48 protein-coding genes are annotated in these 56,030 nt (G+C 62.7%); 31 read left to right on the top strand and 17 right to left on the bottom strand.

Annotated features, from left to right (window positions below):
- Positions 1 to 119: 119 nt before the first annotated feature.
- The 4 genes from HX807_RS12445 to HX807_RS12460 form a co-directional block, all read right to left on the bottom strand.
- Positions 120 to 1,628 (bottom strand): MDR family MFS transporter, encoded by a 1,509-nt coding sequence (locus HX807_RS12445; protein WP_177050132.1) that lies wholly within the window; start codon positions 1,626 to 1,628, stop codon positions 120 to 122.
- Positions 1,618 to 2,748: an HlyD family secretion protein gene (locus tag HX807_RS12450; RefSeq protein ID WP_177050133.1), complete on the bottom strand. Its 1,131-nt coding sequence runs from the start codon at positions 2,746 to 2,748 to the stop codon at positions 1,618 to 1,620. The genes HX807_RS12445 and HX807_RS12450 overlap by 11 nt, the downstream gene beginning before the upstream one ends.
- Positions 2,745 to 4,193: an efflux transporter outer membrane subunit gene (locus HX807_RS12455; RefSeq protein ID WP_177050134.1), complete on the bottom strand. Its 1,449-nt coding sequence runs from the start codon at positions 4,191 to 4,193 to the stop codon at positions 2,745 to 2,747. The genes HX807_RS12450 and HX807_RS12455 overlap by 4 nt, the downstream gene beginning before the upstream one ends.
- Positions 4,194 to 4,307: 114 nt before the next feature.
- Entirely contained in the window at positions 4,308 to 5,051 is a 744-nt protein-coding gene (locus tag HX807_RS12460; RefSeq protein WP_102605376.1) for a helix-turn-helix domain-containing protein, read from the bottom strand.
- 161 nt (positions 5,052 to 5,212) lie between these two features.
- Here HX807_RS12460 and HX807_RS12465 point away from each other — a divergent pair, with 161 nt between their 5' ends.
- The 3 genes from HX807_RS12465 (at position 5,213) to HX807_RS12475 (ending at position 8,431) form a co-directional block, all read left to right on the top strand.
- On the top strand, positions 5,213 to 6,013 hold the full coding sequence (locus HX807_RS12465; protein WP_003208175.1) for a glucose 1-dehydrogenase: 801 nt from the start codon (positions 5,213 to 5,215) through the stop codon (positions 6,011 to 6,013).
- Positions 6,006 to 7,832 (top strand): glycoside hydrolase family 15 protein, encoded by a 1,827-nt coding sequence (locus HX807_RS12470; RefSeq protein WP_008434531.1) that lies wholly within the window; start codon positions 6,006 to 6,008, stop codon positions 7,830 to 7,832. The genes HX807_RS12465 and HX807_RS12470 overlap by 8 nt, the downstream gene beginning before the upstream one ends.
- Positions 7,833 to 7,969: 137 nt before the next feature.
- On the top strand, positions 7,970 to 8,431 hold the full coding sequence (locus tag HX807_RS12475) for a cysteine hydrolase family protein (RefSeq protein ID WP_177050135.1): 462 nt from the start codon (positions 7,970 to 7,972) through the stop codon (positions 8,429 to 8,431).
- Between the two features lie 208 nt (positions 8,432 to 8,639).
- On the opposite strand, the gene HX807_RS31655 is transcribed toward HX807_RS12475, so the two are convergent.
- Positions 8,640 to 8,774, bottom strand: a complete 135-nt coding sequence (locus HX807_RS31655; RefSeq protein ID WP_256344300.1) for a hypothetical protein — start codon at positions 8,772 to 8,774, stop codon at positions 8,640 to 8,642.
- Between the two features lie 113 nt (positions 8,775 to 8,887).
- On the opposite strand from HX807_RS31655, the gene HX807_RS12480 reads away from it, so the two are divergent.
- Complete coding sequence (locus HX807_RS12480; RefSeq protein WP_032899294.1) at positions 8,888 to 9,796, top strand: alpha/beta fold hydrolase; 909 nt, start codon at positions 8,888 to 8,890, stop codon at positions 9,794 to 9,796.
- Here HX807_RS12480 and HX807_RS12485 read toward each other — a convergent pair.
- From HX807_RS12485 to HX807_RS12495, 3 genes are all read right to left on the bottom strand, one after another.
- Positions 9,774 to 11,969: an ATP-binding protein gene (locus HX807_RS12485; RefSeq protein ID WP_177050137.1), complete on the bottom strand. Its 2,196-nt coding sequence runs from the start codon at positions 11,967 to 11,969 to the stop codon at positions 9,774 to 9,776. The two genes, HX807_RS12480 and HX807_RS12485, sit on opposite strands and share 23 nt — an antisense overlap.
- Positions 11,966 to 12,553 carry a biliverdin-producing heme oxygenase gene (locus tag HX807_RS12490; RefSeq protein WP_032899296.1) on the bottom strand — a complete coding sequence of 196 codons (588 nt, stop codon included), beginning with the start codon at positions 12,551 to 12,553 and terminating at the stop codon, positions 11,966 to 11,968. The genes HX807_RS12485 and HX807_RS12490 overlap by 4 nt, the downstream gene beginning before the upstream one ends.
- A gap of 131 nt (positions 12,554 to 12,684) precedes the next feature.
- The gene (locus tag HX807_RS12495; RefSeq protein ID WP_177036734.1) at positions 12,685 to 13,653 is read right to left on the bottom strand and encodes a GlxA family transcriptional regulator; all 969 of its coding nucleotides are present in this window, start codon (positions 13,651 to 13,653) and stop codon (positions 12,685 to 12,687) included.
- A 90-nt stretch (positions 13,654 to 13,743) separates the two neighbouring features.
- Between HX807_RS12495 and inhA the strand changes: the two genes are divergently transcribed.
- The gene (gene inhA, locus HX807_RS12500) at positions 13,744 to 14,424 is read left to right on the top strand and encodes an isonitrile hydratase (RefSeq protein WP_102369581.1); all 681 of its coding nucleotides are present in this window, start codon (positions 13,744 to 13,746) and stop codon (positions 14,422 to 14,424) included.
- On the opposite strand, the gene HX807_RS12505 is transcribed toward inhA, so the two are convergent.
- Together HX807_RS12505 and HX807_RS12510 are read right to left on the bottom strand one after the other, a co-directional pair.
- Positions 14,421 to 14,762, bottom strand: a complete 342-nt coding sequence (locus HX807_RS12505) for an antibiotic biosynthesis monooxygenase (protein WP_003208192.1) — start codon at positions 14,760 to 14,762, stop codon at positions 14,421 to 14,423. The genes inhA and HX807_RS12505 overlap by 4 nt on opposite strands.
- A 27-nt stretch (positions 14,763 to 14,789) precedes the next feature.
- Positions 14,790 to 15,419: a LysE family translocator gene (locus tag HX807_RS12510; protein WP_177050138.1), complete on the bottom strand. Its 630-nt coding sequence runs from the start codon at positions 15,417 to 15,419 to the stop codon at positions 14,790 to 14,792.
- 94 nt (positions 15,420 to 15,513) lie between these two features.
- Between HX807_RS12510 and HX807_RS12515 the strand changes: the two genes are divergently transcribed.
- From HX807_RS12515 to HX807_RS12595, 17 genes are all read left to right on the top strand, one after another.
- A complete protein-coding gene (locus tag HX807_RS12515; protein WP_177050140.1) occupies positions 15,514 to 16,839 on the top strand; it encodes a PLP-dependent aminotransferase family protein in 1,326 nt (441 codons plus the stop codon).
- 302 nt (positions 16,840 to 17,141) lie between these two features.
- Positions 17,142 to 17,444 (top strand): DUF6124 family protein, encoded by a 303-nt coding sequence (locus HX807_RS12520; protein WP_003208197.1) that lies wholly within the window; start codon positions 17,142 to 17,144, stop codon positions 17,442 to 17,444.
- Between the two features lie 129 nt (positions 17,445 to 17,573).
- Complete coding sequence (locus tag HX807_RS12525) at positions 17,574 to 18,089, top strand: sigma-70 family RNA polymerase sigma factor (RefSeq protein WP_102369583.1); 516 nt, start codon at positions 17,574 to 17,576, stop codon at positions 18,087 to 18,089.
- Entirely contained in the window at positions 18,076 to 19,035 is a 960-nt protein-coding gene (locus HX807_RS12530) for a FecR domain-containing protein (protein ID WP_177050143.1), read from the top strand. The genes HX807_RS12525 and HX807_RS12530 overlap by 14 nt, the downstream gene beginning before the upstream one ends.
- A gap of 105 nt (positions 19,036 to 19,140) precedes the next feature.
- A complete protein-coding gene (locus HX807_RS12535; RefSeq protein WP_177050145.1) occupies positions 19,141 to 21,627 on the top strand; it encodes a TonB-dependent receptor in 2,487 nt (828 codons plus the stop codon).
- A gap of 444 nt (positions 21,628 to 22,071) precedes the next feature.
- Entirely contained in the window at positions 22,072 to 23,511 is a 1,440-nt protein-coding gene (locus HX807_RS12540; RefSeq protein ID WP_003208206.1) for an undecaprenyl-phosphate glucose phosphotransferase, read from the top strand.
- Positions 23,511 to 24,971, top strand: a complete 1,461-nt coding sequence (locus tag HX807_RS12545) for a mannose-1-phosphate guanylyltransferase/mannose-6-phosphate isomerase (protein WP_003208208.1) — start codon at positions 23,511 to 23,513, stop codon at positions 24,969 to 24,971. Before HX807_RS12540 ends, HX807_RS12545 begins: the two co-directional genes overlap by 1 nt.
- The gene (locus HX807_RS12550; protein ID WP_003208209.1) at positions 24,971 to 25,882 is read left to right on the top strand and encodes a glycosyltransferase family 2 protein; all 912 of its coding nucleotides are present in this window, start codon (positions 24,971 to 24,973) and stop codon (positions 25,880 to 25,882) included. Before HX807_RS12545 ends, HX807_RS12550 begins: the two co-directional genes overlap by 1 nt.
- A 29-nt stretch (positions 25,883 to 25,911) precedes the next feature.
- Positions 25,912 to 26,676: a polysaccharide biosynthesis/export family protein gene (locus tag HX807_RS12555; RefSeq protein ID WP_008434559.1), complete on the top strand. Its 765-nt coding sequence runs from the start codon at positions 25,912 to 25,914 to the stop codon at positions 26,674 to 26,676.
- 14 nt (positions 26,677 to 26,690) lie between these two features.
- Positions 26,691 to 28,682: an exopolysaccharide transport family protein gene (locus tag HX807_RS12560; RefSeq protein WP_003208213.1), complete on the top strand. Its 1,992-nt coding sequence runs from the start codon at positions 26,691 to 26,693 to the stop codon at positions 28,680 to 28,682.
- Entirely contained in the window at positions 28,682 to 29,872 is a 1,191-nt protein-coding gene (locus HX807_RS12565) for a glycosyltransferase (protein WP_003208215.1), read from the top strand. The genes HX807_RS12560 and HX807_RS12565 overlap by 1 nt, the downstream gene beginning before the upstream one ends.
- Positions 29,862 to 31,190 carry a cellulase family glycosylhydrolase gene (locus tag HX807_RS12570; protein ID WP_003208216.1) on the top strand — a complete coding sequence of 443 codons (1,329 nt, stop codon included), beginning with the start codon at positions 29,862 to 29,864 and terminating at the stop codon, positions 31,188 to 31,190. Before HX807_RS12565 ends, HX807_RS12570 begins: the two co-directional genes overlap by 11 nt.
- Positions 31,191 to 31,198: 8 nt before the next feature.
- Positions 31,199 to 32,416: a glycosyltransferase family 4 protein gene (locus HX807_RS12575; RefSeq protein ID WP_134327042.1), complete on the top strand. Its 1,218-nt coding sequence runs from the start codon at positions 31,199 to 31,201 to the stop codon at positions 32,414 to 32,416.
- Positions 32,407 to 33,510, top strand: coding sequence for a glycosyltransferase family 1 protein (locus tag HX807_RS12580; protein WP_008434566.1), 1,104 nt, complete (start codon positions 32,407 to 32,409; stop codon positions 33,508 to 33,510). The genes HX807_RS12575 and HX807_RS12580 overlap by 10 nt, the downstream gene beginning before the upstream one ends.
- A 2-nt stretch (positions 33,511 to 33,512) precedes the next feature.
- Positions 33,513 to 34,940 carry an O-antigen ligase gene (locus HX807_RS12585; RefSeq protein ID WP_043225192.1) on the top strand — a complete coding sequence of 476 codons (1,428 nt, stop codon included), beginning with the start codon at positions 33,513 to 33,515 and terminating at the stop codon, positions 34,938 to 34,940.
- A gap of 2 nt (positions 34,941 to 34,942) precedes the next feature.
- Entirely contained in the window at positions 34,943 to 36,358 is a 1,416-nt protein-coding gene (gene murJ, locus HX807_RS12590) for a murein biosynthesis integral membrane protein MurJ (RefSeq protein ID WP_003208222.1), read from the top strand.
- Positions 36,359 to 36,373: 15 nt separating this feature from the next.
- A complete protein-coding gene (locus HX807_RS12595; protein WP_166742176.1) occupies positions 36,374 to 37,438 on the top strand; it encodes an acyltransferase family protein in 1,065 nt (354 codons plus the stop codon).
- Positions 37,439 to 37,551: 113 nt separating this feature from the next.
- Here HX807_RS12595 and HX807_RS12600 read toward each other — a convergent pair whose 3' ends face one another.
- The gene (locus HX807_RS12600) at positions 37,552 to 38,133 is read right to left on the bottom strand and encodes a DUF4174 domain-containing protein (protein ID WP_177050147.1); all 582 of its coding nucleotides are present in this window, start codon (positions 38,131 to 38,133) and stop codon (positions 37,552 to 37,554) included.
- 164 nt (positions 38,134 to 38,297) lie between these two features.
- Positions 38,298 to 38,918, bottom strand: coding sequence for a glutathione S-transferase (locus tag HX807_RS12605; protein ID WP_177050149.1), 621 nt, complete (start codon positions 38,916 to 38,918; stop codon positions 38,298 to 38,300).
- A 70-nt stretch (positions 38,919 to 38,988) separates the two neighbouring features.
- Here HX807_RS12605 and HX807_RS12610 point away from each other — a divergent pair, with 70 nt between their 5' ends.
- A complete protein-coding gene (locus HX807_RS12610; RefSeq protein WP_003208231.1) occupies positions 38,989 to 39,204 on the top strand; it encodes an AbrB/MazE/SpoVT family DNA-binding domain-containing protein in 216 nt (71 codons plus the stop codon).
- Here the strand turns inward: HX807_RS12610 and HX807_RS12615 are convergent.
- Together HX807_RS12615 and HX807_RS12620 are read right to left on the bottom strand one after the other, a co-directional pair.
- The gene (locus HX807_RS12615; protein ID WP_008434573.1) at positions 39,201 to 39,779 is read right to left on the bottom strand and encodes a GNAT family N-acetyltransferase; all 579 of its coding nucleotides are present in this window, start codon (positions 39,777 to 39,779) and stop codon (positions 39,201 to 39,203) included. The genes HX807_RS12610 and HX807_RS12615 overlap by 4 nt on opposite strands.
- A 72-nt stretch (positions 39,780 to 39,851) precedes the next feature.
- Positions 39,852 to 42,209 (bottom strand): DNA polymerase II, encoded by a 2,358-nt coding sequence (locus tag HX807_RS12620; protein WP_102369591.1) that lies wholly within the window; start codon positions 42,207 to 42,209, stop codon positions 39,852 to 39,854.
- A gap of 230 nt (positions 42,210 to 42,439) precedes the next feature.
- Here HX807_RS12620 and HX807_RS12625 point away from each other — a divergent pair, with 230 nt between their 5' ends.
- From HX807_RS12625 to HX807_RS12655, 7 genes are all read left to right on the top strand, one after another.
- Positions 42,440 to 44,674, top strand: coding sequence for a TonB-dependent siderophore receptor (locus HX807_RS12625; protein ID WP_102369592.1), 2,235 nt, complete (start codon positions 42,440 to 42,442; stop codon positions 44,672 to 44,674).
- 194 nt (positions 44,675 to 44,868) lie between these two features.
- Positions 44,869 to 45,750, top strand: a complete 882-nt coding sequence (locus HX807_RS12630; protein WP_177029326.1) for a LysR family transcriptional regulator — start codon at positions 44,869 to 44,871, stop codon at positions 45,748 to 45,750.
- A 120-nt stretch (positions 45,751 to 45,870) separates the two neighbouring features.
- Positions 45,871 to 46,977 carry a tartrate dehydrogenase gene (locus HX807_RS12635; protein ID WP_008434576.1) on the top strand — a complete coding sequence of 369 codons (1,107 nt, stop codon included), beginning with the start codon at positions 45,871 to 45,873 and terminating at the stop codon, positions 46,975 to 46,977.
- A 2-nt stretch (positions 46,978 to 46,979) separates the two neighbouring features.
- Positions 46,980 to 48,428, top strand: coding sequence for an aldehyde dehydrogenase family protein (locus HX807_RS12640; RefSeq protein WP_177050151.1), 1,449 nt, complete (start codon positions 46,980 to 46,982; stop codon positions 48,426 to 48,428).
- Between the two features lie 32 nt (positions 48,429 to 48,460).
- Positions 48,461 to 49,219 carry an SDR family oxidoreductase gene (locus tag HX807_RS12645; protein WP_008434578.1) on the top strand — a complete coding sequence of 253 codons (759 nt, stop codon included), beginning with the start codon at positions 48,461 to 48,463 and terminating at the stop codon, positions 49,217 to 49,219.
- A gap of 27 nt (positions 49,220 to 49,246) precedes the next feature.
- The gene (locus tag HX807_RS12650; protein ID WP_087695324.1) at positions 49,247 to 50,218 is read left to right on the top strand and encodes a cyclase family protein; all 972 of its coding nucleotides are present in this window, start codon (positions 49,247 to 49,249) and stop codon (positions 50,216 to 50,218) included.
- Positions 50,219 to 50,298: 80 nt separating this feature from the next.
- A complete protein-coding gene (locus tag HX807_RS12655; protein WP_003208246.1) occupies positions 50,299 to 50,886 on the top strand; it encodes a hypothetical protein in 588 nt (195 codons plus the stop codon).
- A 21-nt stretch (positions 50,887 to 50,907) separates the two neighbouring features.
- Here HX807_RS12655 and HX807_RS12660 read toward each other — a convergent pair whose 3' ends face one another.
- From HX807_RS12660 to HX807_RS12670, 3 genes are all read right to left on the bottom strand, one after another.
- The gene (locus HX807_RS12660; RefSeq protein WP_177050153.1) at positions 50,908 to 51,375 is read right to left on the bottom strand and encodes an SRPBCC family protein; all 468 of its coding nucleotides are present in this window, start codon (positions 51,373 to 51,375) and stop codon (positions 50,908 to 50,910) included.
- A gap of 91 nt (positions 51,376 to 51,466) precedes the next feature.
- A complete protein-coding gene (mrdA, locus tag HX807_RS12665; protein ID WP_134327049.1) occupies positions 51,467 to 53,359 on the bottom strand; it encodes a penicillin-binding protein 2 in 1,893 nt (630 codons plus the stop codon).
- Between the two features lie 195 nt (positions 53,360 to 53,554).
- Positions 53,555 to 54,970, bottom strand: a complete 1,416-nt coding sequence (locus tag HX807_RS12670; RefSeq protein ID WP_177050155.1) for an aldehyde dehydrogenase family protein — start codon at positions 54,968 to 54,970, stop codon at positions 53,555 to 53,557.
- A gap of 101 nt (positions 54,971 to 55,071) precedes the next feature.
- Here HX807_RS12670 and HX807_RS12675 point away from each other — a divergent pair, with 101 nt between their 5' ends.
- On the top strand, positions 55,072 to 55,962 hold the full coding sequence (locus HX807_RS12675) for a LysR family transcriptional regulator (protein ID WP_008434591.1): 891 nt from the start codon (positions 55,072 to 55,074) through the stop codon (positions 55,960 to 55,962).
- Positions 55,963 to 56,030 lie beyond the last annotated feature (68 nt).

The raw sequence follows: 56,030 nt of genomic DNA on the forward strand, positions 1-56,030 counted from the left end.
CTGTAAGAGCGGAACCATAAGCGGCCATCACCCAAATAACGGATATGTACCCAGCCCCCAAAACCATAAAAAACACACCTGAACCATTGCGCTCACTTGAGTCCCCCACAGCACTGCCCCTAGATCCGCCGCAACATCAACGCCGCCACCGCACACGCTGCCAACGCCACACACGCCAGAAAGAACGCATCACTGTAGGCCATCAAAAACGCCTGATGGCGCACACTCCGATCCAGCAGGTCCAACACCACCTGATGCTCCGGCAACTGCTCCTGCAGCACCCCGCCAGGCAAGCGCTGTTGCAGCACCGGGTCAAACAGCGTCACCGCCTCCCCGATCCGCGCCGAATGCACCCGCTCACGCACCACCACCAACTGCGCCAGTAACGCTGTTCCAACGGCGCCCCCCAGATTGCGCAGCATCGAGAACACCGCCGACGCCGACCCCGCCTGCGCCTTGGCCAGGCCGTGCACCGCCAGCACCGACAACGCCACCATGATCAGCGGCTGGCCCATGCCGCGCACCACGATCGAGGGCACGATCACATTGCTGGCGCTATCCGCCGACAAGTGCGCACCCATCCAGCAGCCCAAAGCCATGATCGCGAACCCCGAAGCCACCAGCATTTTGGCGCTGACCCACTTCATCAGGCGCGGCAAAAACGGCGCCATGATCAGTTGCACCAGACCATACGCGATCAGGCTCACGCCAATTTCGCTGGCGTTGTAGTGCTGCAATTGCGACAGGTAGTTGGGCACCAGGAACACCAGGCCATAGGTACTGGCGCCGAAGATAAACATCGCCACGCTGGCCACCCCAAAGTTGTAGTGGCCCAACAGTCGCAGGTTGATAAAGGCGTGCGCGCCCCATAATTGCCGGGCAACGAAGCCGATCAGGCCCACCACCGCCAGCAGTGTCATCCACACGATAAAGGGCGAGCCGAACCAGTCCTTGCGCCCGCCCTCCTCCAGCACGATCTGCAACGCACCCAGGCCCAGCACCATGCAGCCGATACCCAGCCAGTCGCCCTGGCGCAGCAGGCCCAGCTGCATCGGCTGGCGGTCAATGGACCAGGCCACCGCCGCCAGCAACGCGATCCCCGGGAACAGTTGCAGGTAGAAGATCCAGCGCCAGGAATACGCATCGGTCAGCCAGCCGCCAATCGACGGCCCGGCGGCCTGGGCCACACTGTTGGCCAGGCTGAACAAGGCCATGCCCAGCGGGATCTTGCTGGGCGGCAGCTCGGTGATGATCAGTTGGAATGACAAGGGAATCAGCACCGCCCCGGCCGCGCCCTGCACCACCCGGATCAGGATCATCACTTGCAGGTTGGGCGACAGCGAACACGCCACCGAGGCCACCAGGAATATCCCCGAGCCCCACAGCATCACCCGGCGCAGGGAAAACACCTGCACCAGCCACGCGGTGAGGGGAATCATGATGATCTCCGCCACCAGGTAAGCGGTGGAAATCCACGAACCCTCCTCAAACGTCGCGCCCAGTGCACCTTCGATTTCCGGCAGTGCGGCGCTGGTGACGTGCACGTTCATCCCGGCCATGAAGCAGCCGAACAGCCCGCCGATCACCGCGACCCAGGCGCGAAACGGCACACGCCCTTCAGCCTCCATGGACGTGCTCCTGGCTGGCGGCAGGGCGGGTATCAACCGTGGCAATCACCGACATGCCCGGCAGCACCCGCGACTCACCGGGTTCCAGGCGAATCTTTACCGGAAACCGCTGGACGATCTTGGTGAAGTTGCCGGTGGCGTTGTCCGGCGGCAACAGCGCGAACACCGCACCGGAGCCGGGGGCGATGCTTTCCACTTTGCCGTGCCAATGTGCGCCGGCAAAACTGTCCACCGCGATTTCCACCGACTGCCCCGGCGCCATGTGCTGCAACTGGGTTTCCTTGTAGTTGGCAATCACATAGGCCTGCTCCACCGGCACCACCGCCAACAGCGGCAGGCCGGGCATCACGTATTGCTGGCGCCGGACCTTGCGCTGGCCCACCACGCCGTCAAAAGGCGCGCGGATCTCGGTGTCCTTCAACGCATTGCGGGCCAGCGCGAGGTTGGCCTGGGCCTCGCCGATGCGTGCCTGATGCTCGACGATTTGCGCCTGCGCCTGTTGCCGGCGTCCCTGCAAGACCTGCAACTGCGCCTGCTGCCGCGCGACCTGGGCGCTCGCCTGGGCCAGGGCCGCCTGGGCCTTGGCCTGGCTGGCGCTGACGGTTTCCAGGTGCTGGGCGCTGGCCACCTGTTGCGCGACCAATTCACGATAACGCTGGTAATCGAGCCGCGCGCGCCGGGCTTCGGCCTCGCCACTGCTCAGTTCCGCCCGGGCCTGGGCGATGCGTTGCTGTTGCTCGCCCATTTGCGCGTCGAGGGTTTGCACCGATGCCTGCTGTGCGCTCGCTGCTGCTTGCGCCTGTTGCAGTTGCGCCTGGGCGCTGTTCAGACGCTCGGTGAAATCCCGCTCATCGATACGCACCAGCACATCCCCGGCCTTGACCGGCTGGTTATCTTCCACCAGCACCTGGGCTACATACCCGGCAATGCGCGGGCTGATAGCGACCCAATCAGCGCGCACATAGGCATCGTCGGTTTCTTCAAGAAAACGCCCCCATTGCCACCAGTACCCGGCAAAGGCTGCCAGCCCCACCAGCGTCGCGAGGGAAGCCGTGGTCACCAGGGCGCGACGATGACGTTGCATAACGGTCAGGCGAATGGGTTCAACAGCCTGGTTCATGGTTTGGCTCCATTGACAGCGACAGATAAGGGGGCGGTTGGATCGTCACGCTGCCAGCCGCCACCGAGGGCCTGGAACAGGTCGATCTGGCGGTTGATCAAGCGCAGGTCGGACTCGGCCACGCGGGCTTCAAGGCCCACCAGGCTGCGTTCGCTGTCCAGCAGTTGCAGGGCATCCAGCGCGCCGGAATGGTAGCCGCGGGAGGCCAGGTCGAAGGCGCGGCGGTTGTTGTCCAGGGCGGCGGCCAGGGCCTGCCCACGCTGCTGTTCGCCCTGGTACAGGGCCATGGCCTGCTCCACCTGCTTCAGTGCGTTGAGCACCGTACCGTCAAACCGTGCCAGGGCCTGGCGCGCTTCGGCCTGGCTTTGCCTGACCCGCGCCTGGGCGACCTGCCGGTTGGGAAAGCGCCAGGACACCAGCGGCCCGACGGAATACACCGTGGCGTAGCGGTCCCCGAGTTTGCCCAGGCTGCTGGCGGACGAACCGAGCATCGCGCCGAAGGTGATCCGCGGGTAAAGCTCGGCGCGGGACAGGCCCACCGTCAAGGTGGCTGCGCGCAATTGCCCTTCGGCGCGGCGGATGTCCGGCCGCCGTTGCAGCAGTGCCCAACCCTCGCCCACCGGCAAAGGCGCCTGCAACTGCGGGGCCTGGGTACAGCTGCGTGGCGTGACCTGCTCCGGCGGCAACCCGCTGAGCACGGCCAACTCATACAGCGCGCTGCTGCGCCGGGCCGTGAACATCGGCAACGGTGCCCGGGTTTCTTCCAGCAACCCTTGCAGGCGCGCCAGGTCGAGTTGCGTGGCCGCGCCGGCCTTTTGCAGCTTCTGCGTGACCGCGACGCTCTGCTCCAGCAGCTGCACCGAGTGCGCCTGCACCTGTTCGCGCACACCATAGACGCAGGCCTGGGCATAGGCGCGGGCCGTCTGCGCGGCCACCGTCACCCGCAGCTCATCCTCCAGCGCCCGCGCCACCTGGGCATCCGCCCGTGCCGCAGCGATGCGATAACGCACCTCGCCCCACAAATCGAGGGTGTAGCTCAGGGAAAACTCAGGGGTGTGGCTCCATTCGGCACCGGCATGACGGTTAGTCGCCTGGGCCAGCGTCTGGTCATCGCGGCTGCGACCGTAGGCCAGGCCATAATCCAGGGAAGTCGACGGCAGGCGCTCGCCGTCTGCCTGTTCCAGCTGCGCCAGCAACGCATCGACATGGGCGGCGGCGGCTTCGAGGTCTTTGTTCTGGTGCAGGGCCCGCGCCACCAGGGCGTCCAGTTGCGGGTCGCGGTACAGCTGCCACCAACGGGCGGACAACGCCTCGGCCGACTCGGCGGAGAGCCGCGGTGCAGGCTGCGCCGTGACGGTCGACGGTTGACCGGGCACACCAGTGCACCCGGCCAGCACACTCAACAGGGCGATGGGCATCCATGGGTGAAAAGAAGGGCTGTGCATCACAAGGCTCGCTCAAGAAGGAGCCTTGCAGATTAGGCAGATGGCCTGTCCGATTCGCCCGCGTCAGGGCCATGTATCGTCGCTAAACGGACAATAGCGTTACCTGACGCAACACTAAACTCCGGGCCGAAAATGACTTGGCGGATAACCCAGCGACTTGCGAAACATCGCGCTGAACGCACTCGGGCTCTGGTAACCATGCTCCAGCGCCACCTCCAGGATCGACACGCCCTGGGCCAGCAACTTCAAGCTCAGGGCCAACCGCGCACGCTTGCGCCATTCACCGAAACTCATGCCCAACTCCCGCTGGAACACCCGGCTCAGGGTGCGGGCGCTCATGTTCAGGCTGTCGGCCCAGGATTCCAGGCTGCTGTCGTCAGAAGGGTTGCGGATGAAATGCGTGCACAGCCTGGCCAGCCGTGCTTCGCCGGGCACCGGCACGTGCATCGCCACAACCGGCGCGGCGAGCAGTTCCATGCGGATCAACTCGATCATGGCCTGCAGACGCGGGCTGTGGTGCCCGGCAATCTGCGTGGCGGCGACGATCAGCTCCCGCAGCAATGCCGACACTTCAATCACCTGGCAGGTGCGCCCCAGCCCCGGCTCGGCCTCGGGCATGAGGAACAGCGTGCGCATATGCACTTCGCCGGCCATACGGATCTCGTGCGGGGTTCCGGCCGGCACCCACAGCGCATGCCCGGACGGCACCAGCCAACTGCCCTGGGCGGTGCTGACCACCATCACCCCGGACACACCGTGGATCAATTGCGCCTGGGCGTGGCAATGGGGATGCACCACGTCATCGTTGCGGTAGTTGTCGGCGTAGGCTTCAAGCCACGGGCGGGGTGGGCAGTTCATCGGCTGAGGTCTCGCATCAATCAAGCGTCGATTCTAGCGAAAAGTCCTGTGGCAAAAACGATAGATATAGACAGCCATCGTCGCATTCCAGACAGCCGGTGAACTTGTGGGCCGCCCCGTCAGTCAGCTAGTTGGGCACTCTGAAAAAGGTTGGGTGGGCAATGCGCATTTCGTTGGAGCAACAAGTGGCGCTGGTGACTGGCGCCAGTTCCGGAATCGGCGCGGGGGCCGCCAAGGCCCTGGCCGAGGCCGGAGCCGCCGTGGTACTGAACTACAACGCCCAGGCGGCGCCGGCTGAAGCACTGGCGGCGCAGATCAACGCCAACGGCGGCCGGGCCATTGCGATTGGCGCCGACGTGTCGAAAGAGGCCGATGTGGAGCGCCTGTTTGCCCAGACCCTTGATGCCTTCGGGCACCTGGACATCCTGGTGGCCAACTCGGGCATGCAGAAAGACGCCGCTGCCGTCGACATGACCCTCGACGACTGGAACACCGTGATCGGCGTCAACCTCACCGGCCAGTTCCTCTGCGCCCGCGCCGCGTTGCGCATCTTCAACCGCCAGGGCATCCGCGAAGGTGTTTCCCGGGCCGCCGGGAAGATTATCCATATGAGTTCGGTGCACCAGGTGATTCCCTGGGCCGGGCACGTGAACTACGCCGCGTCCAAGGGCGGCGTGGAAATGCTGATGCGCACCCTGGCCCAGGAAGTCAGCCAGCAGCGCATCCGCATCAACGGCGTTGCGCCGGGAGCGATCCGCACGGCCATCAACCGCGCCGCCACCGAAGGCGCGGCCGAAGTGGAACTGCTCAAGTTGATTCCCTATGGCCGCGTGGGTGACGTCGAAGACGTGGCCAACGCGGTGGTGTGGCTGGCCAGTGATGCCTCCGACTACGTGGTGGGCAGCACCCTGTTCATTGATGGCGGCATGAGCCTTTATCCGGAGTTTCGTGGCAATGGTTGATCTGAAAAACGAACCACAAAGTGCCATTGATGCCCACGGCATCATCGGCGACATGCGCAGTGCAGCGCTGGTGAACGACAAAGGCAGCATCGATTTTTTCTGCTGGCCGGAGTTCGACAGCCCCTCCATCTTTTGCTCATTGCTGGACTCCCCCGCCGCCGGCATCTTCCAGCTCACGCCGGACCTGCCCGACGCCCGCCGCGAGCAGATCTACCTGCCCGACACCAACGTGCTGCAAACCCGCTGGTTGAGTAATGACGCGGTGGTGGAAATTACCGATTTCTTGACCGTCAGTGAAGAAGTTGACGACCTGCCGATCCTGATTCGGCGGGTGCGGGTGGTCAGCGGCAAAGCGAGCATCCATATGCGCTGCGCAGTGCGTCATGACTACGCCCGCGCCCAGACCCGGGCCACTCAAGATGACGGCGACGTGTTGTTTGAGGCCGCAGACCAACCCGGCCTGCGCCTGACCAGCAGCCACACCCTGCAGTTGGATGGCGACGCTGCCGTAGCATCCTTTGAACTCGGCCAGGAAGAAGGCGCCGAGTTTGTCCTCGGCGGGCTGGACGATGCCCGAGTCAAAAACGACTGCACCGACCTGTGCCTGGAGCGCACCCTGAAGTTCTGGCGCGGCTGGATTTCCCAATCCAACTACCGTGGGCGCTGGCGCGAGATGGTCAATCGTTCGGCCCTGGCCTTGAAGCTTTTGACCTCGCGCAAACACGGTGCAATCCTCGCCGCCGCCACCTTCGGCCTGCCGGAAACACCCGGCGGCGAGCGCAACTGGGACTACCGCTACACCTGGATCCGCGACGCCTCGTTCACCGTCTACGCGTTCATGCGCCTGGGGTTTATCGAGGAAGCCAACGGCTACATGCGCTGGTTGAAAGGCCGGGTGGGTGACTGCTGCGATCAGCCGATGAAAATCAACATCCTGTACGGCATCGACGGCCGCCAGGAACTGCCGGAAACCGAGCTGAGCCACCTCAGCGGCCACGGCGGCGCGCAACCGGTGCGCATCGGCAACGAGGCGTACGACCAGGTGCAACTGGATATCTACGGCGAGTTGATGGACGCGGTATACCTGGTCAACAAATACGGTGAGGCCATCTCCCATGAGGGCTGGAAACACACGGTGGAAGTAGCCGACCAGGTCTGCGAAACCTGGAACCACAAAGACGTCGGCATCTGGGAAATGCGCGGTGAGCAGCATCACTTCCTGCACTCAAGGCTGATGTGCTGGGTGGCCCTGGACCGGGCGATTCGACTGGCGTCCAAGCGCTCGCTACCGGCGCCGTTTGCCCGTTGGGACCAGACTCGCCAGGCGATTTATGCCGATATCTGGAGCAACTTCTGGAACGAAGAACGCGGCCACTTCGTGCAGCATATCGGCAGCACCGCGCTGGATGGCTCGATGCTGTTGATGCCACTGGTGCGCTTCGTTGCGGCGACAGACCCGCGCTGGTTGTCGACACTGGAGGCGATCCAGAAAAGCCTGGTGCGTGACGGCATGGTCTACCGCTACCGCAACGACGACAGCCAGATTGATGGGCTACAAGGCACCGAGGGCGCGTTTGCAGCGTGCTCGTTCTGGTACGTGGAATGCCTGGCCCGGGCCGGGCAAGTGGAGAAGGCGCATCTGGAGTTTGAACAGTTGCTGCGCTATGCCAACCCGCTGGGTTTGTATGCCGAAGAGTTTGATAACCAGGCACGGCATTTGGGCAATACACCGCAGGCGTTGAGCCATTTGGCGCTGATCAGCGCAGCGACGTTTCTGGACCGGAAGTTGAGCGGGGTGAAGACGGTTTGGCAGCCTTGAGCCCGAGCACAATCTGAAGGCAATTGAGTAACCTTGTGGGAGCTGGCTTGCCTGCTCCCACATAGACCGCGCCAGACTTGGAGACGAGGTGTACCCGGTGCACAATGCGTGGTCCTTCGATCTATACCAGGATGCCAATGCGCCAAGTCCTACTGATCATCGATGTACAACCCTCCTTCGCCCCGCCCGACTGGCTGGTAATCGGCATCAACGCCTTGCTGGGTCGCATGCCGTCAGTGGCCACCGTAGAGCGCCACGACGAAAGCATCACCCCGTTCGCCCGCCAACTCGGCTGGCAGCCGGCGCCCGACGACGACAGCCTGATCGCCGCTGACCATATCTTCATCAAACACGGCTACGCGCCCACGCCCGAGACCATCAGCCACCTGAAAAGCCTCGCGCCAAACCGGGTGTTGGTGTGTGGCATCCAGACTGACACCTGTGTGCTGGCGGCCGGGTTTGCGTTGTTTGATGCCGGATTACAGCCCACGCTGATCAGCGATTTGACCGTGGGTTCGTCGCTGGATTGCTCGGGGAAACTGGGCGCGGATTTGTGGCGGCATCACTTTAAACACGTCATCACCCACGCAGAGATTTAAGTCAGCCCCTCACTGTGGCGAGGGAGCTTGCTCCCGCTGGGTCGCGAAGCGGCCCCAAAAAGCTCAACGCCATCTAACTCAAAGAACACAGTCAACAAAACCTGGGGCTGCTGCGCAGCCCAACGGGAGCAAGCTCCCTCGCCACAGGTTGTTTGGCAAACACCATCGTTGACACAAGGCTCGTATTGATCGGCGCTCTGCCGACGCATTACTCGGCGTCACTGCCAGCCTGGTCGCCGACGGAAACATCAGTCACGTTAGGCGCCACGTTGTATCGCGGGCCAATGGAAGTCGAGGGCGGCGAGTGGATGTGCCAGGTGCGCGACCCTTGGGGTAATTGCATCGGCTTGCGCCAGGCCGGTCTAGACAAGTCAAGCAATTGCAGCCTTTTGAACCACACTCGGTAACCCGCTTGGTCTACAGTTCCAACACTTTCCCTCCACCCTCGGAGCCTCCATGCCTACCCTTCACATCCGCACGCCCATGCTCGATATCGCTTACGAAACCCATGGCCCGGAAGGCGGTGAGGTGGTGATCCTGCTGCATGGCTTCCCCTACGACCCTCGTGGCTATGACGAGATCGCCCCGGTGGTCGCCGCACGTGGCTACCGGGTATTGGTGCCATACCTGCGCGGCTATGGCCCGACGCGCTTTATCAACGATCAGGTGATGCGCTCCGGCCAACAAGCAGCGCTGGCCAAGGATTTGCTGGATTTCATGGATGCCCTGTCCATCGAAAAAGCCACGCTGGTGGGCTATGACTGGGGCGGACGCGCGGCGTGTATCGTTGCGGCGCTTTGGCCTGAACGGGTGCGCGGCCTGGTGACGGGCGATGGCTACAACATTCAGGATATCGCTGCGTCGACCAAGCCTCGGGCGCCGGAAACAGAGCATCGGCTGTGGTATCAGTTTTACCTTCATACCCAACGGGGTGTCGACGGACTGACCGCCAACCGGCGTGAGTTCTGCCAGTTGCTGTGGGCGCTCTGGTCGCCGTCCTGGGCCGAAGGGCCGAGCCTGTATGGCAAGACAGCGCCCTCGTTTGATAACCCGGATTTTGTCGAGGTGGTGGTCCATTCCTACCGGCACCGCTTCATGTACGCGCCGGGTGATCCGGCGCTGGAAAGCATCGAGCAGGCGCTGGTACAGCCACCGCCGATTTCAGTACCGAGCATCTCGTTGTGCGGCGCTGATGACGGCGTAGGTCCGGCTCCGGTTGAAGATGACGACCTGGAAAATTTCAGCGGGTTTTATCGGCGCGAAGTGTTGGCCGGCGTGGGCCACAACATTCCCCAGGAAGCGCCCCAAGCGACCCTTGAGGCGATATTCGAGCTGCTGAGCCTCAGCCCCCAGCCGAAATCCTGAAGCTGAACACGCTGCCCTGCCCCACCACGCTTTCAGCCCACAGGGTGCCGCCGTGGGCCTCGATGATGCCGTGGGAAATGTACAACCCCAGCCCGCTGCCGGTGGGGTTGCCCACGCGGGAGGTCCAGTAGCGTTCGAAGATATACGGCAACTGCGCCGGGTCGATGCCGACACCGTTGTCGCACACCCGGAACAGCACCTCATCGCCCGCGGCCTCGGCAATCACCTCGATCACACCGCCCACCGGGGTGAATTTCAGGGCGTTGCCCAGCAGGTTGGAAAACACCTGGAACAGTCGCTCAGGGTCGGCCTGGGCACTCAGCCCGTCCACTGAGCGCCAAGTCAGGTCCAAACCCTTGGCCGCCGCCAGCGGTTGCCACATCGAACAGATCTGGTCCAGGGTTGCCGCCACATCGAGTCGTTGCAGCGAAACGCTGTAGCGCCCAGCCTCGATGCGCGAAATATCGATCAGGTCTTCCAGCAGCGTGTTCATGCGGGCGGTGGCGTTTTGCATGGTTTCAATCGCGGTGGAGAGGCGCCGGTTCGCCTTGTTGTCCTCGGCGGGCACCATGCTGCGCATCATGCCGCATTGCATCAGCAGGATGGTCAGCGGGCTGCGCAGGTCATGGGAGACCACCGCCACCAGCTCGTCACGCGCCCGCACCGCAGCATGTTCGCGTTGCACCTGGCGCGCCAGGTCATGCTCCAGGGCATTGCGCCGCAGGCTCTCCACCGCCTGTAGCTCCGACAGCGACCAATACAGCGCCTTGCCGTCGACCTGCTGCTTCCACAACTCAAACGACAGGCGCGGGCTCAAGGTCGTGCTGCCCGGTTCCTGATGTTTGACCGGCTGGCCGCTCCACTCCACCGAGGACTGGACCTCCGGGCGAAACCACATCACCGCGTTGTCCACCGGCTTGGGCAGGCAGAACGCCAACAGGCCGCTGGCATGGGCCTGGTAGGCCGCCGCCGGGGGAAAGTCCACCGACAATTGATGGCTGTGCACCACGCCTTTGCCCTGTCCGCGCACCCACTGGTGCAAGGCGTGGATTTCAGCACGTGCAGGGCAAACGCCGAACACATGCAGGCGCTCTTCCACCCGAATCGCCAGGCCACCGGCGGCGGTCAGGTTCAGCAGCGTTTGCGCATAGGGCAACAGGCTTTCCATCACATCGCACTGGTCCGCGGTCATGGCGGCGACCAACTCTTCGACCATGGCGGCCTTGTCGCGTTGTTGGCGGCGCTCCTGCTGCTCCTGGAGCAACGTGATCTGCATCGACAACAACTGGCCGATGCTGGTGCACGCCGTGCGCAGTTCATGGGGCACGCGCAACGGCTCACGGTGGCCACAGGTGATCAGGCCCCAGAGCTGGTCGTCCTTGAGCAGCGAAATGCTCATGGACGAACGCACGCCCATGTTCTTCAAATAATGGCAGTGCACCGGGGACACGCTGCGCAACACGGCGAAGCTGAGGTCCAGGGGCTGGCCGTTGTCGGGGCGCAGGGCCGGCAGGATCGGCACCGGCTGGTACTCGGCGTCGGGAATCGCGCGGATCCAGTTCAGCCGGTACAGCTCGCGGGCCTGGGGCGGGATGTCCGACGCGGGAAAACATAATCCCAGGTACGGCTGCATGCCGTCGCTGAGGGCCTCGCCAATCACTTTGCCGTGGCCCTCCTGCTCGAAGCGGTACAAGGTGACCCGGTCATAACCGGTGAGGCTACGAATCTCGGTCACGCTGATCTGGTACAAGCTGTCGAGCGTCTTGGCCGACTGCAAGCGGCGCAGCGTTCGGGACAGCTGCTTCACAGCGCTGTGCTCAAGCGTGAGGCTCCGCTCCAGTTCGAGAAACAGCAGGCCTTGATGACGATGCAGCAGGATGTCGTAGGCGTAGCCATCCAGCGTCAGTTGATGCACGTCCTCCTTAAAGGCGTCCAGGTCTGCCAGGGCACGACTCACCTGAACTGCCGCTTCGCTGCCCAGCACACTTGCCAGCGCCTGGCCCGACAGGCGTTGCGCGTCCAGGCCCAGCGCGACGCTCAGGTTGCTGCTGGCTTGCAGCACCTCAAGCGCCGGTTCGCTCAGCGTCAACAACAACCCGTGAGGCTGGATCGAGCCGGGGATATGGATGGGCTCGCTGGCGCAATCGTCGATCAGCGTATCGACCGTGGTCATCGCAGCACCCCGCAGCGGTCCAGCCACTGCTCGAAACAGAGGAAGGTCGACTCGGCGACCTTCACCGCCTCCACGCGCTCGTACGCGGTTCGCAGCGGGTCAAGGCACGCCATAAAGCGCTGCCACAGGGCGCTGGTCTCGGCCCCGTACACATTCATGAACGCGCCGCCATTGGTGGAGCCCACGCCAATCTTGATCTCGATCAGGTCGCGCAACACCTGGCCGCCGAGGGTGGCGCCTTCCAGCACATAGAGGGCGCCCAAGGCCTGGGCCACGTTGGTGATGGCGGGCAGTTCGGGGCATATCGGCAAGGCATCGATCTGCAGGTTTTCCAGGCCCAACGCCCGCAAATCAGCCTGCAAGTACGGGGTTTTGCTGCGCCGTCCCCATTCCAGGTCAGGGATGATTTCACCCCACGGCGCCAGGGCTCGCTCCAGCGGCTGATAGAAGCCGTAATAGGCACTCATCAACTCGCGGTACAGCGCAAGGTCCATACGGGAAAAAGGCAGCCGAGTGTCGAGACGTCGATGCAGCGCAGCGGTCGCCGCGCGTAGTTCGACAAGGACAGGAGGTAGTGAATTCATGAGCTGTGCGCACGCCGGGAAGGTTCAAAACCGCGACGTAGAGGCCTGGGATCAAGACACTGCGCAATGGACTGTGAGTAACATAGCACCTTGATACAAAAACGTACCTATTCGTTCAAACAGGCTCGACCTCAACCGGGTGAGGAAAACCGTTCACGGTAGGCCTGGGGTGTGATCGATACCGCCCGCAGGAAGCTGCGGCGCATGGTTTCTTCGCAGCCAAAGCCGCAGTGCACGGCGATGCGCTTGATCGACGCGCTGCTGTCCGCCAATTGCCGGCGGGCGGTTTCCACGCGAATCAACTCGACCGCCCGCGCGGGGGTCTGGCCGGTCTCGCTGCGGTAGTGGCGCACGAAACTGCGCTCGCTCATGCCCGCCTGGGCGGCCAGTGTGGCAACGTTCAAATCGAGGGTCAGGTGTTCGGCGATCCAGGCGTGCAGCTCCGCAAAACGGCTACCGCCCTTTTGCAGGGACAACGTCACGCTGAACTGCGATTGCCCACCGGGGCGCTTGAGAAACACCACCAGGTGCCGCGCCACTTCCAGGGCCACGGCGCGACCCAGGTCCTCCTCCACCAGCGCCAGGCACAAGTCGATACCGGCGGTCACGCCGGCGGAGGTCCACAGGTTGCCCTGCTGGATGAAAATCGGATTGGCCTCCACCGTCAACTGTGGGTACTTGCGCGCGAGTTCTTCGCAGCGCGTCCAGTGGGTCACCACGCGGCGGCCGTCGAGCAAACCGCTGGCGGCCAGCAGAAAGGCGCCGGTACACACCGAAGTCATGCGCCGGGCCTGGGTGGCTTTTTGCCGAACCCAGTCCACCAGCGCCGGGTCTTCGGCGGCGCCGTACACCCCCCAGCCGCCGGCAATCACCAGTGTGTCGCACGGAGCATCGGCAGGCGGCAGTGGCTCGGCCACCAGGGCCAGGCCCGCCGAGGTCATCACCGGCTCGGCCTGCGCGGCGATCACACTGACCGCATAGGGCAACGGCAAGCCCTGCTGGCGCGCCAGGTCATTGGCCGAGGCAAATACTTGCAAGGGCCCGGTGACGTCGAGCACCTGCACATTGGGAAAGGCGAGCACGTTGATGATTCTGGGCATGTTGGCGTAATTCGTGGGCTCAATGGCGTATGCGCCAAAGCCTAGGTGACTAGAGTGAAGCCGTCCATCCCTTTATCAGGAGCAGTCCCCATGACCTTGCAGATCGGCTTTTTGTTGTTCCCCGGCATCCAGCAACTGGACCTCACCGGGCCCTACGACGTGTTGGGATCGCTGCCGGATGTGAAACTGCACCTGGTGTGGAAGGACCTCGCGCCGGTCACCTCCAGCACCGGCTTGGTATTTACCCCCAGCACCACTTATGACGAGTGCCCGACGCTGGACGTGATTTGCGTGCCCGGCGGTTCTGGCGTCGGGGCATTGATGGAGGATGAGCAGACCCTGGCGTTTCTCAAGACACAGGCCCAGACCGCGCGCTATGTGACATCGGTGTGCACCGGCTCCCTGGTGCTGGGTGCCGCGGGCTTGCTGCGCGGGCGTCGCGCGACCACTCACTGGGCCTACCACGACCTGCTCGCACCGCTCGGTGCGATCCCGGTGCAGGAGCGCGTGGTGCGTGACGGCAACCTGTTGACCGGGGGCGGGATTACCGCCGGGATCGACTTTGCCCTGACCCTGGCCGCCGAGCTGTACAGCGAGGCGGCAGCGCAACTGGTGCAGTTGCAGATTGAGTACGCCCCGGCGCCGCCATTCAATGCAGGCCGGCCGGAAACCGCGCCGCCGCATGTGCTGGAGGAAGCCCGCAAGCGCACCGCCGAGTCGCGCAAGACCCGGGGTGAAATCGTGGCACGGGCGGCGGCCAGGTTGGGTTAAGCGTTCGCCCGCCCGTGGCGGTCGGCGGGCACCAGATGCCCGATGGTGCCGTCCCCATACGCCCGCTCCACTTTGGAAATCACCACGTGATAACCGCCGTACCAGCGGCGGTATAGGCGCTTGGCTTCCAGGTGGGTCGGGTGGCTGGCAAAGGCGCGGATTGACGCTTCATCACGCCAGTAATAACTGGCGTTGATCAACCCGCCATCCGCCGAACGCCACGACTCGGCCCCCACGTATCCCGGCAGCCTTGCTGCCAGTGCGTCGATCAGATTCGTGAGGCGCTGGAACTCGTCATCCCGTTCGCCGGGCTTGTAGATAAAGGCTGCGATGTACATGGGTAACGTCCTTTTATGAGTGATGTTTCACGTCGGGCGAGACATCAATGCCAAGCGCACGGCCAGCACCATCAGCACGGTTGCCAGGCCCCATTTCTGTAAGCCTGCGCTCCCCGGTTTGCCGGCAAAAAACCGGCTCACCGCCCCGCCAAAAATCCCCAGCACGGCATGAAACACACCGCTGATCAGCGTCAGGATGATCCCCAGTTGCACCAGTTGCAGCGCGATGGGGCCCGCCTCGGGGCTGACGAATTGCGGCAGGAACACCATGAAAAACAGCAGCGCCTTGGGGTTGAGCAAACTGTTGAGCATTGCCCGCACAAACACCCGGCCCAGCGGCACGCGGCTGACGTGGGCCGTGTCCAGGGCGGGCGATTTCTGCAGGGTCTTGAACACCAGCCACAGCAGGTACAACACCCCGGCGTAGCGAATCAGGTCGAAGGCCGGCGGCCAGCTGGCGACCAGAGCGGTCACGCCGGTTGCGGTCAGTGCCGTGAGCAGCAGGTCTGCCACGCTGATGCCCAACCCCGACGCCACTCCGCCGCGCCAGCCATAGGTCACACCATGACTGATCACGAAGGCCATGTTCGGGCCCGGGGATAACAACAGCAGCAGGACTGCGCCAGAGAACACAGCCAGGGTTGCGAGGTCGATCATGCTCAAGCCATCCGCCGGGAAAGCCTGTAGATTAATCAGCCCACCTGATACAAACAAAAAATTGATCTAGATACACTTTGCACAGGAACGCACCATGGCTCAGGTCCGCTATAAACTGATCGTCGATGAACTGGCCACGCGGATTCGCGCCGGACAGTTGCCGCCGGGCACCCAGTTGCCGACCCTGCGTAGCCTGATGAACAGCCATCGCATCGCCCTCGCCACTGCCTTGCGGGTGTACAGCGAACTGGAGGCCAGCGGCCTGGTGGTGGGTGAACCGGGACGCGGGACGTTTGTGCGCGACACCACGTTGCTGCGGGGCATGGGCTTGGTGCAACAACCGCTGCAACCGGACACCGTGGACCTGAGCCTCAACTACCCCTCGTTGCCGGGCCAGGCCGAGATGCTGCGCGACGGTTTGCGTGCCCTTGCCGCCTCGGGCGACCTCGATGCGCTGCTGCATTCCGCGCCGCAGGGTGGACGCGCCCATGAACGACAGACCGCCGCGCGGCACCTGCGCAATCGGCAGATTCGCGTGAGTGGCGAGCAAGTGCTGATCGTCAACGGTGCGCAACAAGGCCTCGCCGTCAGCCTGATGGCGCTGCTGCAACCGGGGGATGTATTGGCGGTGGATGCGCTGACGTATCCCGGGTTGAAAACCCTGGCCCAGTCCCAGCGCATCGACCTGGAGCCGCTGCCGCAACCGGCTGGGCATACGGATCTGGATGCGCTGGAGGCTTTGTGCAAACGGCGCCCGGTGCGGGCTTTTTATTGCATGCCCACGTTGCACAATCCGCTGGGCACGGTGATGGGTGAAGCCGACCGCGAGCGCCTTGCAGCGTTGGCTGAACGCTACGATTTTCTACTGATCGAAGACGGCGCCTACGCCTTTCTCGCCGAGCCCGCACCGAAGCCGTTGTTTACTTATGCGCCGCTGCGCACGGTGTATGTGTCTGGCCTTTCGAAGAGTGTGGCGTCGGGGTTGCGGGTGGGGTTTATCGTCGCGCCCAAGGCGTGGGTGCCGGCGCTGGAGCAAGCGATCCGTGTCTCGACCTGGAGCACGCCGACGCTCACGGTAAACCTGGCGTGCCGCTGGATAGAATCCGGTGCAGTGGATGCACTGGAAGAGCACAAGCGCCAGGATGCGCGCCAACGCCAGGCGCTGGCCCGGGAGGTCTTGCGAGGGTGTGAGGTGATTGCGCATCCGGCGTCGTATTACCTGTGGCTGGTGTTGCCGGAAGGTCTGCGGGCGGATGCAGTGGTGGCTGCGCTTGAGGGCCAGGGTGTGCGGGTCACCAGTGCCGAGCCGTTTGCCTGTACGGCCCATGTGCCGCATGCGTTGCGGGTGGCGCTGGGGTCGATTGATTTGGCGACGTTGAGAATAGCCTTGGGGAAAATTCGCGAGGCAATTCGGATATGAATAAAGGGCCAGCAGGGTAAATCCCTTTGATTTGCGGGACATTTCCGAGACAATCTTTCGGCCTTGTGCCTGCCGGAACCGGTGGCTAGTCTTCGCCCCGTCACTGCTCATCAGTGATCGGGTTTAGTCGCCCGGATCCGAAAAGGCGCATGTCCCATCATGAGGTTTTATGGTGGCTGTGCGCAGGGCACCTTCGGGTGCGCCGGTTTTTCCTTTTCGGCCGGTCGACTAACCTGCGTACAGCCGCCACCCTACGTTTAGTCGCGAAGGGGTCGGCTCCTTAACTGAAAAGGAGTTACACCATGAATAAACCCGTCCCCGACCCACCCATCGACCTGCTCAAAAACCGCGCTGCCTTCAATCGCGCCCTCGAACACTACCTGCCTTCCCAGGGCTTCCATACCGTCAACGAAGACCTGAGCTTCGAAGACTCCCTGCTCTACACTGCCAGCCTGCTCAGCAGCGCCTCGGCCACCGCCCTCGACTGCGGCGAACTGCTGCAAAGCCCCGAGCGGGCAAAGTTGCTGGCGGTGTGGCATTTGCTGGAAATTGCCAAGACCACCGTCGACCGCTCGATTGAGTGTTTGCACCTGCGCAAGGCTTAGCCGCAACCCCGTCAAGCCTGTGTGGGTTTGTGCATCCGGCCAAATCCACACGGCAACGATTGCCCAATCCTCTGGCCAACGCATAGAATGCGAACCGTTATCAATTAAGACGCCCGCGCCAGGATGCCCATGTCGAGCGACCACCCACTGGATCATGCCGCCATCGGCCAGCTCTACCATGCCCATCATTCCTGGCTGCGCGGCTGGTTGAGCCGGCGTACGGGCTGCCGTGAGCACGCCGCCGACCTGGCGCAGGAAACCTTCGTGCGCCTGCTCAATGCGCGCAAGCAGCAAGCCTTGCTGCAACCCCGGGCCTACCTGAGCAGCATCGCCCGCAGCCTGATGATCGACCAGTATCGCCGCCGCGAACTGGAGCGTGCCTATCTGGAGAGTCTCGCGCATTTCCCGCAAGTCGAGGTGCCGTCGGAAGAAACCCGCCTGCTGATCCTCGACAGCCTGGAGCGCATCGACCGCCTGCTGGACCAACTCAAGCCACGGGTGCGCGAAGCGTTTTTGCTGGCGCAACTGGACGGCTTGACCTGCCAACAGATCGCCCTGCGCCTGGGGGTGTCCAAGGCCACCGTGGAGCGCGACCTGGCCAAGGCACTGCATGCCTGTTATCGGTTGCGTTATGCCGAAGGCTAATCCGCCATTGGTGGACCAGGCGATCCAGTGGATGATCAAGCTGCGGTTCAATATTGCCGATGACGCCACCACCGCTGCCTTCGAACGCTGGCTTGAAACCAGTGGCGATCACCAGCAGGCCTGGCAACGGGTCTCGTCGATGAGTGACGAGTTTGCGCAGTTGCCGGCACAGGTCGGCCGCCATGCCTTGCAAGGTGCCCGCCAACGCATCAGCCGCCGTGAAGGGTTGAAGTTGCTCGGGCTGTTCGCCGGTGCCGCAGGGCTGACATGGTTCGGCCGCGACTACACGCCATTGCCCGGCCTGCTGGCCGACTACCGCACCGCCACCGGAGAGCGGCGTTGGGTCGCCCTCGACGATGGCAGCCGTATCCAGCTCAACAGTGCCAGCGCCATCGACACAGTCTTCAACACCGAAAGGCGTCTGGTGCAGTTGCGCCAGGGTGAAATCCTGATCGACATGGGCGCCGACGGTAGCGCGCCACGGCCCTTCTGGGTGCAAACCCGCGACGGTTATCTGCGCGCCTTGGGCACCCGGTTCATGGTGCGCGAGGAGCCCCACGGCACCTTGCTCGCCGTGCAAAAAGGCAGCGTCGCGGTATTCGCCGACAGCCATCAGGCCAGCGCACGTGGGGTGATACAGCCCGGCGAGCAAATGCTGTTTGATCGAAACGGCTTGCGTCCACCCGCCACCACGGGCCTGGATCCCTGGGCCTGGAGCGACGGTGTGATCAGCGCTCACAACATGCGTCTGGACGATTTCCTCGCGGAGCTGAGCCGTTACCGCGCTGGGCTGGTGCGCTGCAGCGAAGCGGTCGCCGGCCTGCGTGTGTCCGGGACTTACCAGTTGGACGATACCGATCAGGTCCTGACCCTGGTGGCACAGGCACTGTCGGTGAACATCACCTATCGCAGCCGTTATTGGGTGACCGTCGCAGCTCGTGCATGACCTTCCGAAAATAAATGAGGTGAATTCTCATCTTCGCTCGACCTGTAAGGAAAGGCCGATCAACAGGCCGATTCTGTCCACTTCCTTCAGGAGCATTCCGCGGTCATGCAAGCGTTCCCCTCCAAGCGTTCTCCCCTCAAGCATGCTGTGCACGCCGCCCTGCTCGGTGCCTGCCTGAACGGCAGCGCCCTGCCCCTGGCGGTCATGGCGCAAACGCCTGCCAGCGACACCCAGGCCCGTGACTGGAACATCGCACCCGGCCCATTGGCCACGGTGCTCGACCAGTTTGCGCGCCAGGCGAGTATCAGCCTGTCCTATGACGCCACCAGCGTCGCCGGCAAGACCAGCCCCGGCCTCAACGGCGCGCTGGACAGCCAACAGGCCTTGAGCCAATTGATCCAGGGCCAGGGCTTGCAAGCCCAACGCCAGAGCAACAACACCTGGCTGCTGTTGCCGCAAGTCGCGGACACCGGCGCGCTGAACCTGGGTGCCACCACCGTGACCGGCGAACACCTCGGCGTCACCACTGACGGCAGCGGTTCCTACACCACTGGCGCGGTGACCATCGGCAAGGGCGCCCACAGCCTGCGGGAAACACCGCAATCGGTCAGCGTCATGACCCGCAAGCTGATCGACGACCAGAACATCACCACCATCGATCAATTACTGGAACACACCCCGGGTATCACCACCTACGACTCACCTATGGGTGGCAAGTATTTCTATTCCCGTGGTTTCAAGATGCTCGGCCAATACCAGTTCGACGGTGTGCCGTTGGACATCGGCAAAGACTACGTACAGGCCGACAGCTTCACCGCCAACATGGCGATCTATGACCGGGTGGAAGTGCTCAAGGGCGCGGCCGGTATGCTCAAGGGCGCCGGCACCGCCAGTGGTGCGGTGAACTTCGTGCGCAAGCGGCCACAAGACAAACCCACCACCAGCCTGTCGCTGTCTGCCGGCACCTGGGACAACTACCGCGCCGACGTCGATACCGGCGGCCCGCTCAATGACAGCGGCACCGTACGCGGCCGCGCCGTGGTCAGCGAACAGAACCGTGGCTCGTACATGGACGTCTCCAAGCGCCAGGACCAAGCTGTCTACCTCGCACTGGATGTTGACCTCTCGCCCGACACCACCCTGGGCATCGGTGCCAGCTACGAAGATGTCGATGCAACGCCCTGCTGGGGCGGTGTGCCGCGCTACAGCGACGGTAAGAGCATCGGCCTGAGCCGTTCCACCTGCCTGGGCCAGGCCTGGAACGACTGGCAGAGCCAACGCACTACGCTGTTTGCCGACCTCACCCACCACTTCAACGACGACTGGCAACTCAAGGTCACGGCGGTGAACAGCCGCAACCTGCAAGACATCAAATACGCCGCCAGCCAAGGCACCGTGAAGTACGGTGATCCGGCGCCAACCGCCGAGATGTACGCCGCGCTGTTTGACTACGACCACCGGGATTTCGGACTGGATGCCTACCTGGACGGTAAGTTCGAAGCGTTCGGTTTGCAGCATGAACTCATCATCGGCGCCAATGGCAGCCGTGGCACCCAGGACGATGTCTACGCGATCCGCAGCCTGCCCGACCGGCAAAGTATCTTCCTGCCCAACCACCACTTCCCGCAGCCCGCCAACGATACCTTCTGGCCCAACATGTACCGGGGCGGCACCGTCAAGGAAACCGCCACCCAGTACGGTACCTACGCCACTTTGCGCCTGAGGCTGGCCGAGCCATTGATGGTGGTGCTCGGCAGTCGCGTCAGTTGGTTCGAAAACCGCCGCCAGTCGAATAACCTCGCCTGGGGCGAATGGGCCCTGCAGGATGCACGCACCAAGGAAACCGGTGAAGTCACGCCGTTCGCCGCGGTGATCTATGACCTCGACGACAACCTTTCGGTGTACGCCAGCTACGCCGATATTTTCCAGCCACAAAGCTCCAACGCCACGGTGACCGGGGCTGCCCTCAAGCCCAAAATCGGCGAAAACTACGAGCTGGGCATCAAGGGCGAATGGTTTGAGGGGCGCCTCAACAGCTCGCTGGCATTGTTCCGCGCTATCGAGAAAAACGCCGCCGAAACCGACTACACCACCCAATGCGGTACCTCGGCAGACGGCTATTGCTACACCGACACTGGCAAGGTTCGCGCACAAGGTGTCGAAGCCGAGTTGAGTGGCGAGTTGCTGGAACGCTTGCAAGTGGCGGGCGGCTACACCTACACCCAGACCAAGAATCTCAACAACATCAACAGCGCCGCCATTGGCGCGGTCGCAAACAGCTACGTGCCGCGACACATGCTGCGCTTGTGGGGCGATTATCAGTTGGACGGCACACTGTCGAAATGGAGCGTCAGCACCGGCGTCAACGCCCAGAGCAGCAACTACCGAATTCAAGGCATCAAACTGGAACAAGCCGGTTATGCGGTATGGAATGCGCGGTTGGCGTACCGGGTTGATGACACATGGACGGTGGCGCTGAACGGTAACAATCTCTTCGACAAAAATTACTATCAGACGGTGGGAACGGCCGACTGGGGTAATTTCTACGGCGAACCGCGCAACTTCACTGTCAGTTTGAAAGGCAATTTTTAAGGTTAGTACCGCCTCAATGTGGTGACGGACTCACGTCCTCACCACTCATCGCTTGTCCCCGAAAAACCCCGCATCCGACCTCCGTCAAAAAAAGGTTTTCCTCAGCCGCAGGAAATTTCCCAAATTTATTCCTACACTCCAAAACGCCAGCATTTTGTTCCGGGAAAACCCGGAAATCCGACCAAGACAGTCAACAAACTGTCACGCGAAAGAGCACCTGACGTGTCTAGACCGAAGGTCTTATAAAAAAGTCAAAACCTTGACGAGCGACGAAAAGGGAACCATCATTTAGCCATTACCCCGCAAATTCCCTGCAGATAGATAGGTAATTGCGTATTACCCAGCGATGTAACCGTTCGTCTGGCGCCACTTATAAAGCAAGCCCTGCCTTTATGGATGAGCAGCCGAACAAGGAAGCCCTGGTGTGCAATGAGGGATGTTTTTATGCGCGAGAAGTCGTCAGTCGACAGCCTGTTTTTGACCCGGGCCGGTTTCATTGAGTTCTTTGTTGTTTTCGTAAAATTGATGCACGGCCTCACCGCCGTTTTTCCAGCACTGATCCTGCTGTTTTATCCAGACCCGATGGCCCCCGAACTGCGCGCGCACTTTCTCGGCTTGCTGCTGTTTTTCGCGATCCTGACGATCATTCTGTTCCAGGCCATGGGGGTTTACTCCGAGGAGCTGTTCAGCAATCGCCTGCGGTTTCGCACCATGCTGGTGGCCTGGTCCGCGGCCTTTTGCATCCTGCTGTTCATGTACCAGATTCTGTTGATGTTCCCGCAGTTGAGCCCGCGCAACCTGGCGTTCTGGTTTATCACTAGCCTTGCGTTGTTCGGGCTGGAGCGGATCGTGATGCTGCGCCTGTTCCGCAACCTGATGGCCAGCGGCAAATACCTGCAACGCACGGTGATCCTCGGCTTCACCGACACCGCCGTGCACGTGGCCGACCACCTGCAACGCAACGGCGATATCCGTTCCGGACTGATCGGTTTTATCGACGACCGCACCGAGCGCATCCCCAAGGAACTGAGCAACCTGCCGCTGCTGGGCAACACGCGCGACCTGGAAAAGCTGATCCGCTCCGAGCAGGTCAACCAGGTGATGATCACCCTGCCCTGGGCCGCCGAACAGCGGATCAACGGGCTGGTGAAGCGCCTGCGGCAGATGTCGGTCAACGTCATGCTGGTGCCTGACATGGCCGCCCTGCGTTATGGCCACAGCCGCATCACCGATGTGGGCGGCATCCTGATGTTCAACACCTCCCATGTGCCGCTGCGGGGCTGGTCGCCGTTTATCAAGCGCTGTGAAGACCTGATCCTGGCAACCTTGGGCCTGGTGGCACTGTCGCCGATCATGCTGATCACGGCGATTGCCATCAAGCTCGACTCCAAGGGCCCGGTGCTGTTTCGCCAGAACCGGTTTGGCTACAACGACAACGTGATCCGGGTGTTCAAGTTCCGCTCGATGTACGCCGAGATGAGCGACTTCAACGCCGACCGCCAGACCACCCGCGGCGACCCGCGCATCACCCGCGTGGGCCGGATCATTCGCAAGACCAGCATCGATGAGCTGCCGCAGCTGTTCAACGTGCTGCTGGGCAACATGTCGATGGTCGGCCCGCGGCCCCATGCCACCGCGACCAAGGCCGCCGGCGTGCCCTACGAAGTTGCCGTGAGCGAGTACAGCTCGCGCCACCGGGTAAAACCGGGCATCACTGGCTGGGCGCAAATCAACGGCTATCGTGGTGAAACCGACACCCTGTTCAAGATCCAGAAACGCGTTGAGTACGACCTGGAGTACATCTCGAAGTGGTCGGTGTGGTTCGACTTGTACATCGTTTTCATGACGGTCCCGGCCGTCCTTTCGACCAAGGAAGTCTATTGATGAACACCCTCAACGGCTTGATTCCCTGCATCATTTCCGGTGGTTCGGGCACCCGGCTGTGGCCGGTGTCGCGGCAAAACATGCCCAAGCCTTTCATGCGCATGCGTGATGACCAGAGCCTGCTGCAGAAGACGTTCCTGCGGGCCAGTCACCTGCCGGGTGTGGAAAGCGTGCTGACGGTGACCAACCGCGACCTGCTGTTTCGCACCCTCGATGACTACCGCGTGGTCAACAAGGCCCATCTGGCCCTTGACCTGTTGCTGGAGCCGTTCGGGCGCAACACCGCCGCCGCCATCGCCGTGGCCGCCCTGCATGTACAGGAAAACTTCGGCAGCGAGGCGCAGTTGCTGATCCTGCCCGCCGACCATCTGATTCTTGATGAAAGCGCCTTCGCCGATGCCGTCACCCAGGCCCGCGAACTGGCGGAGGCCGGCTACCTGGTGACGTTCGGCATCCAGCCCGACCACCCGGAAACCGGCTTCGGCTATATCGAACAAGGCGAGGCGCTGGGCCAGGGGTTCCGGGTCAAGCGCTTCGTCGAGAAGCCCGACCTGGCCACCGCCCAGGGCTATCTGGACGGCGGCAAGCACCTGTGGAATGCCGGGATGTTCTGCTTCAAGGCCGGTACATTGCTGGAGGAACTGGCGCTGCACGCCCCCGCCGTGCTGGACGCCGCCAAGGCCGCCCTCGAGCACGGCCACAGCCTGAACAACAACAGTTGCCGTCAGCGCGAGCTGAACGCTGAAGGTTTCGGCGCGGCGCCCGACATCTCGATCGACGTGGCGCTCATGGAAAAATCCGCGCAAGTGGCGGTGGTGCCCTGCGACATCGGCTGGAGTGATATCGGTTCCTGGGACGCGGTGCGCCAACTCACCCCCAGCGACGCCAACGGCAACCAGGTCAATGGCCAGGCGATCCTGCATGACGTGCACAACTGCTACATCGACTCGCCCAAGCGCGTGCTGGGCGCAGTGGGCGTGCGCGACCTGATCGTCGTCGACACCCCGGATGCGATCCTGATTGCCGACGCCAAGCGCAGCCAGGACGTGCGCTACATCGTCGCCGAGCTCAAGCGCCAGGACCATCCGGCATTCAGCCTGCACCGCACTGTCACCCGGCCGTGGGGCACCTACACCGTGCTGGAAGAAAGCAGCCGCTTCAAGATCAAGCGCATCGTGGTCAAGCCCCAGGCCTCCTTGTCCCTGCAAATGCACCATCACCGCAGCGAGCACTGGGTGGTGGTCAGCGGCGCGGCGATGATTACCAACGGCGACCGTGAATTCCTGATCAACGCCAACGAGTCCACCTACATTCCGGCCGGGCACAAGCACCGCCTGACCAACCCCGGCATCATCGACCTGGTGATGATCGAGGTGCAGAGCGGCGAGTACCTGGGCGAAGACGACATTGTGCGTTTTGACGACATCTACGGCCGGGCTCCGGCCGAAGTGAAGAAGTGATGCGTACCGCCCTGATCATCCCGACCCGCAACGCTTCCAGCCACCTCGACCGGCTGCTGCCGGCGCTGCGCATGCAAACCCTGCAACCGGACGAAACCCTGGTGGTCGACAGCGCTTCCAGCGATGACACCGTGGCGCGTTTTCGCGAGTTCGGCGTACGGGTCGAAGTGATCGATGCCAAGGACTTCAACCATGGCGGCACCCGCCGCTGGGCCAGCGAGCAAGTCGACGGCGACGCGCTGATCGTCATGACCCAGGACGCGATCCCCGCCGAACCCGAGACGTTCGCCAACCTGGTGGGCGAACTGGAACTGGACCCGCTCAACGGCGTCGCTTACGGCCGCCAGTTGCCGCACCCGGATGCCGGCGTGCTGGGCGCCCAGTCACGCCACTTCAATTACCCGCCGCAAAGCCGCAGCAAAAGCCTGGCTGATGCGCCGGAGCTGGGGATCAAGACCTGCTTCAGCTCGGATTCGTTTTCGGTGTACCGGCGCAGCGCCCTGCAAGCCGTCGGTGGCTTCCCCGCGGATGTGATCGGCAGCGAGGACGCCTATGTCGCCGCCCGCATGCTGCTGGAAGGCTACAAGGTGCGCTACGCCGCCACCGCCCTGGTCTATCACTCCCACGATTACCGTCTCATGGATGAGTTTCACCGCTACTTCGACATTGGCGTTTTCTACGGCCGCGAGCCGTGGATCCGCCAGGCTTTTGGCGATGCCGGCGGTGAAGGTAAACGCTATGTACTGGCCGAGCTTCGAGCGTTACGCGAAGCCGGTGCATTGCACCGCGTACCCGAAGTACTGGTGCGCAGCGCGTTCAAATTGCTCGGCTACCGGCTGGGCCATCTGGAGCGCCAGCTCCCCCTCGCCCTCAAGCGGCGCATCAGCATGTTCCCCGGTTATTGGAGGTGAGCATCATGACCTACAGGAAGACCCCTTTGATGAAACGAACCTTGCTCGTCCTGGCCATGATGGCATTGGCCGCCTGCAATACGCCCGCGCGGATCGTCGCGCCCGATGGCAAGACGGTGGACGAGGGCAAGCAGGCCCTCGATCGCATGGCCCAACTGCCACCGGCGGTGGAGCGGATCCGCATCGGCGACCAGTTGCGGATTGTCCGCGATGCCGGGGAAATGCCAACCCTGTCGGCGTTCAACGTCAGCACGATTTACGAGCTGACGCTGTACACCGTGCAGAACGACGGCAAGATCAACTATCCCTTCCTGGGGCCGATCCAGGTGGCGCGGCGCACGCCGGCGGAAGTCGCCGCCGAGCTGAGCCAGAAACTCGCACCGGTGTATCGCGAGCCTCGGGTGACGGTGAACATCAACCAGGCGCCGGGCAACACGGTGATCGTCGGCGGCGCGGTATTAAACCCGTCGGCTGTCTCCATCGCCACGGCCCCGACCATGGAGCAGGCGATTCTCGGTGCCGGCGGCGTGAGCTCGGTGGGCAACGCGAGCATGGTCGCCCTGCTGCGTGAAGATGGCCAAGGCGTCTACCACGCCTACTTCCTCGATTTCAGCCAGTACCTGAAGAACGGCGCACTGGGCCGCAAGCCCGTGGCGCTGCAACGCGGTGACGTGGTGTTTGTACCCAAGTCCAACGTCGGCGAACGGATCCAAGGCGTGGACACTTACCTGAACCAGCTGATTCCCTTCACCAAATCCATTGGTGTGGGCTACAGCTACACCACGAACCACTAAAGGAGCGACATCCCATGATCGAGATCCGTTCTTTTCGTGATCTTCTGCGTCTGTTCTTCATCTTCAAGCACGAGTTCAAACTGGCGGCGATTGCCGCGCTGGTGATCATTTTGCTGGGGGCGTTCCTGCTGCCGGCCAAGTATGAATCCACCGCGCGATTGCTGGTAAAACCAGGGCGTGACTCGACGATGCCGATCGAGGTCGACAACCGTCAGCCAATCGTCATGCCGAGCACCCAGCGCGACCCGATTGTCGACGAAGAGCGCCTGCTGACCGGCCGCCCTATCGTGCGTGCAGTGGCCGAGCATTACCTCGACGTGATGGACAAGATGCAGCCGCCGGAAGGCGTGTGGAAGCGCACCAAGTGGTACGTCAAGAAAGGCATCAGTGCCGTGTTTGACGGTGTGCGAGTGGTGCTGGAAACCGTTGGCATCGTCGAAGAAACCACCCCGGTGGAACGCCTGGCGAAAAGCCTGGAGAAAAACTTCGAAGTGACCCACGCCATCGGCTCTACGGTGATGGACATCAGCTTCCGCTGGGATGACCCGCAAATCGCCCAGGCGGTGGTCAAGGATTGGGTCGAGACCTACATCGACGAGCGCACCCAGGCGTTGGGCCGCAAGAGCCTGTATGCGTTCTATGAAGGCCAGGTGTCTTCCAGCGCTGCGCAGATCAAGAGCTACAAGGAGCAGATCCTCGCGCACTTGAACGACATCGGCGCCTCGAGCATCACCGATCGCCTGGAAGACTTGTCCGAGCGGATCAACGTGCTGCGTGGCGAGGTGTTCAACTCCACTCGGCTGATCGCTTCCTCCGACGTGGCGTTGCAGAGCACCCGTGACCAACTCAAGGGCCAGCCCAAAGAGGTGACCACGGTTCGCCAGATCGCGTTGAACCCGCAGCAACAAGACTTGCGTCGCCTGCTGAACCAGAAGCTCCTGGAAAAAGCCGACATGATGCGTACCTATACGGATAACGCGCCGCCGGTCAAAGCCCTGGACGCTTCGATCCGTGCCATGCAGGCCCAGGTCGCCGGTGAAAGCGACACGGTGCAAAGCTCCGAGAACCGCGCGCCGAACACCCTGGAAATCCACCTGCAACGGGTACTGCTGGATGAGACCAGCCGCAACCAGTCGCTGCGTACACAGTTGGTGCAACAGCAGAAGCAACTGACTGAACTGGAAGCCCAGCGCAAGGACGCCCTGGCCATCGAGCCGGAACTGGCGCGCCTGGCCCGTGAGTTGAACGGCACCGAGAAAAACTACGCGCTGTATGTCGACAGCCTGGAAAAATCGCGGATCGACCGTGAACTGGACAAGAGCCAGATCAGTAACATCGCGGTGATCGAAGAAGCTACCCTGAACCCTGGGCGCGTCTTCCCGAAAACCCTGCTGATGCTGTTGCTGGCGATCCCGTTCTCCATCGTGGTCGGCTTGCTGGTGATCTACCTGTGCTACCTGCTGGATCAACGGATCCACGACGGCGGCCTGGTGGAAGGCAAATTCGGCCTGCCGCTGTGGACCACGCTGCCGGAGTTGGACACCAGCACCGCGCAAAGCACCAACGCCTTCAACGCGAGCATCTATCGCCTGTATGGGTTGCTGCCGCTGGAGCGTATTGCCGAACAGGGCCTGACCCTGGGGCTGACCTCGGCACGGCACGGTGAAGGCGTGAGCTTTATCGTCGAGCAGTTGCGCCAGTTGCTGGAAGAGAACGGCGTGCGGGTGCGGATCGGCGGGGTTGAGCCGGCGATTCCGGGCCAGGTGGTACTGCTGGATGCTTCGGCGCTGCTGGACAATCGTGATGCGTTCATCAACCTGCGCCGTGCCGACCTGATTGCGCTGGTAGTGGAAGCGCAAAAAAGCACGGTACCGGTGGTGGAACACGCACTGTCGATCCTCACCACGGCGTTCGGCAAGGTCGATGGCATTATCATCAACCGCCGCAAGTTCGAGGTACCGGTCAAGGTGCTGAAAACCATCGCCAAATACCGGGGTTCGTTCTGATGCGCATCGCCCTGCTCGCTCCCCTGCCGCCGGAAAAGAACGGGATCGCCGACTACGCGAACCACTTCAAGACGGCACTGGAGCAACTGGGCGTCGAGGTGGCTACGCCCTTGACGGGCGTGGTCGGCAGCACGGCGGCGATCAAGCAAGCCATTGCCGGTTTCGACTGGCAGGGTGTTGACCTGGTCCACGCCGAGCTGGGCGGTGGGCGGCTGGGGGAGTTCCTGGCCCTGCGCGAATTGCGCAAGGCCTACCCCGCCCTGCCGTTGACCGCCACGGTGCATGACCCGGAACGCATGGTCTGGCGGCGCGAGCAATTGCCCTTTCCGCTGAACCTGCTGGAATCCTTGCCCAGCCCATTGCCCCAGGCGGCAGTGGTGCTGGCCGATCCCTTGACCCTGCGCGAAGAACGTCACGTCGCCCAGGGCCTGACCCGGCTGGTGACCCTCACCCGCCTGGGCGCCGACTGCCTGACGGCGCGCATGCAATTGCCCGCCGGCAAGGTGGCGGTGATCAACCACGCCAACCTGGATATCCCGCCGGTGGCCTTGCCGCCGCTGGACACGCTGCACCTGTTGTATTTCGGTTTTATCTACCGTGGCAAAGGCATCGAAGACCTGTTGCAGGCCCTGGCCGCCGCCTTCGAAAAAGCCCCCGAATTGCGTGACCGTGTGCGCCTGACCCTGGCCGGTGGCACTGCCGCCGAAATGGCGTTTGGCACAGGCGGCAATTACCTGGAGCAGTTGAACAGCCAGATTGCCGAACTCGGCCTGGCAGGCTCCATCGACTGGCGGCTGAATTTGCCGGCCAGCGAGATCCCGCAGACGATCCAGGCGCACCATGTGATGGTGCTGCCGTATCGCGAATCGAAAAAGCTCGGCCTGCTGGGCCGCCAGCGCGGCACCAGCGGCGCATTGTCCTGGGCTGCCGCCTGCGGGCGCGGCGCGATCACCTCCGATGCCAGGGCGTTTGCCGAGGAAGTCGCCAGCGGCAATGGCGCCATCTATCCACAAGGCGATGTAGCCGCCTTGAGCGAACAACTGCTGCGGCTCGCACGCAACCCGCACATGGCCACGGACTGGGCCGCACGCGCCGCCGCCATAGGCCGCGAACGGTTGTGGCCAGTGACCGCGCAGAAGTTCGCGAGCCTGTTTGAGCAAACCGTTGCAGGAGGCAACCATGGCGCGTAAACGGACTTACCTCGCTACCCTCGCAGTCGTCGCTGCGCTGGGTTTGACCGCCTTTCTCTGGGGCCGCCCGGCCGATGCCGAGAGCCATGTGCTCAAGGGCAGCAAAGAGGTGGTGTGGAAGGACTTCCTGGGGGTGAACGCGCAGTTCCTGTGGTTCAGCCCCGAGCGTTATCAGAAGCAGATCGACCGCCTCAAGGCCCTGGGCCTGGAGTGGGTGCGCCTGGACCTGCACTGGGACCAGCTGGAAACCGCCGAGAACCAGTACAACGTCGCGACCCTCGACGAACTGGTGAACAAGCTGCAGCAGAACCAGATCAAGTCGGTGTTCTACCTGGTGGGCTCGGCGAAGTTCGCCACCACCGCGCCCGCCTCCTCGCCGTACCAGGACCAGTTCCCGCCCAAGGACCCGAATATCTTCGCCAACCGCATGGCATTGCTGGAACAGCGTTACCCCAGCGTAGATGCGTGGCAGGTGTGGAACGAACCGAACCTGCTGGGGTTCTGGCGCCCCGCCGCCGACCCGGCCGGCTATGCGAACCTGTTGCAAGTCACCGCCGCCGCGTTGCGGGTGGTGAACCCGAACAAACCGGTGGTGGCCGCCGGCATGGCATTCTTCAGCGAAATGCCCAACGGCCAGAACATGCTCGACGGGCTGCTGCAACTGGGCGTGCCGAGCCTGAATACCGTCATGTCCTATCACCCCTACACCCAATTGCCCGAAGGCAACACGCCGTCGAACCTCGACTTTGTCGAAAAAACCAGCGCCCTCAACCAGAAACTGCGGGCGGCCGGGGTGAATACCCTGTGGAGCACCGAGTGGGGCTGGTCGACCTACAAAGGCCCGAAAGAGGTGCAGGACTTCATCACCACCCAGGGCCAGGCCGACTACATCGTGCGCCGCGTCGCGCTGATGAGCGCGCTGGATTTCGACAAGATCTTCCTGTTCACCCTGAGCGACCTGGACCAGCGCGCCAGCGTGCGCGACCAGAGTTATGGCTTGCTCGACATCGACGCCAACCCCAAGCCGTCGTACACCGCGCTGCAGAATTTCCTGCAGGTGAGCGGGCCCAAATTGACCCCCGGCGACCCACCCACCGCCGATCAGTTGCCCGATGGCCTGTTCAGCATCGGCTGGTCCCGTGCCGACGGGCGCAAGGTGTGGTTTTTCTGGTCGGCCCGTGGCGGCAGCGCGCACTTGCCGGGCATGACCACCGCCACCTTGTATGACCCGTTGCGCGGCACCGAAACACCGTTGAGTGGCACCAATGGACTGGACGTACCGGTCAAGCCGAACCTGCAAATTCTGTTATGGGATTGAAGCCACCCATGCGCATCCTCTGGATCCTGCCCTACTCGCCTTGGCCCGCTACCAGCGGCGGCAAGACGCGCCAGTTTCATTTGCTGCGCAGCCTGGCTGCGCGCGGGCACCGGATCACCTTGCTGCTGCATGACAAACATGCGGTATCGCTGACGGATCGCCAGGTGCTGGAAGCCTTTCTGGAACAGGTGATCATCCTCCCCCGCCGCCCGCTGCGCAGCCTGAAGACCCTGCTGGCCGGGCTGTTTGCGCCGTACCCGTTGCTGGCCAGTGTGAATGGCCTGTCGGGTGAACTGCAGGACACCTTCGAGCGCTTGCTGACCGAGCATTGGGACGTGGTGCAGATCGAACATACCTACACCTTCCAGCCTTACGAAGATGCATTGGCCCGTCGCTCCCAGCCGTTTGTGCTGACCGAACACAATGTCGAATCGTCCCTCGGCGCCGCGACTTACGACCGCCTGCCCGGCTGGGCGTTGCCGTTCATACGCTACGATCAATGGCGCTACGGCCGCTGGGAACACCGGGTGATGCGCCAGGCCGCGCAAGTGGTCGCCGTGACCGACGCCGACGCCCAGACCCTGGCGCAGATTGCCGGCAAGCCGGTACCGGTGGTGGTCAACGGGGTGGATTGCGCGCACTTCGCTGCTGCCCGACCCGACCCGACGACCCGCCGCGTGCTGTTTCTGGGCAACTACGAATACGCGCCCAACGTCGATGCCATCGAGTGGGCACTGGATGAGATCCTGCCGAAAGTGTGGGCCCGCTGCCCCGACGCACGCATGAGCGTCTGCGGTTTCGGCATGCCGGAAAGCTGGCGCGAACGCTGGAAGGACGGACGCATCGAATGGCAGGGTTTTGTCCCCAACCTGCTGGCCCTGCAATCGAGTTGCTCGGTGTTTCTGGCGCCGTTGCGCCATGGCGGCGGCTCCAAGCTCAAGGTGCTTGAAGCCCTGGCCGCCGGCCTGCCGCTGGCGAGTACCGACCAGGGCGTGTCCGGCCTGGACCTGGTGGAAGGCCTGGATTACCTCGGCGGCCAGACCGCTGAAAGCCTGGCCGACGCCGTGGTGCGCCTGCTGCAACAGCCTGAAGTCGCTGCTCCCATGGGCGAAGCCGGTCGCGCTTATGTGCGCCGTGCCCATGACTGGAGCGTCGCCGCCAGCCAGCTGGAGCAGGTGTACGCGCAACTGTCGCCCCAGAGCCAAAAGGAGCCGGCATGCGCATAGGCCTCGATTACCGCACCGTCGGCACCTCGCCGCAATCAGGCATCAGTCGCCAGGTGTACGCCCTGGAAGATGCCCTGCGCACCCTGCCCGGCATCGAGCTCGAACGCTTCAGCGTCGCGCCGCTGGGGGATGAGCTGCGCCTGAACGTGCATTGCCCGGACTGGGGCTGCGCCAAGACCGCCATGCACCAGCCGCACCAGCGCCTGCGTTTCGAGGCGGGCTACCTGCCCAAGGCGCTGCGCAATGAGCACATCGATGTGTACATCAGCACCTTCAATATGGGCCTGCCGCTGCCGCCCAAACCCCAGGGCCTGCGCACCGTGGTGCTGCTGCATGACCTGTTTCAGATCACCCTGGACAACTATCACGCCAACCGCCTGAAGGCGCTGATCTACAAGGCCAGTGATCGGCTGTCGATCACCTATGCGGTGCACACGGCAGACCGGGTGTGGACGCCTTCGCAGTACAGTGCCGACGAAACCGCGCGGCTGTTTCCCAAGGCGGCAGGCAAGATTCGCGTGTTGCCCAACCAGGTGGTCGGTTTTGTCGGACTGCCGGCGGACCTCTCGGCCCGGCAACTGCCCGAGCGCTACTGGCTGCTGGTGGGTACCCGGGAATTGCGCAAGAACGTGCCGTTCCTGGTGGACGCCTGGCAGCAAGCGCGCAGCCAGTCGCCGAGCGTGCCGGAACTGGTGCTGGTGGGCAGCCTGGAGCATTTGCCCGAAGCACAACGCAACTACCCGGGGATACGCGCCTTGAGCGGCGTATCCGACGCTGAATTGCACGGGCTCTACCGCAAGGCCTTGCGCCTGTGGCAGCCTTCCTACGCGGAAGGCTTTGGCTTGCCGGTAATCGAAGCCCTGAGCGTCGGCACTCCGGTGGCGGTGGCCAGCGGTACCTCGCTGGACGAAATCACCCCGCCGCTGGCACCGCGGTTTTCACCCACGGACGGCGCGGCGCTGGTGCAATTGATGCTGCACCTGGCCGACCAACCCGTCGAACAACCACCTGAACAGTTACGCAGCTGGGCCGAACGCTTCAACCACCAGGCCTACCGTCGGCGCCTGGCCGAACTGATCGAGGAATTGAATTGAGAATCTCACTGGGTAGCCTCGTCGCCATCGTCTTCGGCCTGCTGTTTGGTGGGTTGATCCTGTTTCTTTCCCCGGTCAAGGCCGTGCTGGCAGTGATCGGCCTGGCCGCTGCCGTGACGATTCTGCGGTTCCCGTTCTGGGGACTGCTGCTGTTCGCCCTGGTGGCGACGTTCATGCCCTACTCCACCCTCAACCTGGGGATTCGCAGTACGGTCAGTGAGGCGCTGATCGCCCTGACCTGGGCGGCGGTGATCTGGCACGGTTTCCTCTCGCGCCTGCCGGCCGCCCCACCGCTGTCGCGGCGCCCTACCGACCGCATGTTGATGTGGCTGATGATCTTCACAGTGGTGCCGTTTATCGTCGGCCAGGTGAGCATTACCGCCGAGGCCAGCGGCGTGGCGAACTGGTTGCGTTGGCTGCTGAACCTGTCGGTGCTGTTCCTCGCCGCCAAGCTGCTGGTTGAACAGAAGAACCGCGAAGCCCTGGTGATCGCCTTGTTGCTGGGCACACTGGCGATGCTGGTGATGTCCATCGGTGTATTTATCCGCTCGCGCTCGGCCTCGGGCATGTTGCCGATCCTGACCCTGATGAACTACGGCAGCCTCGACACCCTGTCCCTGGGCCTGGGTGCCATGGCCTCGCGGATGGGTTCGCCATGGATGCACCCGAATGCCACCGGCGGGATCATGGCGCTGCTGCTGCCATTGGCGTTCTGCTACGGCATCACCAACACCGGCTGGAAACGCGGTCTCGGCCTGGGCGTTGCCTGCCTGGGTGCGGCAGCCCTGCTGTTGGCCAGCAGCCGGGGGGCGATGGTCAGCCTGGCGCTGGTGCTGATCTGGATGGCGTCGCGCCGGGTGCCGTACACCGGGCGTTTGCTGATGATCGGCGTGGCGTTGGCCGTGGCGCTGGTGCTGTCGTACCCACCGTTGCAGGAACGTCTGGCGACAATCTTTTCGGCGCAGAACGCGAGTACCGAAGTGCGCTTTGACGAATACCGCATGTTCCCCCAGGCCGTGGCCAGTTACCCGCTGGGCATTGGCTTCAAGGTTGACCCTCCAGTGCCGGGTACGCACCTGCTGGGGATTTCCAACCTGTGGCTGAATTTCGTCTACAAGACCGGGGTGATCAGCATGCTGCTGTTTATCGCAGTGACCTGGCGCTGGTGGCGCGAGTCCCGTCCGGAAATCGGCCCGATCCGCCTGACCAAGGACAATGCGATCTGGCTGGGCAGCACGGCGGGGATTCTGTCGGCGCTGGTCAGCGGCTTTTTCGACCACTACTTCAGCTTCGCCCTGGTGATGATTGCGCTGTTCTGGCTGATGGTGGGGATCAACGTGCTGGAGGCGCGGCGGCTGTTTCCGGCGCGTCTGCCAAAGGTCAAGACCGTGGCGCATCGCAAGCCTGTGTTCAATAGCGTCGGGCCCTAGGCATGCTCGGATCGGCGTTCTGGTTGACCCTGGCAACCTTGCTGGGGTTGTGCCTCGGGTTTGCCCGTGAGTGGTTGCTGGTGGCGGCGTGGGGTGCGGGCGAGCGCAGCGATGCGTTCCTGATCGCGCTGTTCTTGCCCGAAGCGTTACGCATGTCCCTGGCCGGCGGTGTGCTGAGTGCCGCCGCCCTGCCGCTGTACCTGCAACGCAAGGACGGCGAGCGCCTGGACTGGCTGGCGGTGTTGTTCCCGGCGCTGTTGCTGATCGCCCTGGTGACCAGCCTGCTGCTGACGTTGCTGGCGCCATGGCTGGTGCAGCTGCTCGGCCCGGGGCTGGCGGCGACGGCCACCAGCCTCGCCAGCAGCAACTTGCAGATTCTCGCCTGGAGTGTGCCGGGGCTGATGCTGCATGCGCTGTTCAGTATTCCGCTGCAGGCCAGCGAGCGCTTTGTGGTCGCGGGGCTCGGTTCGTTGCTGTTCAACCTGCCGCCGGTGACCTACCTCGCCCTCGCCGGTACCGCCACGCAACCGCACTCGCTGGCGTTGGCCTGCCTCACCGGCAGCCTGCTGATGCCCCTGGCGCTGTTGCCGTCGATGCTGCGCCTGGGCTGGCGGCCGTGGCGGCTGCGGGCTTCGACATTGGAATTGCGCGAGCTGGGCGCTCGCATAGGCCCGCTGCTTTTAAGCAACGGTGCCAGCCAGGGTTTGGCGCTGATTGAACGGCTGGTGGCGTCCTTGCTGGGTGAAGGTGCGGTGACCTGGGTCAACCTGGCCCGCAAGCTGATGAACTTGCCGTTGATTGCCCTGATGAGCCTCAACCAGGTGCTGCTGGGCATGATGAGCCGGCGCCAGGGCGACGAGCGCCTGGCCCTGCTCAAGCGCGGCCTGGAAACCGCCAGCCTGCTGACCCTGCCCGCAGGCGTCGGCCTGGTGGCGGCGGCGCCGAGCCTGGTGGCGTTGCTGCTGCCCAAGCAGTCGGTGGATTCGCCGTTGCCGCTGTTGCTGGCCTGGTTTGCCGTGCCGCTGGTGTTCGGCGCCTGGAACGCCCTGTTGGCGCGTTATGCCTACGCCGCCGGCGACACCCGCCAACCGCTGCGCTGCGAGTTGCTGGGCAGCCTGGTGAACGTGTTGCTGCTGGGTGTGCTGCCGTTTGTGTTTGGCCTGGCGGGTATCCCGCTGGCCGCCCTCGCCGGCGTGCTGTGCACGGCGTTGCTGCTGATGCAACGCCAGGCCTTGCTCGGCGCCCTGCCCTGGAAGGGGCACTGGTTGCTGAGTGGGCTGGTGATGGGCTTGGCGGCGTTGGTGTTGTTTCGGGTTCAAGGTATTTGGCTTCAGCTGGGGTTGAGCACCCTGGCGGGGGCCGTGGTGTTGCTGGGCATGGGCCTGTGGCTCAAGCCGTGGCGCAAGGCAGATTTATAGAGTGGGAGCAGTCAGGTGAAAAAACGCTGGATTCAAATGGATATTGCCAAGGGCATTGGCATCCTGATCATCGTGTTCGGGCATGGCTGGTTCGTGGAGCATTCCCCGAACCTGCTGTACCCGATACTCGCGGTCTTCATCCTGCCGCTGTTCTTTTTCCTCTCCGGGGTGTTCTTCAAGCCCGAGCAGCCGTTCGTTGAAATGGCGGTGCGCAAGGCCGATGCCCTGCTCAAGCCGTTCTTCACCACGATGCTGGTGTACGTATTGGTGCGCGACATCCTGCGCGGCCAACCGCTGCTGCCCGACATTGGCGGCGTGCTGTACGCCTCGGTGGATACCCTGCCCTGGCAGGCCTTGTGGTTCTTGCCACACTTCTGGGCGGCGATACTGTTTGCCTGGGTGATGCTGCGGCTGATGCAACGCCTGGGCCTGTCCCTGGTGTGGAGTTGCGTGGTGGTGGGCGTGCAGTTGCTGCTGGGGGTCTGGACCCTGGACTGGTTCTGGCAGGTACCGATCACCGTCGGCGGCCAGACCTGGACGATGCCGGGGCTGCCCTTCAGCCTGGATGTCACGTTGATCAGCAGTACCTATTTCATCCTCGGTTATCTGCTGCGGGACGTGCTGCGCAAACACCAGAGCTCACTGCTGAGCATGGTGGTGGCGCTGGTGGTGTACTTCGCGATTTTCATCCCGACCTGGGACACCATGGACCTGGCTCAACGGCGCTATGACCATTGGCTGTGGACCAGTGCACTGGCGGTGATCGGTGTGTACATCTGCTGGGCGCTGGCCGGGTTGATGATGACGTCTGCGGTACTGACCCGCGCCATGACCTACATCGGCCAGTCGACACTGATCCTGTTGATTTTCCATGGCGAGATCCAGCACAAGACCATCGCCCTGCTGCAGCACCTGGGCCTGCCGGATGTGGCGGCGGCGTTTATCGGGCTGGTGGTGGCGGTGGTGGTGCCGTTGATGATCGGCGAGGTGATCAAGCGGGTGGCCTTCCTGCGGTTTTTCTACTTCCCGTTCCCGGTGCGCAAGGCACCGGCGGTGGCCGGTGAAAAGCCTGGAGCTTGAGGCGTGATGTGGGAGCTGTCGAGCTTTAGCGAGGCTGCGATGGCATCACCGCGGTGTGCCTGAATTACCGAGGTGATGCTATCGCAGGCAAGCCAGCGCCTACAGAAAAACGCTCAATCATCCAGTGCCGGTTGTGGCGCTGGATGCTTGGAGTTCTTGCCGGCCTTGGCTCCAGGCTTGCCTGCTGCAGGGGCAGCGGGCTCAGGTTCGGCCGGCGCGGCAAGGTCCTTTTCAGCCTGGGGCATCTGATCAATTGCGCTGAAGAAATCCGCCAGGTTGAGGGTGTCGGGTGGCACGGTCTTCTCGAGTTTTTTCTCGCCGTCCTTGCCCACCAGAATCACCTTGGTACCACTGCCGGCGCCCAGCTTGAGTGCGCGGATCAGCGCGTTGGTTTCCGGCGGTGCGAGCTTCTTGTTGTCCTTCGCGTCCTTGGCGAACTTCTCGCCTTCAGCGCCGATGCTGCCAAAGGACACGGTGTACAGCACCATGTTGCGCTCTTCAAAGGACTGCTTGTTGGCAGGCTCGTCCAGCTGTTTCTTGAGGGTGGCCAACGTCGGGTTGCCGGAGTCGAGCTCCACCACCACCAACGGACGGGACTTGCCCAGGTCCTGCTTGAGCGGATTGAGATCATCCGCGGCCAACAGCGGCCCCGTAAAAGCCATCAGGGTAGCCAGGGTCAGCGACCGGATGAGCATGCACACCTCCTTTGAATTCCATGCAGGGTTCTTGAGTTTCATGTCTGCGACAGTCAAATTCAAGGATGATTCCTACAACAACTTCAGAAAGCGTAGGTCAGGACGCCCGCGACGCAAGGCGTTTAGCCACCTTACGCCTCATTGTTTCTTTTGATTGCGGATGCTCACGACGGCCAATGCCGGGCAAATACCGGCGCTACGTTTGGGTGGGCATCCACCTGCGCCAGCACCCGGGCAAACTCAGGCCGCGACTGTTGCAGCGCGTCCCGCCCGCCTGCCCAACGCGACACCGCCGCAGCCATGATCGCCAGTGCATTCGGAACCTGCGCCGGGGTGAACAGTTGCTCGGCAAATTGATCGGCAAACACTTCCCAGGCCCCATGCAGGCGGCGACGGGTGCCGCTGATCAGCTGTTCATGCTGCTGCGCATCGGGGCTGTCGGTCCAGCGTTCCGGATAGTCGATGATGCCAATCGCCGAGTAACAGTTGGCGGCGATGTACACCAGGCCGCGAATGACTTGGGCGGGCTCCTCGGGCAGCAGCCCTGAGGCGGGAAACTGCAGGCCCAGGTGAATCAGGATCGCCGCGCTTTCCGTCAACACGCTGCCATTGGGCAGTTGCAGGGTAGGGATTTGCTTGAGCGGGTTGATCCGCGCCAACGCCTCGTTGCCCACGCGGTCTTTCCAGGAGCAGGCGTCGACCTGGCACCACTCGACACCGCAACGCTGCAGGGCAATTTCGATGATGCACGAGCCGGTGCCGGGGGTTCCGTAAAGGGTGTACACAGTGCCAAGCCTCCTGGCAGTGGATTGAGGTGTTAGGCTAGGCCGTTCATTCGTTCAACGGGAAGCCATCATGCACAGCAAACGCGTCACGATCGAAGACTGGGACGGCGACGGCGCCATCCGCCTGCCAGACGAAGCCTTGCAGGAACTGGGGCTGGATGTGGGCGACACGCTGTACATCGTCGAGACCTATGTGGGCACGCAAAAAGGCTTTGTGCTGTCGACCACGCCGAAAATTGCCGACCGGATGGATGAGTTGGTGGAAGAGCTGAGCCATAAGCCCTAGCGAGCCAGCCTGGCTTGCAACCCCGCCTTCACCTGTGGCCATTCCGGATCAATGATGCTGAAGCGCACCGAGTTGCGCTTGCGGCCATCGGGCATGATGCGCTCGTGGCGCACGATCCCTTCCTGTACCGCGCCGAGGCGCAGGATCGCGGCCCGGGATTTTTCGTTGAGTTCATCGGTGGTGAACTGCACCCGCACACACTCCATCACTTCAAACGCGTGGGTCAGCAGCAACAGCTTGGCCTCGGTGTTGACCCCGGACTTCTGCACCGACTGGCTGATAAACGTGTGGCCGATCTCCAGCTTGCGGTTGACCCGGTCGACCTTCCAGAACCGGGTGCTGCCCACCACTTCACCGGTGTCGCGGCGCACGATGACAAACGGCATCACGGTGCCCGCCTCACGCCCGGCCAGGGCAATGTCCACGTACTTTTCGACGGTGTCGGGCCCCGGCACGTTGGTCACCTTGAGGTTCCACAACTGCCCGTCGGCAGCAGCCTGTACCAGGGCGGTGGCGTGTTCGCGTTGCAGGGGCCGGAGTTCGACCGTGGTGCCGGTCAGGGTGATTTCAGTCATGGGAGGGCTGCGCTGTCTGGTGGTCGTCAGTGGCCAAGATTGCAGGCTCTCGCCACCTCAAGGCAAGCCGTTTCAGAACAAGCCCATCTGGCCGCCCACCAGGGTGCCGAAGTCATCGTTTACAAACGGCAGGATCGCGTCCGCCACCGGTTGCAGTTGCCGGGTGACGTAGTGGTCGTAGTCGATCGGTGCCTGGCGCACTTCCAGCGGCTCGGGGCCGTTGACGCTGATCACGTAGCTGATCCAGCCACCGTTCTGGTACTGGCGCGGGCGACCCTGGCGGTCGTTGTATTCGTCGGCCAGCCGCGCGGCGCGCACGTGGGGCGGTACGTTGCGCTCGTAGTCGCCCAGTTGCCGGCGCAGGCGCTTGCGGTAGATCAGCAGGTCGTCGAGCTCACCGCTCAAGGTGCGACGTACGTAGTCGCGCACATAATCCTGGTGGGGCTGGCGGTGGAAGATGCGCTGGTAGAGTTCCTGCTGAAATTGCCGGGCCAGGGGCGACCAGTCGCTGCGTACGGTTTCCAGGCCCTTGTAGACCATTTCTTCGCTGCCGTCGGCACGGGTGACCAGCCCGGCGTAGCGCTTTTTGCTGCCTTCTTCCGCACCACGAATGGTCGGCATCAGGAAGCGGCTGAAGTGGGTTTCGTATTGCAGTTCCAGGGCGCTTTGCAGGCCGAACTCATTCTGCAGGCGCTCGCGCCACCAGGTGTTGACGTGCTGCACCAGGTCCAGGCCGATGCGCGTCGCGTCTTCCTGGGAATGGGGGCTGCCGAGCCAGACAAAAGTCGAGTCGGTATCGCCGTAGATCACCTCATAACCCCGGGCTTCGACCAGCTCGCGGGTCTGGCGCATGATCTGGTGGCCGCGCAGGGTGATGGACGATGCCAGTCGCGTGTCGAAGAAGCGGCAACCACTGGATCCGAGTACGCCGTAGAAGGCGTTCATGATGATCTTCAGCGCTTGGGACAGCGGCGCGTTGTGTTCGCGCTTGGCCACTTCGCGGCCCTCGGAAACCCGCGCGACAATCGACGGCAGGCAATGCCGGGTGCGGGAAAACCGCGCACCGCGAAAGCCTTCCACCGACTCGCTGTCTTCGGGGTGACGCAGGCCTTCGATCAGGCCCACCGGGTCGATCAGAAAGCTGCGAATGATCGACGGGTAGAGACTTTTGTAGTCAAGCACCAGCACCGACTCGTAGAGGCCCGGGCGCGAATCCATGACAAACCCGCCGGGGCTGGCCTGGGGTGGTTTGTCTCCCAGGTTCGGCGCGACGAAACCCTGGCGGTGCATCAGCGGCATGTACAGGTGCGTGAACGCTGCCACCGAACCGCCGTTGCGGTCTGCCGGCAAGCCGGTGACGCTGGCTCGTTCGAGGAGGAATTTCAGCAGCTCGGTCTTCTCGAAAATCCGCGTGACCAGCTCGCAGTCCTTGAGGTTGTAGCGTGCCAGCGCGGGCTTGTCCTCGGCGAACATGCGGTTGATTTCGTCCATGCGCTGGTACGGCGTGGAGATCGATTTACCTTCGCCGAGCAAGGTCTGGGCGACGTTTTCCAGGCTGAAGGATTCGAAACTCCAGGTGGCCGAGCGCAAGGCTTCGATGCCATCGATGATCAACCGCCCGGCCGCTGCCGCGAAGTAGTGATTGCGGCTGCCGTGCTCGCGCCAGCCCATGGCATCGCCGCCACGGCCCAGCAGCAGCGGCACGTTCAGGCGTTGCGCATGTTCGTGCAGCACGCGCAGGTCGAACTGCACCAGGTTCCAGCCGATGATCGCGTCGGGGTCATGGGTGGCGAGCCACACATTCAGGCGTTCGAGGAGTTCGGCGCGGGTGTCGCAATAGTCGAGCTTGAAGTCCACCGCATCGGTGTTGTTGGGCGGGCCGAGCATGTACACCTGGCGCTCGCCGCAACCTTCCAGGGCGATGGAATACAGGTCGCCCTGGGCGGTGGTCTCGATGTCCAGCGACACCAGCTTGAGGGGCGGGCGATAATCCGGCGCGGGTTTCATCTGCGCCTCCACCAGCATGCCGCCCTCGCCCGCTTTGCCGCCGAACAACACCGGCGCGGTGATGAAGCGCTCCATCATGTAGCGATCGGGCGGGCGCACATCGCCTTCGTAGACGTCGATGCCGGCTCGACGCAGGCGCTTTTCCAGGTCCATCAATTGGCGATGCTGTTGGGTGTAGAGGCCCAGCACCGGGCGATGGTGGAAGTCGCAGAGCGCCAGGTCACGCAACTCGATACCGCGCTCGCCCTTGAGCTGCAGCTCGGCGGGCTTGCGATGGGCTTGCGGGATGAACATCACGGAGGTCTGCACCGGCAAGCGCACGAACCTGGGGCCTTGATCGGTAGCCAGCCAAAAGCTGACCTCCGTGCCCGCCGGGGTGTCGCGCCAATGCCGGGTCAGGACAAACCCCTGCTGTAAATCCACCTTGCCACACCTCAAGAATCACTTTCAGGGCGTGATTCTACTCGGCCTGTGCCACGGCGCGGCGATTTAACCGAAATGGCCTACGTATACGGAGAGAGTAATCTCACAAACTTGTTGCAGAACATTAATGACAATTACTATCATTCGCACCGGAGTCGTATCCGCGCAGCGAGGACGCGCAACGTTGTTGCCCTTTTCCTCACATTGACGGTTCGCCGTCAGGATCGACCATGCCCACTTCCACCCGTTTGGCTGTGCCGTTTCGCCCTACCCTGCTCGCCCTTTGCTGCTCCCTGAGCCTCGCCGCTCACGCCGCCACTCCAGAAACCCCGCAGGATGCGAACAACAGTCAGGACGGCAAGGCTCTGGAACTGGGCGCTACCACCATCAGCGCCGACGCGGCCACGCCCAACGCCCTGCCCCCGGTGTACGCCGGCGGCCAGGTCGCCCGCGGCGGGCAACTGGGGGTGCTGGGCAACCAGGACATCATGGACGTGCCCTTCAGCATGTCTTCCTACACCGAAAAATTGATCCGTGACCAGCAGGCCGAGAACGTCGGCGATGTGCTGCTCAACGATTCGTCCGTGCGCCAGGCGTCGGGGTACGCGAACCAGGCCCAGGCCTTTGTGATCCGTGGCCTGCCGCTGAACGGCGATGACATTTCGTTCAACGGTCTGTACGGCATCCTGCCGCGCCAGATCATGTCCACCGACGCCCTGGAGCGGGTTGAAGTGTTCAAGGGCCCCAACGCCTTTATCAATGGCGTGACGCCCGGCGGTTCCGGGATTGGCGGCGGTGTGAACCTGCAACCCAAGCGCGCCGATGATGTGCCGTTGCGGCGTTTCAGCACCGACATCAGCAGCGATGGCCGGGTCGGCGAGCACCTGGATATCGGGCAACGTTTTGGCGAGGACAATCGTTTTGGCGCACGGGTGAATATTTCCCAGCGCGAAGGCGACACCGGGATCGATGACGAGAGCCAGCGTTCGAAGCTGTTTGCGGTTGGCCTGGACTATCGCGGTGATGCGCTGCGTTTGTCGGGAGACTTTGTCTACTCGAAACAGCAGATCAATGGCGGGCGCAACACCGTGTTGCTCGGCCAGAACCTGACCCATATCCCCAACGCGCCTTCGGCCGACACCAACTACGCGCCGAGCTGGGGCACCAGCAGCCTGGAAGACACTTTCGGCATGTTGCGCGCCGAGTACGACCTGAATGACAACTGGACCGCCTACATCGCGGGCGGCGCCAAGCACACCAACGAGATTGGCCGTTACTCCTCGGTCACGTTGAATGACACCCTGGGCAATGCCACCGTCAGCGGCTCGCGCATCGCCCACCAGGAAGACAACACCAGCCTGATGGCGGGCTTGAATGGCAAGTTCCAGACCGGCGCTGTCAGCCACAAACTGAACTTCGGGTTGACCGGGATCTGGGCCCAGACGCGCAACGCCTATGACTTCGACCTCAACGGCCACGCCAGCAATATCTATAACCCGGTGGACGTTGCCGAACCGGTCAAGGGCAGTTTCGTCGGCGGCGACCTGAACGATCCGGGCATCACCGCCAAGACCTTCGCCCGCAGTGCAGCGGTCTCGGACACCCTGGGCTTTATGGATGATCGCTTGCTGGTGACCGCCGGGTTGCGCCGCCAGGAACTGGTGGTCCAAGGGTATGCCTACGGGTCGGGCCCACGTAACGCCAATTACGACAAGTCGATCACCACACCGGTGTACGGCTTGGTGTTCAAGCCGTGGGACCACGTGTCGTTCTATGCCAACCATATCGAAGGCTTGGCCCAGGGCCCGACCGCACCTCAGAACGCCGGCACCGCGCCCATCACCAATGCCGGCCAGGCCTATGCCCCGGCGCGCTCGAAACAGACCGAAGCCGGGGTCAAGCTCGACATGGGTACCTATGGCGCAACCCTGGGTGTGTATCGCATCGAGCAACCAACTGACGGTTACTCACAACTCAGCGCCGACGGCTTGAGCGCCACCTATGTTCGCCAGGGCGAGCAAGTCAACAAAGGCGTTGAGCTCAACGTGTTCGGTGAACCGATCGCCGGCCTGCGCCTGCTGGGCGGCGCAACCATCATCCACACCGAAGTCCACGGCACCCAGAACGGCGCCAACGACGGCAACCGCGCCATCGGCGTACCGACCTTCCAACTGAATGCCGGCGTGGACTGGGATGTTCCAGGCCTGCAAGGCGTGACAGTCAACGGACGGATGCTGCGCACCGGCGGCCAATATGCCGACGCGGCCAACAACCTCAGCCTGCCCGCCTGGAACCGCTTCGACGTGGGCGCCCGCTACACCTTCAAGGTGGACCAGCGAGACGTCACCCTCGGCGCCACTGTGGAGAACGTCGCCAATACCAAGTACTGGGAATCGGCACTCGGCGGCTACCTGACCCAAGGTGACCCGCGCGTGGCCAAGCTGTCGGCCAGTATCGACTTCTAACCCCTGTCAATGTGGGCGCTGGCTTGCCTGCGATGCAGGCACCTCGGTGTGTCAGATGCACCTCGGTGATGCTATCGCAGGCAAGCCAGCTCCTACAGAAAGCAGATCTGCTTTCACCCAGGTTGTTTGCCGGACATTGGACAGCCGAACGCCAACTGCGTAGTTTCCCAACCACTGCGCACAAGGACCCCGGCATGTCCCCCGACCTCACTTCCATCGAGCTGTTCCTCAAGGCAGTCAAGCTGGGCAACCTGTCCCGGGCGGCCGAGCAATCCCATCTCTCCCTCTCTGCCGCCAGCCGACGCCTGTCGCTGCTGGAGCAGCACTTCAAGGTCGCCCTGCTGACCCGCACCTCCACCGGCGTTTCACCGACGGCAGCCGGGGAAGTATTGGCCCAGCATGCACAATCGATCCTGCGGGCCGTGGACGGCATGCACGCCGATCTCGCCGATTACGCCAAGGGCGCCACCGGCCGGGTTTGCCTGTACGCCAACAGTTCGGCGATGAGCCAGGAACTGCCGCGCCAACTGACCCAGTGGAACACCTTGCACCCGGGCATCCGCCTGGATATTCGCGAGGAGCGCAGCCGGGAGATCCTCCAGGCCGTGCGCGAGGGCGTGGCGGATGTCGGTATCGTCACCACCCGCCCCAGCGAAGAGCTGCGGTTCGAGCCCTACTGCCAGGACCGCCTGTGCCTGATCGTGCCCCATGATCATCCGTTGAAAATGCGCCATGCGCGCTTCGAGGATTTGCTCGGCTATGACTTCGTCGGGCTGGAGGACAACGCCGCCATCACGCCGCTGATTACCGAAGCCGCCGCTGCGATTGGCATGCCGTTGCGGTTGCGGATGCAGGTGCGCAGTTTCGAAGCAGTGTGCCGCTTGATCGCCGCCGGCCAGGGTGTGGGCGTGTTGCCACAGGGTGCAGTGCAGATCTTCCGCAAGGAGATGGCCTTGCGCTTTATCGAAATCGACGACAGCTGGGCCGACCGGCAGATGTACCTGTGCATGCGCAAGGAACAGCCGTCGCTGACGAGCCTGGCACTGTTCGACTACTTGAGTGCCAACCCTGCGTAAACCTTTGGCCTTCGAATTTTGCGAAGGCCGATTCCACAATTAGCAATTCCACTGTTGTCACAGCTGTGCCAAGAATGCCCCCGCCAGACCTTCCTATAAAAACAAGACAGGAGACACGGCGTGTCCCAATCCCACACCCGCCCCACCCACCGCATCGCCGTGATTCCCGGCGACGGCATCGGCCGCGAAGTGGTGCCCGAAGGCCTGCGGGTACTGGACGCTGTCAGCCGGCGCTTCGGTATTCACTTTCACTTCGACCACTTTGCCTGGTGCAGCGAACACTACCTGGCCCACGGCACGATGATGCCCGACGACTGGGCCGAACAGATCGGCAGCCATGACGCGATCTTCTTCGGCGCGGTGGGTGCGCCCGACATCATTGCCGACCACACTGCGGTGTGGGAGTCGCTGCTGAAGATCCGCCGCCAGTTCGATCAATACGTGAATATCCGCCCGGTGCGCCTGATGCCCGGCGTGCCCTGCCCGCTGGCCGGCCGCGTGCCGGGGGACATCGACTTTATCGTGGTGCGGGAAAATACCGAGGGCGAATACTCCAGCGTTGGCGGCCGCATGTGGGAAGGCACGGCGCGGGAAATCGCAGTGCAGGAGTCGATCTTCTCCCGCGAAGGCGTGGACCGCGTGGTGGACTACGCCTTCAAACTGGCGCAACAGCGGCCGCGGAAAAACCTGGTGGCGGCGACCAAATCCAATGGTATCTCGATCACCATGCCGTTCTGGGACGAGCGGGTTAACGAAATTGCCCGGCGCTACCCGGACGTGAAGACCGCCAAGTTCCACATCGACATTCTGTGCGCGCACTTCGTGCAGCATCCCGACTGGTTCGATGTGGTGGTGGCCTCCAACCTGTTCGGCGACATCCTTTCCGACCTCGGCCCGGCGTGCACCGGCACCATCGGCATCGCGCCGTCGGCCAACCTCAATCCCGAGCGGCGCTACCCGTCGCTGTTCGAGCCGGTGCACGGTTCCGCGCCGGATATTGCCGGGCTCGGTGTCGCCAATCCCATCGGGCAGATCTGGTCGGCCGCGCTGATGATCGAGCACCTGAGCGACGGTGATCCGCTTTACCAGGAAGCGGCGGCAGCCATCGTGTCCGCCATCGAAACGGTGCTTGCCGAAGGCCCGCGCACCCGGGAAATGGGCGGCAGCGCCAGCACTGTCGAAGTGGGTCGCGCCATCGCCGAATGCGTCGCCGGGAACAGGAGCTGAACATGACCAACGCACATTACATCGCCAACCAATGGCTGGCGTCGACCTCGCTGGAAGACATTCCGGTGATCGACCCCAGCACCGGCGATACCTATTCGAGCATCGCCCGTGGCACGGCCGCCGATATCGAGGCGGCGATCAGCGCGGCGCGCCTGGCACTCGGCGAAACCTTCGACGGCCCGTGGGGCCGGTTGTCGGCCGTGGAGCGCAGCCGTTTGCTGGCCAAGCTTGGCGTGGCAGTGCTGGAACATCATGAAGAGCTGGCGCAGATCGAGGCGCGGGACACCGGCAAGGCGCTGAAAGTCGCCCGCGCCGATGCCACCGCCCTTGCCCGCTATTTCGAATACTACGCGGGTGCCGCCGACAAACTGCACGGCGAAACCCTGCCGTACCAGGCCGGCTACACGGTGTTGACGGTGCGCGAACCCCACGGGGTGACCGGGCATATCATCCCGTGGAATTACCCGATGCAGATTTTCGGGCGCAGCGTCGGCGCCTCGTTGGCGGCGGGCAATGTGTGCGTGGTCAAGCCAGCGGAAGATGCCAGCCTGTCGTTGCTGCGCCTGGCGGAAATCGCTGCCGAGGTTGGTTTTCCAGCCGGCGCGATCAACGTAGTCACCGGTTACGGCTACGAAGCCGGCGCGGCGTTGTGTGCACACCCGGGCATCGATCACATTTCGTTCACCGGCTCCACCGCCACCGGTACTGCCGTGTCGAAAGCCGCTGCCGAACGCCACTGCCCGGTCACCCTGGAGTTGGGCGGCAAGTCGCCGCAACTGGTGTTCGCCGATGCCGACCTGGATGAAGCGTTGCCGGTGCTGGTCAACGCCATCATTCAGAACTGCGGGCAAACCTGCTCCGCCGGCAGCCGTTTGCTGGTGGAACGCAGCATTTACGAAACCCTGCTCGCACGCCTCAGCCAACGTTTCAGCGAACTGCGCGCCGGGCCTTCGGCGCTGGACCTGGACATGGGCCCGCTGATCAATCAGAAGCAGCTACGCCTGGTGCGCGAGTTTATTCGTCAAGCCGAACGGGAAGGGATCACCGTCGCCGCGCGCGGAACGGTGGTGGCCGAGGCCGGCAGCGGCGGGTATTTCCAGGAGGCGGTGCTGTTTCGCGATGTGCCGCCTGACAGTCGCCTGGCGCAACAGGAAGTGTTCGGCCCGGTGCTGGCCGTGATGCCCTTCGATGATGAAGCCGAAGCGATTCGCCTGGCCAACGGCACCGAGTTCGGCCTGGTGGCCGGCGTGTGGACCCGCGATGGCGCGCGGCAAATGCGCCTGGCGCGCACCCTGCGTTGTGGCCAGGTGTTCATCAATAACTATGGCGCCGGTGGCGGCGTTGAATTGCCATTCGGCGGCGTGAAGGCCAGCGGGTATGGACGGGAAAAAGGCTTCGAGGCGCTGCTGGGCTTTACCACCTTGAAGACCATTGCGATCAAACACGGTTGATTCCTCACAACAACAAGAACGGAGAACACACCATGCGTTTAGCCAATAAAGTCGCGATCGTCACCGGCGCCGGTTCGGGGTTTGGCGAGGGCATCGCCAAGACTTTCGCGCGCCAGGGCGCCAAGGTCATCGTCGCCGACATGAACGCCGTCGGCGGTCAGCGGGTGGTCAATGAAATCGCCGAAAGCGGCGGCCATGCGCATTTCATCGAGGTCAACGTGGCCAACGATGAAAGCATGGGCGCCCTGCTGCGTGGCACTTTGGAGCAGTTCGGCGGCCTCGATATCGTCATCAACAACGCCGGTACCACCCACCGCAACCGGCCGATGCTGGAAGTCGACGAAGCCGAGTTCGACCGGGTGTTTGCGGTCAACGTCAAAAGCATCTTCTTGAGCGCCAAGCATTTTGTGCCGCATTTTCGCGGCCAGGGCGGCGGCGTGTTCGTCAATATTGCCTCGACGGCGGCGATCCGCCCGCGTCCGGGACTGGTCTGGTATAACGGCAGCAAGGGCGCAGTGGTGGTCATGAGCAAGACCATGGCGGCGGAGCTGGGGCCGGACAATATCCGCGTCAACTGCGTGAACCCGGTAGTGGGTGCCACGGCGTTGCTCAGCGAATTCATGGGCGTGCCGGACACCCCGGAAAACCGCCAGAAATTCATGGCGACCATTCCCCTGGGGCGCTTTTCCACCCCGCAAGATGTGGCCAACGCCTGCCTGTACCTGGCGTCGGACGAAGCGGCGTTCATCACCGGCACTTGCCTTGAAGTCGATGGCGGGCGCTGCGTGTAACTCACTCTCACAGGGACCGGAATTGCTATGTGTGATCTTCATAATAAGAACGAGCCGAACACCCGCGAATTGCTTGAAGGCCTGCCAAAGAACTGGGGTAAATGGGGCCCGGACGACGAAGTCGGCGCCCTCAATTACCTGACTGAAGCCGAAGTACTGCGGGGCGTGGCCTCGGTGCGCCAGGGCAAGACCTTTACCCTGCAAGTGCAGATCGGCCACCCCGACGGCGACCCGATGTGGCCGGCGCGCAACCCGTCGATGCGCTTCAACACCCTCGACCACAGCCATTACCACTTCGGCAAACAGCCGCACATGACCGGTGGTGCGGCGTATTCCGATGACGTGATCTTCATGCAGCTGCAAGGCTCGACCCAGTACGACGCCCTCGGCCACGCCTGGTACGACAATCAACTGTGGAACGGCTACGACGCCCAGACCACCGTTGGCGGCATGGCCAAGGCCAGCGTGCTGGCGATTGCCGAACGCGGCGTGGTGGGCCGTGCGGTGCTGATCGACATGGCCCGCCATCGCGGCAAGAAGTGCCTGGGCCGGGGCGAAACCTTCAACCACCTGGACCTGCTCGACGCCGCCAAAGCCCAGGGCGTGACCATTGAAAAACGTGACATCCTGATCATCCGCACCGGGTCCATGGGGGCGTTTTATGAGCTGGGCAAGACCGAGTTCTTCAAGGACCTGATGGAGCCGGGGCTGACCTACAGCCGGGAGCTTGTGGAGTGGTTCCACGAGATGGAAATCCCCAACCTGGTGACCGACACCATCGCCAACGAAGTGATCACCGACCCGGTGTCCGGGGTGCAGATTCCGCTGCATTGCGCGCTGATGCGCAACCTGGGGATCGCCTTCACCGAAATCGTGTTGCTGGAGGAACTGGCCGCCGATTGTGCGGACGACGGCCAGTGGAAATTCCTCTACACCGCCGCCCCGCTGAAGATTGTCGGGGGCAGTGGCGCACCGGTGAATCCGGTGGTGATCAAGTAGCCGTTCCGTCTCAGTGGCGAATTTGCGAATCGCGAACGCGCCACTAGACTCAAGGCTCCTCTCACATGGAAGTCCACTCAATGAATGTATTGCGCCCTCTTCGCCAGGCAATTGCCCTGGCAACCCTGCTGTCTGCTGGTGCCCTGACGGCACATGCTGCCGATATCCCGCTGTCCAAGTCGCTGGAAGCCGATGAGGTGACCACCAAGGTGCTGGAGGTGGATGCCGCCAACCATCAGGTGGTGCTCGAAGGTGCCGAAGGCCGCAAGGTGCATGTGCAGCTCAGCGACCAGGCCAAGGACCTGGGCAATCTCAAGGTAGGTGATCAGGTCAAGGTGCTGGTGACCCATTCGGTCGCCGCCGTGCTGGACACCGACATCGACAAGAGCGCACCGGACGCCACCGAGAAGACTGGCGTCTTGCGCGCCACCGCGGATAACCCGAACCCGGGCGGTGCGGCCTTCCGCCAGGTACAGGTGCAGTTGAAGATCACCCACATTGACCTGGCGAAAAACCAGGTAACCCTGGAAAACCCGGCGGGCCAGAGCAAAGTGCTGACCGTGGAGAAACCGGAAATTCGCGCCGGCCTCAAAGACCTCAAGGTCGGCCAAAGCGTGTTGGTGACCTACACCGATACCCTGGAAATCAGCACCGCCCACGAAGGCTGATGAATGCGGCGCCCCATCAGCTCACGGCTGATGGGATTTCGCCAGATAGTCTTCGATGTTGTTCATCTGATCATCCCAGCCTCGGGAGTTCTTCTTGTAGGCCTTCTGGCGGCGAACGTCCGGGATCCCGTCAAAACCTGACTCCACCACCCGCAACAAGATGCCTTCGGCGTGATCCTCGAGGGTGAACTCCACCAGCGTTGGGGTTTCCGCGTCGTAATCCACATCCTTGTCTACGGCGTAGGGATGCCAGCTGAAAGAGAACCGTGTCTGTGGTTCAAGCCGCTCGATCCTTGCCTTCCACACCACGTGCTCGTAACCGGGATAGGTGATCGGGGCTTCAATGGCCCGGCCCTGGGCAAACTGTTTGCCCTTGAGGGCGATGCCAAACCAGCTGCCGAATTGCTCGGCGTCGGTCAGTGCTTCCCAGACCCGTTGGCGTGGAGCGTTGAGCAGGACTTTACGTCTGATTTCATTTGATTCGTGCATGAGACACCTCCTGTATTGACAGTAGGCGACATCGACCAATGCGCAACCTTTGAAAAGGGATAGGGCATGACGGTGTCATGCCCTTGTGGCGTCAAACGTGGGGATCACCCGGTGCCTTGCTGGGGGTCGCGTATTGCGGCTTCAAGTGGCCTTCCTGATCGAGCAGCCAGGCGTCCATGATCTGGCGCACCACCGGCCCCGCCACTCGGCCACCAGCCTCGCCGTTTTCGATCATCACCGAAATCACGATCCGCGGGTGCTCCGCCGGGGCAAAGCCGACGAACAAGGCGTTGTCGCGGTTGCGCTCCAGGGTCTTGAGACGGTTGTAACGCTCGCCCTGCTTGATCGCCACTACCTGCGCAGTACCAGACTTGCCAGCAATCCGGTACTGCGCACCGGCTGCAGCCGCCCGGGCGATACCGCGTGGATCGTGCATTACCAATTGCATGCCGTGGTTGACCTGCTCCCAGTCGCGCGGGTCTTTGAGCACCACGTTGGGCATCGGGTTTTCATCCACCGGCGGCACGCCATTGATGGTCTTGGCCAGGTGCGGTCGGTTCCACACGCCCTTGTTGGCGATCAGCGCAGTGGCCTGGGCCAGCTGCAACGGGGTGACCTGCATGTAACCCTGGCCGATGCCGAGGATCACGGTTTCACCCGGGAACCACGGCTGGCGCCGGGTAGCGCGCTTCCAGGCTTGGGACGGCATCAGGCCGGCTGACTCCTCGAACATGTCGAGGGAGACTTTCTGGCCAAGGCCGAACTCGGCCAGGTAGTCGTGCAGGCGGTCGATACCCAGCTTGTGGGCCAGGTCGTAGAAGTAGGTGTCGTTGGAGCGCATGATCGCTGCGTCCATGTCCACCCAACCATCGCCGCTGTGGTTCCAGTTGCGGTATTTGTGGTCGAAATCCGGGAGTTGGTAATAGCCCGGGTCGAACACCCGGGTCTGGGCGGTAACCACGCCGCTGTCGAGGCCAGCGATGGCGACTTCCGGCTTGATCGTCGAACCCGGCGCGTAGAGCCCGCGCAGCACGCGGTTGAACAGCGGACGGTCGAGGGAGTCGTGCAGCGCGGCGTATTCCTTGAAGCTGATGCCGGTGACAAACAGGTTCGGGTCGAAACTTGGCTTGCTGACCATCGCCAGCACTTCGCCGGTTGCCGGGTCGAGAGCAACCACCGAACCACGGCGGTCGCCGAGGGCTTCTTCGGCGGCTTCCTGGAGTTTGACGTCCAGGCTCAGCACGATGTTTTTGCCGGGGATCGGGTCGGTGTGCTTGAGCACCCGCAGGACGCGGCCCTGGGCGTTGGTTTCAACTTCTTCATAGCCGACGTGGCCATGCAACTCGGACTCGTAGAAACGCTCGATCCCGGTTTTACCAATGGACTGGGTGCCCCGGTACTCCACTGAGTCGAGGGCTTTGGATTCTTTTTCGTTGATCCGGCCTACGTAGCCAATGGAGTGGGCAAAGTGCGCACCCAGCGGATAATGGCGGACGAATTGCGGCTCGACATCCACGCCCGGCAGGCGGAATTCGTTGACGGCCAGCACGGCGATCTGCTCTTCGGTCAGCTCGTAGAACAGGGTGACGGGCACGAAGGGATGACGGGCTTGCTTGAGCGCCTTATCAAATACGCCACGGTCCTCGGCGGGCAAATGCAGGAGGCTGACGATAGCGTCCAGCTCTCCTTTGAGATCGGTGGTGCGCTCGCGGGTGATGGTCAGGTTGTAGCTGGGACGGTTGTCGGCAAGTACTACGCCGTTGCGGTCATAGATCAGGCCGCGGGTCGGTGTGATCGGCAGGACGTGGACGCGATTGTTTTCGGAAATGGTGGAGTGGTAGTCGTACTGCACCACCTGCAGGAAGTACATCCGACCTACCAGGGCGCAGGTAATGCCGATTACCAGCAGCGCGCAGGCCAGCAGCCGCTTGTTGACCAGGCGGTTTTCTTTTTCGTGATCCTTGATCGGTATTGGTTCAGGCATTTCTACAGCATCTCGTTGAATAAGGTCGACGCCGCTTCCTGCGGAGGAAAAATCAGTCCTTGTGAAAATGTGCTGCACCATACCAAAAATGCAGAAACACTTTGCATCGATTTCCCTGAACGGTGTGCTAATGGAGCCTGTTCATGCACTTTGGTTTGAGCCGTTGACCTTATTCATGCGTTTTTATGCTGACGATCAGCTCAGGATCGACTTGGGCTCCAGGAAGGCTTCGAGGCCGAATGTGCCGTACTCGCGGCCGATACCCGATTGCTTGAAGCCACCAAACGGCGCTAGAGGTTCATGGGCCAGGGTATTGATCAGCACTCGGCCAGCGTCTATACGGCTGGCCAGCCTGCGGGCGCGTTCGGGATTTGAAGACAGGATGTATGCCTGGAGGCCGTAGGGTGTGTCGTTGGCGATGGTCAGGGCCTCTTCCTCGGTTGCGTAGGTAATGATCGAGAGCACTGGGCCGAAAATCTCCTCGCGGGCGATGGCCATTTGGTTGGTCACCCGGCTGAATACGGTTGGTTTTACGAACCACCCGGCTTTGATGCCCTCAGGCAAACCGCGACCTCCTGCCAATAGGTGGGCGCCCTCCTCGATCCCGATCTGAATGTAGCGCTGTACGCGCTCCCACTGTTTTTGGCTGACCATGGGGCCGACCGCAGTGGCTGGGTCACGAGGGTCGCCGGCTTGCACGTTGCCCACCTCGTCGATCATCAGCGCTTCGATTTCTTCCAAACGACTTTCGGGTACCAGGATTCGAGTGCCGGCGATACAGGCCTGGCCGCTGTTCATGAAACCGGCCTGAAGGGCCATGGGCACGGCCGTCTTGAGGTCCGCATCATCGAGAATCAGCACCGGTGATTTGCCGCCCAGCTCTAGGGTCACGCGCTTCAGGGTCTCGGCGCCGGTCCGCAGGATTGTTTTGCCGACAGCGGTTGAACCGGTGAAGGACACTTTTGCGATGTCGGGATGGGCGCTCAACACGGCGCCTACGGTTTCGCCACGGCCAGTGACGATGTTGAATACACCAGGAGGCAAGCCTGCGTCATGCAGGGCGCGGGTGACTAGCGAGGTCTGGATTGCGCTCATTTCACTGGGTTTGATCACGGCGGTACAGCCGGCGGCCAACGCCGCAGCGAGCTTGCCGCAGATAAAACCGGCGTTGCTGTTCCAGGGTGTGATCAAGCCGGCCACACCCAGCGGCTGCATGACCACCTCGGCGATGCCAATGCGTCGGGAGAAGTTGTAGCTCTCCAGTACTGAAGCGGCATCTTGCAGGACGCTGGCTGCATGCTTGGCCATCCACCGCGCACGGGATATTGGGGCGCCGTACTCCTCGATAATCGCGTCGGTAAGTGCGTCCTCAATGGATTCAACTGCGGCGTGAAGGCGTTTGAGATAGTCGATGCGCACATCTTTAGAGCTGTGGGAGAACGCGGTAAAAGCTCCCTTGGCGGCAGCGATGGCATCCAGGGCGTCTTGTTCATTTGCCAATCGAACCTGGCCGATACGCTGGCCTGTTGCAGGGTTGAACAGCTCAAAAAGATCTTCGCCATAGGGCGTCACAAAGGCGCCGTTGATGTAAATCTGGTTGATGTATTGCATAGGTCCTCCGGGACGCTGAGCTAGTGCGTCCTACGGTAAGTCACTATGATTAAGCTGATAAGCCGTACAAATCGGCATGAGTTGATGAGCGATTCAGGACAATGAATACATCCGGGTTGAATGAGTTGGAAGCGGTGCTGGCAGTGGCTCGGCATCGCAGTTTTCGTGCAGCGGCGACCGAGTTGAATGTGTCGACATCGGCGTTGAGCCACTCTATCGCGGGGCTTGAAGCGCGGATGGGGGTGAGGCTGTTCAATCGCACCACGCGCAGCGTGTCGTTATCTGAAGTGGGCGCGGAGTTTGTCGAAACCATTACCCCTGCACTGTTGAGCATTCGCACGGCCTTGGAACAGGCAGGAAATCGCAGCGCGGAACCCAGCGGTACCTTGCGCCTGAATACCTCGGCGGGGGCGGCAAAGCAGGTGATGCCGTTGCTGCTGGAGTATCTGCGACGTTATCCACGGATGAAATTGGATATCGTCACTGAGGGGCGGCTGGTGGATATCGTCGCGCAGGGGTTTGATGCGGGGATTCGGCTCGGGGGTACGGTTCCTCAAGACATGATCGCAGTCGATATCAGTCCGGCCCAGCGTTTTTCGGTATTGGGCAGCCCGGACTATTTTGCTCTCAACCCAGTTCCCGTCAGCCCCATGGATCTGCGGGCCCATCAGTGTATTCGCAGCCGGATGCCCAGCGGGGCGATCTATCATTGGGAGTTTGAGCGACATGGCGAAGCGCTTGCTGTCGAGGTGCAAGGGGTTTTGACCCTGGATAATCCGACTCTGATGCTTGAGGCTGCCAGGGCGGGACTAGGCTTGACCTATCTTACGGAATGGAATGCCGCTGCCGATTTAGCGAACGGGACGTTAGTGCGCGTACTAGAGGAATGGACGCCGTCTTTTGACTGCTTGCGCCTCTATTACCCAGGTAGGCGCCATGTGCCGGCCGGGTTAAGGGCACTGATTGAGTTGATCAGGGAGCGAGGCTTTTAACCAGGCTGGATCTTTTTTACGGCCAACAGCTCTCTCCCCGTTTTCAGACCGCCCAAAACAAAACCCCT

This window comes from Pseudomonas sp. D8002 (genome assembly GCF_013385695.1).
Taxonomy (GTDB): domain Bacteria; phylum Pseudomonadota; class Gammaproteobacteria; order Pseudomonadales; family Pseudomonadaceae; genus Aquipseudomonas.

Coding starts and splice junctions, on each gene's coding strand:
- HX807_RS12445 (WP_177050132.1), bottom strand. CDS start 1,628: ATGGAGGCTGAAGGGCGTGTGCCGTTTCGCGCCTGGGTCGCGGTGATC.
- HX807_RS12450 (WP_177050133.1), bottom strand. CDS start 2,748: ATGAACCAGGCTGTTGAACCCATTCGCCTGACCGTTATGCAACGTCAT.
- HX807_RS12455 (WP_177050134.1), bottom strand. CDS start 4,193: ATGCACAGCCCTTCTTTTCACCCATGGATGCCCATCGCCCTGTTGAGT.
- HX807_RS12460 (WP_102605376.1), bottom strand. CDS start 5,051: ATGAACTGCCCACCCCGCCCGTGGCTTGAAGCCTACGCCGACAACTAC.
- HX807_RS12465 (WP_003208175.1), top strand. CDS start 5,213: ATGCGCATTTCGTTGGAGCAACAAGTGGCGCTGGTGACTGGCGCCAGT.
- HX807_RS12470 (WP_008434531.1), top strand. CDS start 6,006: ATGGTTGATCTGAAAAACGAACCACAAAGTGCCATTGATGCCCACGGC.
- HX807_RS12475 (WP_177050135.1), top strand. CDS start 7,970: ATGCGCCAAGTCCTACTGATCATCGATGTACAACCCTCCTTCGCCCCG.
- HX807_RS31655 (WP_256344300.1), bottom strand. CDS start 8,774: ATGCAATTACCCCAAGGGTCGCGCACCTGGCACATCCACTCGCCGCCC.
- HX807_RS12480 (WP_032899294.1), top strand. CDS start 8,888: ATGCCTACCCTTCACATCCGCACGCCCATGCTCGATATCGCTTACGAA.
- HX807_RS12485 (WP_177050137.1), bottom strand. CDS start 11,969: ATGACCACGGTCGATACGCTGATCGACGATTGCGCCAGCGAGCCCATC.
- HX807_RS12490 (WP_032899296.1), bottom strand. CDS start 12,553: ATGAATTCACTACCTCCTGTCCTTGTCGAACTACGCGCGGCGACCGCT.
- HX807_RS12495 (WP_177036734.1), bottom strand. CDS start 13,653: ATGCCCAGAATCATCAACGTGCTCGCCTTTCCCAATGTGCAGGTGCTC.
- inhA (WP_102369581.1), top strand. CDS start 13,744: ATGACCTTGCAGATCGGCTTTTTGTTGTTCCCCGGCATCCAGCAACTG.
- HX807_RS12505 (WP_003208192.1), bottom strand. CDS start 14,762: ATGTACATCGCAGCCTTTATCTACAAGCCCGGCGAACGGGATGACGAG.
- HX807_RS12510 (WP_177050138.1), bottom strand. CDS start 15,419: ATGATCGACCTCGCAACCCTGGCTGTGTTCTCTGGCGCAGTCCTGCTG.
- HX807_RS12515 (WP_177050140.1), top strand. CDS start 15,514: ATGGCTCAGGTCCGCTATAAACTGATCGTCGATGAACTGGCCACGCGG.
- HX807_RS12520 (WP_003208197.1), top strand. CDS start 17,142: ATGAATAAACCCGTCCCCGACCCACCCATCGACCTGCTCAAAAACCGC.
- HX807_RS12525 (WP_102369583.1), top strand. CDS start 17,574: ATGTCGAGCGACCACCCACTGGATCATGCCGCCATCGGCCAGCTCTAC.
- HX807_RS12530 (WP_177050143.1), top strand. CDS start 18,076: ATGCCGAAGGCTAATCCGCCATTGGTGGACCAGGCGATCCAGTGGATG.
- HX807_RS12535 (WP_177050145.1), top strand. CDS start 19,141: ATGCAAGCGTTCCCCTCCAAGCGTTCTCCCCTCAAGCATGCTGTGCAC.
- HX807_RS12540 (WP_003208206.1), top strand. CDS start 22,072: ATGCGCGAGAAGTCGTCAGTCGACAGCCTGTTTTTGACCCGGGCCGGT.
- HX807_RS12545 (WP_003208208.1), top strand. CDS start 23,511: ATGAACACCCTCAACGGCTTGATTCCCTGCATCATTTCCGGTGGTTCG.
- HX807_RS12550 (WP_003208209.1), top strand. CDS start 24,971: ATGCGTACCGCCCTGATCATCCCGACCCGCAACGCTTCCAGCCACCTC.
- HX807_RS12555 (WP_008434559.1), top strand. CDS start 25,912: ATGAAACGAACCTTGCTCGTCCTGGCCATGATGGCATTGGCCGCCTGC.
- HX807_RS12560 (WP_003208213.1), top strand. CDS start 26,691: ATGATCGAGATCCGTTCTTTTCGTGATCTTCTGCGTCTGTTCTTCATC.
- HX807_RS12565 (WP_003208215.1), top strand. CDS start 28,682: ATGCGCATCGCCCTGCTCGCTCCCCTGCCGCCGGAAAAGAACGGGATC.
- HX807_RS12570 (WP_003208216.1), top strand. CDS start 29,862: ATGGCGCGTAAACGGACTTACCTCGCTACCCTCGCAGTCGTCGCTGCG.
- HX807_RS12575 (WP_134327042.1), top strand. CDS start 31,199: ATGCGCATCCTCTGGATCCTGCCCTACTCGCCTTGGCCCGCTACCAGC.
- HX807_RS12580 (WP_008434566.1), top strand. CDS start 32,407: ATGCGCATAGGCCTCGATTACCGCACCGTCGGCACCTCGCCGCAATCA.
- murJ (WP_003208222.1), top strand. CDS start 34,943: ATGCTCGGATCGGCGTTCTGGTTGACCCTGGCAACCTTGCTGGGGTTG.
- HX807_RS12600 (WP_177050147.1), bottom strand. CDS start 38,133: ATGCTCATCCGGTCGCTGACCCTGGCTACCCTGATGGCTTTTACGGGG.
- HX807_RS12610 (WP_003208231.1), top strand. CDS start 38,989: ATGCACAGCAAACGCGTCACGATCGAAGACTGGGACGGCGACGGCGCC.
- HX807_RS12615 (WP_008434573.1), bottom strand. CDS start 39,779: ATGACTGAAATCACCCTGACCGGCACCACGGTCGAACTCCGGCCCCTG.
- HX807_RS12625 (WP_102369592.1), top strand. CDS start 42,440: ATGCCCACTTCCACCCGTTTGGCTGTGCCGTTTCGCCCTACCCTGCTC.
- HX807_RS12630 (WP_177029326.1), top strand. CDS start 44,869: ATGTCCCCCGACCTCACTTCCATCGAGCTGTTCCTCAAGGCAGTCAAG.
- HX807_RS12640 (WP_177050151.1), top strand. CDS start 46,980: ATGACCAACGCACATTACATCGCCAACCAATGGCTGGCGTCGACCTCG.
- HX807_RS12645 (WP_008434578.1), top strand. CDS start 48,461: ATGCGTTTAGCCAATAAAGTCGCGATCGTCACCGGCGCCGGTTCGGGG.
- HX807_RS12650 (WP_087695324.1), top strand. CDS start 49,247: ATGTGTGATCTTCATAATAAGAACGAGCCGAACACCCGCGAATTGCTT.
- HX807_RS12655 (WP_003208246.1), top strand. CDS start 50,299: ATGAATGTATTGCGCCCTCTTCGCCAGGCAATTGCCCTGGCAACCCTG.
- HX807_RS12660 (WP_177050153.1), bottom strand. CDS start 51,375: ATGCACGAATCAAATGAAATCAGACGTAAAGTCCTGCTCAACGCTCCA.
- mrdA (WP_134327049.1), bottom strand. CDS start 53,359: ATGCCTGAACCAATACCGATCAAGGATCACGAAAAAGAAAACCGCCTG.
- HX807_RS12670 (WP_177050155.1), bottom strand. CDS start 54,970: ATGCAATACATCAACCAGATTTACATCAACGGCGCCTTTGTGACGCCC.
- HX807_RS12675 (WP_008434591.1), top strand. CDS start 55,072: ATGAATACATCCGGGTTGAATGAGTTGGAAGCGGTGCTGGCAGTGGCT.